The sequence below is a fragment of the Bradyrhizobium tropiciagri genome (assembly GCF_001189845.1).
Lineage (GTDB): Bacteria > Pseudomonadota > Alphaproteobacteria > Rhizobiales > Xanthobacteraceae > Bradyrhizobium > Bradyrhizobium tropiciagri.
On sequence record NZ_LFLZ01000020.1, the window covers coordinates 1 to 56,619 of the forward strand.

Below are 56,619 nucleotides of genomic sequence, written 5' to 3' on the forward strand. Positions count from 1 at the left end.
AGTCAGATTAGATCACGCTGTAACCGCGCAGGAAACTGCGCTCCCTCTCCCGCTTGCGGGGGAGGGTTGGGGTGAGGGCTCTCTCCACGAGTCGTATCGTGGAAGGAGCCCACCCGCCGCGCTACGCGCGTCGACCTCTCCCCGCAAGCGGGAGAGGTGTAGGGAGCCGGAAGGCCGATCGAACTTGGCTTCATCCCGTCTGCGCCATCCCGCTACCTGATTGTCGCACCTCAGCTTTCGGAACTGAACGCGCGCCCTGCCGTTAACAAACGGCGGCCTGGCCGCGTCAATTTCGCTTTATTTGAACAGCGAAGTGTTCACCGGGGACCGGCAGTTTCCGATAAGATTATGCATCCGCGCCGCCGATCCATGAGGACCCCACCATGAGCTTCCGCCGCGATTACCTTTCCAAGCCGATCTTCTCCTGGGCGCGTGGCGTGCTGCCGACCATGTCGGACACCGAGCGCGAGGCGCTGGAAGCCGGCGACGTCTGGTGGGACGCCGATCTCTTCACCGGCAATCCCGACTGGTCGAAACTGCTGGCGTTCGCGCCGGCCAAACTGACCGACGAGGAGAACGCGTTCCTGCACGGTCCGGTCGACGAGCTCTGCACGATGCTCGACGAGTGGAAGATCAACTGGGAATGGCGCGATTTGCCGCCCGAGGTCTGGGCCTTCATCAAGGCCAAGAAATTCTTCGGCATGATCATCCCGAAGGAGTTCGGCGGCCTCGGCTTCTCGCCCTATGCGCATTCCGAAGTGGTGCGCAAGATTTCGTCGCGCTCGCTGACCGCGGCGGTCACCGTGATGGTGCCGAACTCGCTCGGGCCGGGTGAACTCCTGATGCGCTTCGGCACCAGGGAGCAGCAGGACAAATGGCTGCCGCGTTTGGCCGCGGGCCAGGACATTCCCTGCTTCGGACTGACCAGCCCGGAGGCCGGTTCGGATGCCGCGTCGATGATCGACACCGGCATCATCTGCAAGGGCAATTTCGAAGGCCGCGAAGTGCTGGGCTTGAGGCTGAACTGGCACAAGCGCTACATCACGCTGGGGCCAGTCGCGACGCTGCTCGGCCTTGCCTTCAAGGCCTATGATCCCGATCACCTCGTCGGCAACGAGGAAGAGCTCGGCATCACGGTCGCGCTGATCCCCACCCATCTGCCCGGCGTCTCGGTCGGCCACCGCCATCTGCCGGCGATGCAGGTGTTCCAGAACGGCCCGAACTGGGGCAAGGACGTCTTCATCCCGCTCGACTACATCATCGGCGGCCAGGAGCGGCTCGGCCAAGGTTGGAAGATGCTGATGACGGCGCTCGCTGCCGGCCGCGGCATCTCGCTGCCGTCGCTGTCGGCCGCAGGCGCTGCCTATGCCGCGCGCACCACCGGCGCCTATGCCCGCATCCGCGAGCAGTTCGGCATTTCCATTTCCAAGTTCGAGGGCATCGAGGAGCCGCTGGCCCGCATCGCCGGCACCGCCTATCTGCTCGACGCCGCGCGGCGGCTGACCTGTGCTGCGCTGAACGAGGGGCACCACCCCGCCGTCATCTCCGGCATCATGAAGCTGCACGCCACCGAGCGGATGCGGATCGCGATCGATGACGCGATGGACATCCACGGCGGCAAGGCCGTGATCGACGGGCCGCAGAACTATCTCGGCGGGCTCTACCGCTCGGTGCCGGTCGGCATCACGGTCGAGGGCGCTAACATCCTGACCCGCAATCTGATCGTGTTCGGGCAGGGCGCGATCCGCGCGCATCCTTACCTGTTGCAGGAGATGAACGCGCTCAGTGAGCCCGATCGCGACAAGGGCCTGACTGCGTTCGACACCGCGTTCTGGAAGCATGTCGGCCACAGCTTTGCGACCATGTTCCGCGCCTGGGGCCGCAGCTGGAGCTTTGGCCTGTTCGCGCCGGCGCCGGACGCCGGTGATGCAACGAAGTTCTATCGCCAGCTGTCGCGCTACTCATCGGCGTTCGCGCTGTGCGCCGACATGGCGCTGCTCACCCTCGGTGGCGCGCTGAAGCGCAAGGAGATGCTCTCCGCGCGCTTCGGCGACATCCTGTCCGAGCTCTATTTGCTCTCCGCCGCGCTGAAGCGCTGGCAGGACGAGGGCCGCCAGAAGGAGGATCTGCCAGCGCTCGAATGGTGCATGGCGTCGGGCTTCAGGACCATCGAGAACCGCTTTGCGGAAATCCTCGCCAACCTGCCGAACCGTCCGGTGGGGTGGCTGCTGAAATTCCTGATCCAGCCGTTCGGCGCGCGCGTCACCGGCCCGTCTGATCGCGTTGTGCATCTGTGCGCCCAGCTCGTGCTGTCGCCATCCGCGGCGCGCGATCGCCTGACGCCGGATCTCGCCTTTGTCGAGGACGACGGCGGCATCGCGCGGCTGGAGAAGGCCTTCCGCCTCGTTACCACCGCCGAGGATGCGGCCAAGCAGCTGCGCGCGGCCCGCCTGCATGACTGGCAGGAGGCGGTCAGGAAGGGCGTCATCACCCGGGATGACGGCGAGAAGCTCGCCGCCGCCCACGAGGCCGCAGCAAAAGTCATCGAAGTCGATGATTTTGCGCCCGAGGCGCTGTCCCCGATTTACAAGAAATCCGCCGACGTGCATCAGTTCTTCCAGGAGCTCGGTGAGCAGAGGGCGGCGAGCTGATGGCGCGACCAGTCTTTATCGTCGACGGCAGCCGGACGCCGTTCCTGAAGGCGCGCTCCGGTCCCGGCCCGTTCACCCCGGTCGATCTCGCCGTGCAATGCGGCCGGCCGCTGCTGGCGCGGCAGCCGTTCGCGCCCACCGCGTTCGACCAGGTCATCCTCGGCTGCGTCAACGTGATCGCCGACGAGATGAACCCGGCGCGGGTCGCGGCGCTCCGGCTCGGCGTGGGCGAGCAGATGGTCGCCTTCACGGTGCAGATCAATTGCGGCTCCGGCATGCAATCGATCGACACCGGCTACCGCTATATCCGCGAGGGCATCTCTGACCTGATCCTCGCCGGCGGCGCCGAGGCGTTGAGCCACGCGCCGCTGGTCTGGCCCAATTCCGGCGTGCGCTGGTTTGCGGGCTTTGCCGGTGCCAAGGGACTGGGTGCCAAGATCGCCGCGGCGCTGAAGGTGAAGCCGAGCTACTTCAAGCCGATCATCGGCCTCGAGCGCGGGCTGACCGATCCGATCACCGAGCTCAACATGGGCCAGACCGCCGAGAAGGTCGGCTATCTCTTCGGCATCACCCGCGCGCAATCCGACGCTTACGCCGCCGAGAGCCATCAGCGGCTGGCCAACGCGCAGAAGGAGGGCTTCCTCAAGGGCGAGGTCGAGACCGCATTCTCGCGCGACGGCAAGTTCTACGATCATGACGATGGCGTCAGGCCGGACTCGACGGCCGAGACGCTGGCAAAGCTGAAACCGGTGTTCGAGCGCCCATGGGGTCAGGTCACCGCCGGCAATTCCTCGCAGATCACCGACGGCGCCTCCTGGGTGATCCTGGCGTCCGAGAACGCGGTGGCCAAGCACGGACTGACGCCGAAGGCCGTCATCCTCGACAGCCAGTGGTCGGCGCTCGATCCGTCGATCATGGGCCTTGGCCCGGTGCTGTCGGCGAGCGCGCTGCTCAAGCGCAACAGCATGACCTTGCAGGACGTCGAGACCTGGGAGCTGAACGAGGCTTTTGCCACCCAGGTGCTCGGCTGTCTCGCGGCCTGGAACGACGACAAGTTCTGCCGCGAGATTTTGGGACTTGACGGCGCGGCCGGCGAGATCGACCGCGCGAAGTTGAATGTCGATGGCGGCGCGATTAGCCTCGGCCATCCCGTCGGCACCAGTGGCAATCGCATCGTGCTGCATCTGGTCAATGCGATGAAGCGGCTCGGTACCAGGCGCGGCGTCGCCACCGAATGCATCGGTGGCGGGCAGGGCGGCGCGATGTTGATTGAGATGGTGTGATCATGGATTCACGGATCATGGACCTTCTCGCCGACCGCGTGCTGGAGCTCGGGCCGAAGCCGGCTGCCGACAGCCCCTACAGGAATTTCAAGCTGACCCGCGACGAGGACGGCATCGCCTGGCTGCTGTTCGACCGCGCCGGCGCCAGCGCCAACACGCTGTCCGCCGATCTGCTCGAAGAGCTCGACGCCATCGTCACGGCGCTGGAGAACCAGCGGCCGACCGGCCTCGTGATCCGCTCGGCCAAGAAGAGCGGCTTTATCGCCGGTGCCGACGTCAACGAGTTTCGCGGCGTCACCGACCCCGGCGCGGTCGAGACCCAGATCGGCCGCGCGCATGCGGTGATCGATCGCCTGGAGGCGCTGCGCGTGCCGTCGGTCGCCGTGATCCATGGCTTCTGCCTCGGCGGCGGGCTCGAGGTCGCGCTCGCTTGCCAGATGCGGATCGCGATCGACGATGCCAGGTTCGGCTTTCCCGAGGTGATGCTCGGCCTGCATCCCGGCCTTGGCGGCACCGTGCGCTTCACCGAGCTGGTCAACCCGATGCAGGCGATGACGTTGATGCTGACCGGCAAGACGATCGACGCGCGCCGCGCCAAGTCGCTCGGTCTGGTCGATGCCGTCACCCAGGAACGCCATGTCCGCAATGCGATCAAGGATGCGGTGTTCGGCCGGCTGAAGCGCGCCAGGCCCGGCGTGCTCAACTCGTTGCTCAATTCGGGTCCGGTCAGGGGCTTCCTTGCCTCGCGGATACTTAGCGAGGCCGAGAAGGCGGCGCCGCGCAAGCATTATCCGGCGCCCTATGCGCTGATCGAGCTCTGGGAGAAGCATGCCGGCAACCGCTCGGCGATGCTCAACGCGGAGAAGGCGTCCTTTGCCAATCTGATGGTGACGCCGACGGCGCAGAATTTGATCCGCGTCTTCTTCCTGCGCGAGCAGATGAAGAAGGTGGCCGGCACCGGCAACAAGGTTGCGCACGTCCACGTCATCGGCGCCGGCGCGATGGGCGGCGACATCGCGGCCTGGTGCGCCAACCAGGACATGCGGGTCACGCTGGCCGACATGAAGGCCGAGCCGATCGCGGGTGCGATGAAGCGGGCGTCCGAGCTGTTCGGCAAGATCATGCGCAGGAAGATCGACCAGCGCGACGCGCTCGACCGGCTGATCCCCGACATGGACGGCGAGGGCGTGCGCAACGCTGATGTGATCATCGAGGCGGTGCCGGAAAAGCTCGAGCTGAAGCAGAAGGTCTATGCCGGGCTCGAGCCGAGGATGAAGCCGGGCGCGATCCTCGCCACCAATACGTCGAGCATTCCGCTACAGGATCTGCGCACCACGCTGGCACGGCCGGAGCGGCTGCTCGGTCTGCATTTCTTCAATCCGGTGTCGCGGCTGCAGCTCGTCGAGGTCGTCAGCCATGACGGCACCGATGCCGCCATGCTCAAGGAGGCGCTCGCCTTCGTCGGCGCCATCGACCGTCTGCCGCTGCCGGTGAAGAGCTCGCCGGGATTCCTCGTCAACCGCGCGCTGACGCCCTACATGCTGGAAGCGATGATGATGCTGGACGAGAAGACCGACCAGCGCCTGATCGACGCGGCCGCGATCGAGTTCGGCATGCCGATGGGCCCGATCGAGCTTGCGACCAGGTCGGCCTCGATATCTGCCTCGACGTCGGCGACATGCTGCGCTCGAAGTTCGGTGACACGCTGCCGCCGACGCCGGCGTGGCTGCGCGAGAAAGTCGCCAAGGGCGAGCTCGGCCGCAAGACCGGCAAGGGCTTCTATACCTGGAAGGACGGCAAGGCGGAGAAGACGCCGCTGCCGGAGACCGGCCCGAAGGTGAGCGACGAGATGATCGATCGGCTGGTGCTGCCGATCTCGAATGTCTGCGTCGCCGCTTTGCGCGAGGGCATCGTCGACGATCCCGATATGGTCGACGGCGCGATGATCTTCGGCACCGGCTATGCCCCGTTCCGCGGCGGCCCGCTCAATTACGCGCGCAGCCGAGGCGTCGACAATATCATCTCGACGATGCAATCGCTGATGCGCAAGTTCGGCGGTCGATTTGCGCCGGATACCGGCTGGGAGGGCTTCAAGTGACCGATACCGATACCCATATGCACGCGCCGCCGATCAGCGGCAACGAGCCGCAGGGCGATCTCTGCATCCGCACGCTGGCGATGCCGGCCGATACCAATGCCAATGGCGATATTTTCGGCGGATGGCTGCTCAGCCAGATGGACGTCGGCGGCGGCGTGTTCGCCTCCAAGGTCGCGAAGTCGCGCACGGTAACGGTCGCGATCGATGCGATGAACTTCCGCAAGGCGGTCTATGTCGGCGATCTCGTCTCGGTGCACGCCAATCTCGTGCGTGTCGGCCGCACCTCGATCACGGTGCATCTCGAAGCCTGGGTGCTGCGCCGCCGCGAGCAGCAGTCGATCCTCGTCACCGACGGCAATTTCACCTACGTCTCGATCGACGAGCAGGGCCATCCGCAACCGATCCAGCGCGACGGCGCGACGATTTCGACCTGACGTTTTTCGCACGAAAACGCCGCTGATTCGGCGCGAGTAAAACGCGTCGAAACTGAGACCGGAGCGCTGCCTGATTGCAAAAATGGCGCCTCGGTTCGCAAATAAAGCTAGGAACAAACAGGCAGTGACACCGTTGTCGGCCCGGAATCAAACCGAGGCCAATAATGTCAGACTGCTACGTGATCGAGGTAAATTCACAGACCGCGGGTATCGTGGTGCGCGACGCACGCGGGTACGCGTTTTTCGCAGCCTCGCACCTTTTCCAGGCCCTTGAAGGCCAAATCTTCCGCAACGCACGCGAGGCCGAGCGTGCGGCGCGACGCCTTGTCACTGGGCAAATTTTGCAGGTCGCTTCCTGATCGGCCATTGAGCTGCGGTGTGCCGTTTGCGCGCGCCGCAAGAGGCTGTATTGATGCATCCGGGTTCACGGAAGCTTCTCCCGGATGTCGCAGAGACAAGGCCAAGCGTCGCAGACACAACAAGCGTCGCAGGCACGCCAAGCGTCGCAGATACGAGGAGCGCTGCTGTTCGATATCGACGGCACGCTCGCCGACACCGATCCGCTCCATCTGGCCGCGTTCAATCGGGTGCTCGGCCCGCATGGACACTCGTTCGATCACGCGCGTTTCGGCAGGGAGCTGCAAGGCTTCTCCAACGCATCGATCGGCGAGCGCTTCCTCGCCCACGAGCCGCCTGAGCGCCGCGCCGCCATCCTCAGCGAGAAGGAGCGGATCTTCCGCGAATTGGTCAGCGGCCAGATCGTGCCGGTGCCGGGATTGATGGCGCTGCTCGACCGCGCCGATCGCACGGGCGTGCCGATGGTGGCGGTGACCAATGCGCCGCGCCCGAATGCCGAACTGCTGCTCTCGGGACTGGGCATCGCGCACCGTTTCAAGGCGCTCGTGATCGGCGACGAGCTGGCGCACGGCAAGCCGCACCCATCGCCGTATCTCGAGGGGCTGCGCCTCGCGGATGCGGCGGCATCGGCGTCATTGGCGTTCGAGGACTCGCGCTCCGGCATTCAGTCCGCGACGGCGGCGGGCATCACGACGATCGGGATGCGAACCGGGCTCAGTCATGCCGATCTGCTCGCGGCCGGCGCAGTCGCCAGCGCCCGGGCGTTCGACGATCCGGAATTGATCCGCCTGGTTGCGTCGGCCATGACTTGGTAAGCCGTGACTTGGTAAATCGGCATTGCTGCAACGCAGTTCTTAACCCCGGCGATGCTTGCTCGTTGACCTCGGTGCCGAACGGTCGCACCATGGGCGAGAGCATGATCCGGAAAAGTGGAAGCCGGTTTTCCGAAATGATCATGCTCCACCAATAGCCGTTTCAAGGGGGCCGCCGTGGCCGGACTCTCCCATCGCCAGACTGAAATCCTCAACATCGCACGTGCATTCGGCCGGGTCATGGTCGAAGACCTTGCCAAGCGGTTCGAGGTGTCGGCGCAGACCATCCGCAAGGACCTCAACGATCTCTGCGACGAGCGGTCGCTGACCCGCATCCATGGCGGCGCGATCATCGCCTCGGGTGTCGAGAACCTCGCCTATGAGGCGCGGCGCTTCGTCGCCGCCGAGGAGAAGAAGGCGATCGGCGCCGCCGCGGCCGCGCGGATTCCGAATGGTTGCTCGCTGTTCATCAACATCGGCACCACCACGGAAGAGGTCGCCAGCGCGCTGACCTCGCACGAGGACCTGCTCGTCATCACCAACAACCTCAACGTCGCGATGCTGCTGTACCGTCATCCGCGCATCGAGGTGGTGGTGGCGGGCGGCACGGTGCGCCGCGCCGACGGTGCGGTGGTCGGCTCCACGGCGACGCAGCTGATCGGCCAGTTCAAGGTCGATTACGCTATCATCGGCGCGTCCGCGATCGACGAGGAGGGCGCGCTGCTCGACTTCGACTATCGCGAGGTGCAGGTCGCGCAGGCGATCATCGCCAACGCGCGCAATGTGATGCTGGTGTCGGATGCGACAAAACTCCGCCGCAGCGCGCCGGTGCGCATCGCGCATATGAGCCAGATCCAGACCTTCGTCACCGACTCGCCCTTGCCTGCGGGCCTCGCCAACATCTGCCATAGCAGAGGGATCGAGGTGGTCGTCGCGATGGACAAGCCGGCCGTCGACATCGACGACAATGGCGCCGACGCGACACCGGCGACACTGCGCAGCGCGTAGCTCGTGTCTTCGCTAACTCGTCGGCCACAACCACGATAGCAGCGCGCTCGCTTCACCCTCCCCCTCCAGGGGTGGATAAGTGCCGTCGGCGAGGCCGTGCGCGCGGCGACGGTCCGAGATTTGTGCCCCCGCTGCGATCATCCCGCCCAAAAAATCCCCAGCTAAAGTTCCCCATTTTCGCTTTGCTTTCGTTTTTGGTTGTGATCTACTCCAATCCGAAAGTAAAACCGTCAAAGTGAAGGCGGTTGCCGGGGGAAGCGTTCTTTGGATCAGATTTACGACCTCGCCATCATTGGAGGCGGCGTTAATGGCTGCGGCATCGCGCGCGATGCGGCGGGCCGGGGTAATTCTGTTTTCCTCTGTGAAATGAATGACTTGGCCAGCGGGACGTCGTCCTGGTCGACCAAGCTCGTGCATGGTGGCCTGCGCTATCTCGAATATTACGAGTTTCGCCTGGTGCGTGAGGCGCTGATCGAGCGCGAGATCCTCTGGCAGATCGCGCCGCATATCATTCGCCCGCTGCGTTTCGTTTTGCCGCACCACGCGGGCCTACGCCCGGCCTGGCTGCTGCGGCTCGGCCTCTTCCTCTACGACCATATCGGCGGCCGGCATCTGCTGCCGGCGACGCGCTCGGTCGATTTGACGCGCGATGTGGTCGGCAAGCCGCTGATCCCCGGCCGCTACACCAAGGGCTTTGAATACTCCGACTGCTTCGTCGACGACGCGCGGCTGGTTGCGCTGACCGCGCGCGATGCCGCCGATCGCGGCGCCGAGATCCGCACCCGCACTCGCGCGGTCGAGACCCGGCAGGTCGACGGCGTCTGGCGCGTCACGGTCGAGGACACGACGAGCGGTTCGCGTGAGACGATCAAGTCGCGCGTGCTGGTCAATGCCGGCGGTCCCTGGGTCGAGCAGGTGCTGGCGTTGGGCGGCGGCGTCAACGCGCGGGCCAAGGTGCGGCTGGTGCAGGGTTCCCACATCGTGGTGCCCAAGCTCTACGACCACGACCGCGCCTACATCTTCCAGAACGCCGACGGCCGTATCATCTTCGTGATTCCCTATCAGGACGAATTCTCGCTGATCGGCACCACCGATCGCGACTATGACGGCGATCCGGCCAAGGTGAAGGCGACGCAGGAGGAGATCGAGTATCTCTGCGCCTCCGCCAGCGAATACCTTGCCAAGCCGGTCAAGCCGCAGGACGTGGTCTGGAATTACTCCGGCGTGCGTCCGCTCTATGACGACGGCGCGAGCGAGGCCAAGGCCGCGACCCGCGATTACGTGTTCGAGCTCGATACGCCCGGCGGTGCGCCGCTACTCTCGATCTACGGCGGCAAGATCACGACCTATCGCCGGCTGTCCGAAGAGGCGCTGGAGCGGCTCGCGCCTTATCTCAAGGGCGCGAAAGCGCAGGAGGGCTGGACCGGCAAGGCGCCGTTGCCCGGCGGCGACATGGATGTGTCGGCGGTCGCGGCGCTCGCCGCCGAGCTGGTTCGCAACCATCCATTCCTCGCGCAGCCCCATGCCAACCGTCTCGCGCGCGCCTACGGCACGCGCGCCGGCAAGGTCCTCGGCAATGCAGCATCGGCTGAAGATCTCGGCCGTTCCTTCGGCGCCACCTTGACGGAGAGTGAAGTCCGGTACCTGATGGCGAACGAATGGGCTCGGACTGCGGAAGATGTCGTCTGGCGACGATCCAAGCTGGGCTTGCGGATGACGGCGGGTGAAATCGCCGCGCTCGACGAGTGGATGGCCGCCAACCACGTGTCCGGTGAACGTCCCCTCCGCGAAGCGGGAGGACGGGCATGAGCGTTACACTGCAGAATGTCACGCGAACCGTGGATGGCATTCCGACCATCCGCGATGTGTCGCTGACGCTGGAGCGTGGCACGCTCAGCGTGCTGCTCGGGCCGACGCTGTCCGGCAAGACCTCGATCATGCGGCTGCTCGCCGGCCTCGACAAGCCGGCCACCGGCCGCGTGCTGGTCGACGGCAAGGATGTCACCGGCGCCGACGTGCGGCAGCGCTCGGTCGCGATGGTCTATCAGCAGTTCATCAACTATCCCTCGTTGACGGTGTACGAGAACATCGCTTCGCCACTGCGGGTGCAGGGCAAGCCGAAGGCCGAGATCGAGAAGCGCGTCGCGGAGGCGGCCGCCCTGTTGCGGCTCGAGCCCTACCTCAAGCGCACGCCGCTGCAGCTCTCCGGCGGCCAGCAGCAGCGCACCGCGATCGCGCGCGCGCTGGTCAAGGGCGCCGACCTGGTGCTGCTCGACGAGCCGCTCGCCAACCTCGACTACAAGCTGCGCGAGGAGCTGCGCGCCGAGTTGCCGCGCATCTTCGAGGCGTCGGGCGCGATCTTCGTCTATGCCACCACCGAGCCGTCGGAAGCGCTGCTGCTCGGCGGCGACACCGTGTGCATGTGGGAAGGCCGGGCGCTGCAAACCGGCGCGACGCCGAAGGTCTACCGCCATCCCGACACGCTGCGGGTCGCGCAGGTGTTCTCCGATCCGCCGCTCAACATCATCGGCATCGAGAAGAAGGGCGACCGGGTGATCTATGCCGGCGGCGAGCAGGCGCCCGCGGCCGGGCTCTACGCCAATCTGCCCGACGGCGCCTACCGGATCGGCTTCCGCGCGCATCAGCTCGAGGTCGGGAACGCTTCGGCCGGCCGCCACAAATTCTCCGCCACCGTGACCGTGACCGAGATCACCGGCTCGGAGAGCTTCGTCCACGTCCATGTCCACGATTCGAACTGGGTCGCGGTGCTGCACGGCGTGCATGAATATGTACCCGGGCAGGTGCTCGACGCCGCGCTCGATCCCGGCAACATCTTCGTGTTCGACGCGGCCGACCGCCTCGTCGCTTCACCCGCAACAACTTTTTCGAAGTGAGGGAGATGCCTCATGGCCCGCATTGACCTCGTCGATCTCGCGCAGTCCTACAACGGCAACGACGCGCCGCTGGAATCCTTTGCGCTGAAGCCGGTCACCATGACCTGGCGGCAGGGCGGCGCCTACGCGTTGCTCGGCCCGTCCGGCTGCGGCAAGACCACGCTGCTCAATCTGATCTCCGGCATCGTGACGCCGTCGCGCGGCCAGATCCTGTTCGACGGCAAGGACATCACGCCGCTGTCGACGCAGAAGCGCAACATCGCGCAGGTGTTCCAGTTCCCGGTGATCTACGACACCATGACGGTGGGCGAGAACCTGGCCTTCCCGCTGAAGAACCGGGGTATCGCCAAGGCCGAGGTCGATGCACGGGTCAAGCAGATCGCCGGTCTGCTCGACCTCACGCCGTATCTGAACCGCAAGGCGACGCGGCTCACCGCCGACGCCAAGCAGAAGATCTCGCTCGGCCGCGGCCTGGTGCGCTCCGACGTCGCCGCCGTGCTGTTCGACGAACCGCTGACGGTGATCGATCCTGAGCTGAAATGGCAGCTTCGCTCCAAGCTGAAGGCGCTGCATCGCGAGCTCGACCTCACGATGATCTACGTCACCCACGACCAGACTGAAGCCCTGACCTTCGCCGATACCGTCGTCGTCATGCATGACGGCCGCGTGGTGCAGAGCGGCACGCCGGCCGAATTGTTCGACAAGCCGGCGCACACCTTCGTCGGCTACTTCATCGGCTCGCCCGGCATGAACATCGTGCCTGCCGAGGTCTCGGGCCACGAGGCGCGGATCGACGGCACGTCATCGGCCTGCACCGCAACTATGGTGTGCTGCCGAAGGCCGCAAAGATCGAGATTGGCGTGCGGCCGGAATTCGTCGATGTCGCGCCGCCGGCGTCCGGGCTGCTGTCGGCCACCATTGAGCGGATCGACGATCTCGGCCGCATCCAGTTCGCCCGCGTTCGCGTCGGCAATACCAAGCTCGCGGCGCGGGTGCCGCCGGGCTTCTCGGTCTCCGGCGATACTGCCGGTCTCGTTTTCAATCCCGCCTATGTCCACGTCTATGCCGACAGCCATTTGGTGGAAGGGGTCGCCTGATGGACAAGACGATCAACCAAAAAGCCTGGTTTCTGGTGCTGCCGGTGTTCCTGGTGGTCGCGTTCTCGGCGGTGCTGCCGCTGATGACGGTCGTGAACTATTCGATGCAGGACACCTTCGGCAACAACCAGTTCTTCTGGAACGGCGTCGGCTGGTTCAAGGAGCTGCTCGATCCCTCGACCGATCTCGGCGGCCGCTTCCTGGCCTCGCTCGGCCGCAATTTGTTCTTCTCCGCCGTGATCCTTGCGATCGAGGTGCCGCTCGGCATCGTCGTTGCGCTGTCGATGCCGCGCGAGGGCTGGAGCGTCGCAGCCTGCCTCGTCATCCTCGCGCTGCCGCTGCTGATTCCGTGGAACGTGGTCGGCACCATCTGGCAGATCTTCGGCCGTCCCGATATCGGCCTGCTCGGCTATGTGCTCAATCACTTGGGCTTTAATTACAACTACGTCGCCAACGACATCGACGCCTGGGTCACCGTGATCGTGATGGACGTCTGGCATTGGACCAGCCTCGTCGCGCTGCTCTGCTACGCCGGCCTGAAGTCGATTCCCGACGCCTATTATCAGGCGGCGCAGATCGACGGCGCCTCGCGCTGGGCGGTGTTCAAGGCGATCCAGTTGCCGAAGATGAACCGCGTGCTCTTGATCGCAGTGCTGCTGCGCTTCATGGACAGTTTCATGATCTACACCGAGCCGTTCGTGGTCACCGGCGGCGGGCCCGGCAACTCGACGACCTTCGTCTCGATCGAGCTCGTCAAGATCGCGCTCGGCCAGTTCGACCTCGGGAAGGCCGCGGCACTGTCGCTGGTCTACAATCTGATCATCCTGATCGTGTGCTGGGTGTTCTACACCGTGATGACCAATGCCGGCACCGAACGTAAGGCTGTGGCGCAGGGCGAGCCGGCGGCCGAGCCCAAGCCAGCGGCCGCGCCCAAGCCCGCAGGCGTGCTCAAACCGAAGGAAGGAGTGGCCTGATGCACTCGATCCCCGGTCGTCGACTCATCATGGCGTTGTTCCTGATCTTCCTGCTGTTGCCGATCTACTGGCTCGTCAACATGAGCTTCAAGACCAACGCCGAGATCGTCTCGACGATGACGCTGTGGCCGCATACGCCGACGCTGCAGCACTACCGGCGTATCTTTACCGACGAGAGCTGGTATTCCGGCTACATCAATTCGCTGGAGTACGTCGTCATCAACACCGTGATCTCGATCGCGGTGGCGTTGCCGGCGGCCTATGCGTTCTCGCGCTACCGCTTCCTCGGCGACAAGCATTTATTCTTCTGGCTGCTGTCGAACCGCATGGCGCCGGCAGCGGTCTACGCGCTGCCGTTCTTCAACCTCTACTCGGCGATCGGCCTGTTCGATACGCCGTGGGCGGTCGCGCTCGCGCACTGCATCTTCAATGTGCCGTTGGCGGTGTGGATTCTCGAAGGCTTCGTCTCCGGCGTGCCGCGCGAGATCGACGAGACCGCGTTCCTCGACGGCTATTCGTTCCCGCGCTTTTTCATCAAGATCCTGGTGCCGCTGATCGCGAGCGGCATCGGCGTCGCCGCCTTCTTCTGCTTCATGTTCTCCTGGGTCGAGCTGCTGCTGGCGCGCACGCTGACCTCGGTGCAGGCGAAGCCGATCGCGGCGATCATGACGCGGACGGTCTCGGCTGCCGGCATGGACTGGGGCCTGCTGGCCGCGGCCGGCGTGCTCACCATCATCCCCGGTGCGCTCGTGATCTGGTTCGTCCGCAACTACATCGCGCGCGGCTTCGCGCTTGGCCGGGTCTAGGAGGCAATCATGGAATCCATCGCATGGATGGCATGGACCTGGCCCACCGCGATCTTCTTCGTGCTGCTTGCCTCTACGCTCGGCATGATGACCTGGCTCGCGATCGCCTATCCCGAAGCCGAGCGGGTCGGCGTACTGCGGATTCCGACCACGCGCGGCGATCGTCTGTTCGTCTCGCTGGTGCTGGCGGCGGTGATCCATTTGCTGTGGATCGGCCTCGTCGGCACCGATCCGATTTTCACCCTGCCGATCGGGGAGGGCATTGATATTTCGAGCCTGTGGCTCGCAACACTGATTTCGCTTGCCTCAGCTGCGGTGATCTTTCGCACCGTCTGAGAGGCGAAAAAGAGCAGATCCGGGGTCTACCCGGACCTGGGGTACTTAGTTTGTCGCTGCAACCGGAGGAATCAACATGCGACACTTGAGAAAGACCAAGGATAGTCTTCTGACCATGACCAGCGTCGTCGCGCTGGCTGTGGCATCAGTGGCTATCGCCGCGCCGGCCCGCGCCGACGAGGCGGCCGCGAAGAAGTGGATCGACAGCGAATTCCAGCCGTCGACCCTCTCCAAGGACGACCAGATGAAGGAAATGCAGTGGTTCATCAAGGCCGCTGCGCCCTTCAAGGGCATGGAGATCAACGTCGTCTCCGAAACGCTGACGGTGCACGAATACGAATCCCGCACGCTCGCCAAGGCGTTCGAGGAGATCACCGGCATCAAGGTCAAGCACGACATCATCCAGGAAGGTGACGTCGTCGAGAAGATCCAGACCCAGATGCAGTCCGGCAAGAACGTCTATGACGGCTGGATCAACGACTCCGACTTCATCGGCACCCACTTCCGCTACGGCCAGGCGGTCGACTTGACGGAGTGGATGAAGGGCGAAGCCAAGGACGTCACCGACCCGATGCTCGACATCGACGACTTCATCGGCAAGTCGTTCACCACGGCACCGAACGGTCACCTCTATCAGCTGCCCGACCAGCAGTTCGCGAACCTCTATTGGTTCCGCTACGACTGGTTCACCAACCCGGAATACAAGGCCAAGTTCAAGGCCAAGTATGGCTACGATCTCGGCGTGCCCGTGAACTGGTCGGCCTATGAAGATATCGCCGAGTTCTTCACCAACGACGTCAAGGAGATCAACGGCGTCAAGGTCTACGGCCATATGGACTATGGCAAGAAGGATCCCTCGCTCGGCTGGCGTTTCACCGACGCCTGGCTGTCGATGGCCGGCAACGGCGACAAGGGTCTCCCGAACGGCCTGCCGGTCGACGAATGGGGCATCCGCATGGAAGGCTGCCGTCCGGTCGGCTCGTCGGTCGAGCGTGGCGGCGACGTCAACGGCCCGGCGTCGGTCTATTCGATCGTCAAGTACCTCGACTGGATGAAGAAGTATGCTCCGCCGCAGGCCCAGGGCATGACCTTCTCCGAGTCGGGCCCGGTGCCCTCGCAGGGCAACATCGCCCAGCAGATCTTCTGGTACACCGCCTTCACCGCCGACATGGTGAAGCCGGGCATCGCCGTGATGAACGCGGACGGTACGCCGAAGTGGCGTATGGCTCCGTCGCCGCACGGCTCGTACTGGAAGGACGGCATGAAGCTCGGCTACCAGGACGTGGGTTCGGCCACGCTCCTGAAGTCGACCCCGGTGGATCGCCGCAAGGCGGCCTGGCTCTATCTGCAGTTCATCGTCTCCAAGACGACGAGCCTGAAGAAGAGCCAAGTCGGTCTCACCTTCATCCGTGAATCCGACATCTGGGACAAGTCGTTCACCGAGCGTGCGCCGAAACTCGGCGGCCTGATCGAGTTCTACCGCTCGCCCGCGCGCGTGCAGTGGACCCCGACGGGCAACAACGTGCCTGACTATCCGAAGCTCGCTCAGCTGTGGTGGCAGAACATCGGCGATGCGTCGTCCGGTGCGAAGACGCCGCAAGCTGCGATGGACGCGCTCGCCGCGGCCCAGGATTCGGTGATGGAGCGTCTTGAGAAGTCCGGTGTGCAGGGTGCCTGCGGACCGAAGCTGAACAAGAAGGAAACCGCCGAGTACTGGTACAAGAAGGCCGAAAAGGACGGCACCATCGCTCCGCAGCGCAAGCTCGCGAACGAGAAGCCGAAGGGCGAAACGATCGACTACGACACCCTGATCAAGTCGTGGCCGGCGAGCCCGCCCAAGCGCGCCGAAGCGAAGTAAGGCGGTAAGGCTTGACCGCCCACGCCATCCGAAAACTGCGAAAGGCCGGGAGCAATCCCGGCCTTTTTTGCTCGATCGATGCTTGTATCCGGGAGAGTGGAGCCCCCTTCAGGATTGTGCTCAAATGACGCGATGAGGTCATCATGCGTCGCCTTGTCATCGCATCATGATCCCGGGAGTTCACCATGCGCATGATTTTTCGCTGCGATCCGCGGCTTGCCGAGCATCTGCCGCGGCCGTTCCCGGCCCGCACTGCGCTGCCCGATTGGCTGCGCGCGATGCCGGCGAAGGCGCATTCCAATATCCATGACCGCGACATCCGCACGGTCAAGCAATGTCCGCCGTTCGTCGATGCGATGGCCTACGGGATCATGATCCCGCTGCCTTGCGATATCAGGGTCGAGCACGGCGCGTTCGCATGGGACTGGGACATCCCGGAGCCGGCAACGCAGGGCCATCCGCGCGCGCCGCTCAGCTTCCATCCGCCTGCGCAATTCGCCGGCGCGCCGTTCGCCAACGGGCAGGCCGCGCTGAAATTCAACAGCTTCTGGACCATCGAGCTCGAGCCGGGCTGGTCGCTGTTCGCGGCGCATCCGGTCAATCGCGACGACCTGCCGTTCCGGCTGATCTCGGGCCTCGTCGATGCCGACCGGTTTCACGACGGCGGGATCAATTTCCCGGCAGTCTGGACGGAGCCTGATTTCGCCGGTGTGTTGCCGAAGGGGACGCCGGTCGCGCAATGCTTCGCCGTGCCGCGCGAGGCCCCCGAACTGGTGTTCGAAGCCTTCGACGACGCGCACAGCAAGGCCTATGAGAAGGTCGTTAGTGAGGTGCTGGCCGCGCCCAATGTCTACCGCAAGCATTTCCGCGCCAAGCGCGGACGGCTAACCACCTAACGCGATACGCAACGCGCGCTCATCGAGCCACAGCCGGCCGTGCGAGGCCGAGGTCAGCGCCATCGCGATCGATCCGAACAATTTTGGACGCAGACCATAGGCGCGCGCAAAGGCCTGCATCGCGGCGTCGGGCTCGCCGCTCTCCTGCAACGCGATCCCCAGATTGAGCGCGGCCTCAGCGAAATCCGGCTTGATCTCGAGCGCCTTGCGATAGGCGTGTGCCGCGCCATCCTGGTCGCGCAGATCCTGTTTGGCCACGCCGAGGTCGAACCACACCGAAGCCGGCGCTGGGCTCGTGGTGGCGCGCGCAAGCAGGCTCGCAGCCTTGGCGAGTTCACCATCCTCCCAGGCCAGCCGCCCGAGCCGCGCATTGGCTTCCTGATGCTCGGGGATGGCCTTGAGGATCGCTTCCCAGGCTTCGCGCGCCTGCGCCTTGCGGCCGGCCAGATCCAGCGTGCGCGCCTTCTCGACGAATGCATCGCGCTGCGGCTTCAGCGTTATGGCGCGGTCGAGATGCGTCAGGGCCGCGTCGAATTCACCTTCGCTGCGGGCGAGGCGGCCGGCGAGCAGCCGCGCTGCGGCATTGTCGGGACGCTGCGCAAGGCTCGCCTCGACATGCCTGCGCGCCGGTGCGATCTCGCCCTTGGCGAAGAGCACGGCGGCCAACAGATGGTTCAGCATCGGCTCGCCGGGTTGGCGCGACAGCCCGCTCTCGCAGAGCGCGATCGCCTCGTCATGCCGGCCGCCGTTGAATGCGGCAGTCGCGCGTCGAACGATATCCTCGGCGTTGTCCTTGCTCATTCCCGCACGTGACGTCTTCTGGCTCGATGCGCTCCATGCTATGCGGCGCCGGAGGGCATGGCCAGCGTCTATCGCGCCGCGGATTGTCCAGCCGCAGCGCGCACCTGCATGTGCGCATGGTGCTGCGCCAGCGTCAGTTGCTGGCTGATATGCGACAGTTCGGTCGCGGCGGCTTCGGCGGCCTCGCCGGCGGGCCCAGCGACGCGCGCGAACATCTCGGCCTCATAAGCGCGGACCGCCTCGCGCCAATCCGGCGATCCCACGAGGTGCCCCGCCAGTTCCGCCGCATCCAGCATCGCGGCGTTGACGCCTTCACCGCCGAACGGTGACATCAGATGCGCGGCGTCGCCGAGCAAGGTGACACCGGGCCGGTTGGTCCAGTGATGGCCGACCGGCAGCGCGTGAATCGGGCGGAGCGCGAACTGATCGCCGCTGGCGCGGAACAGGTCGAGCAGGGCGTCAGCCCAGCCGGCGAATTCGCCGAGCAGCGCCTGGCGCATGCCGGATGGCGAGGTGACGTCGAAGCGCCGTTCGGCCCATTCGAGCGGCACGCGGAAGATCGCGTAACCGCGCAGATGGGCGTTGCCGTTGCGCTGGACGATCAGGTTGCGGCCGGCGCTCTCCGCGCCCATCTTGCCGCGGCCGACCAGCTGCGACAGCACCGGGTAGCGTCGATCGACGTCGTCGATGCCGAACTCGATGAAGGTCAGTCCGCTATATTGCGGCCGATAGCGCGACACCAGCGGCCGCACCCGCGACCACGCGCCGTCGGCGCCAATCACGAGATCGAACGGCCCTTCGCGCGCGTCGTCGAAGACGAGATCGTAACGTCCGTCATGGCGTGGCGTGACCTCGCGCAGGCCGCGATCCCAGCGGACGGCATCCGGCGGCAATGATTGCAGCAGGAGATCGCGGAGTGCGGTGCGGTCGACCTCGGGACGGTCGCCGGTCATGTCGTCGTCCGCGAGCAGCAGCCGGCCGTCGCTGTCGTAAAGCCGGCTGCCCTGGTCCTCGTAACGTGCGATGCGCCGGAAGCCGTCGGTGAGCCCGGCGCGCGCCAAGGCGAGCTGGCCGCTCTCGGCATGCGGGTCCAGCGTGCCGCCTTGCGGCCGCTCAGTCGCCGAGCTCTCCCGCTCGAACACCGTGGCCGCGATACCGGCGATATGCAGCAGGCGGGCCAGCGTCAGGCCTCCGGGGCCGCCGCCGACGATAGCAATGCGAATTGGTTGCGAACTCATGGACACCACGCGCACATCAGGATACATAGGTACCTATCTAGTATAAATAGGTGCCTATGTAAATGGTGATGTCGTGATCGATTGGGATCTGTTCGACCGCCCCGCGCCGCTGGTCAACATGGCCTCGCGCAGCTTCCTGCGGCTCGGCGAGCGGCGGGTGAAGCCGCACGGCTTCAGCATCGGCCAGTTGCCGGTGCTCTATCTGTTGCGCGACGGCAAGGCGATGTCGCAGCGCGATCTCGCCCGCGCCGCGAAGGTCGAGCAGCCGTCGATGGCCCAGATCCTGGCGCGGATGGAGCGCGATGGCCTCATCCAGCGCACGCCGATGCCGGGCGATGGCCGCAGCCAGCAGGTCGCGCTGACCAAGGCGGCGAGGGCGAAATTGCCGGCCGCGCGCAAGGCGCTCCATCGCAACCAGGATCAGGCGCTGGCCGGCTTCAGCGCGGCCGAAGCCGCAACGTTGCTCGATCTGCTGCGGCGGCTGAATCAAAACCTCGATCGCATGGTCGCGGAGGAGGTCGAGAGCGGCGAAGCAGTCGACGCGTAGGATCGCAATGCCGCGCACAAGAAAAGGCCGGGAGCGATCCCGGCCTTTCTGTTCCCGTCATTGCGAGCGAAGCGAAGCAATCCACCTCGCAGCATAATACGAAGCATGGATTGCTTCGTCGCTTCGCTCCTCGCAATGACGATTGCGAGGGAGCGAGGCTGACTCTACTCCGCCGGTTCGGTCGCCTTCAGCGTCGGGTAATCCGTGTAGCCCTTGGCGCCGCCGCCGTAGAAGGTCGCCTTGTCCCATTCGTTGAGCGGGGCGCCGGCCTTCAGCCGCTCCACCAGATCGGGGTTGGAGATGAACGGCTTGCCGAACGCGATCAAATCGGCCGCACCTGCCTCCAGCACCTTCTCCGCCAGCGCGAAGTCGTAGCCGTTGTTGGCGATGTAAGTCTGCTTGAAGCGCTTGCGCAGCGAGGCGTAGTCGAAGGCCACGTTGTCGCGCGGGCCACCGGTCGCGCCCTCGATGACGTGTATATAAGTCAGCTTCAGTGCGTTGAGCTGGTCGACGATGTGGTCGAACAGCGGCTGCGGATTGGAATCGGAGACGTCGTTGGCCGGCGTCACCGGCGAGATGCGGATGCCGGTGCGGTCGGCGCCGGCCTCCTTGGCGACCGCCTTGGAGACTTCCAGCATCAGCTGCGCGCGTTTCTCGATCGAGCCGCCATAGGCGTCGGTGCGCTTGTTGGTGCTGTCCCTGGCGAACTGGTCGAGCAGATAGCCGTTGGCGCCGTGGATCTCGACGCCGTCGAAGCCGGCCGCCAGCGCGTTCGCGGTGCCGCGCTTGAAGTCCTCGATGATCCCGGGGATTTCCGACAGCTCCAGCGCGCGCGGCTCGGACACGTCGGCGAAGGTGCCGTTCACGAAGGTCTTGGTCTTGGCGCGGATCGCGCTCGGCGCCACCGGTGCGCCGCCATTCGGCTGCAGCGAGGTATGCGAGATGCGGCCGACATGCCAGATCTGGATGAAGATACGGCCGCCGCGCTCGTGCACGCGATCGGTGACCTTGCGCCAGGCTTCGACCTGTTCCTTCGAATAGATGCCGGGCGTGTCCTGATAGCCCTGGCCCTGCTGCGAGACCTGGCTCGCCTCGGTGATCAGGAGGCCGGCGGAGGCGCGCTGGCCGTAATAGTCCACCGCGAGCGGGCTCGGCACCATGCCGGGCGGCACCGCGCGGTTGCGCGTCAGCGGCGCCATCACCAGGCGGTTCGGCAAGGTCAGCGCGCCCAGCTTGTAGGGCTCGAGGAGTTTGGTCGATTGGCTCATGTGAAATGTTCCAGACAATGATCGATGAGGGAGAGTTGTGCATTGCGGCGACGAGCGCAATGGCCCGTCCGCAGATCAGCCGCGCACGATTCCGCCCATGTGGCCGGCATCGAGGAACAGGGTGTGCGCGTTCACATAGGAGGATTCATTCGAAATCAGGAACAGCGCAGAATAGGCGACCTCCCAGCCGGTGCCCTGACGGCCGAATGGCACTGTCACGGCGCGGTCCGATCGCCTGCGGCTGGCGTCGCGGCCCATCGGGGTGTCCATGAAGCCGGGCGCGATCACATTGCAGCGAATGCCCTTGTCCTCGCCGGCCCGCGCGATCGCTCGGCCGAGCGCGATCTGCGCCGCCTTGGAGGATTCATAGGCCGGGTTGCGGCCGCCGGCGCGCTGGCTCGCCATCGATGAGATCAGGATGATCGCGCCGCCCGGCGCCATCAGCTCGAGTGCCTGCTGCGCGAACAGCATGTGGCTGCGGACATTGACGGCGTAGTCGCGGTCCCAGGCCTCCGGCGTCATCTTGGGCAATGACAGGCCGGAGGAGATGCCGACATTCAGCGCCAGCCCGTCCAGCCCGCCGAGCTTTTGCGCACAGCGTTCGACCGCGGGCCCGATCGCCGCGGCGTCGGAGACATCGACCACATCGGTGAAGGCCTTGCCGCCTTCTTTGGTGATCTGCGCGACGGTGGCGTCGGCAGCCTCCTTGTTGACGTCGAGGCAGGCGACCGCGGCGCCCTCGCGCGCGAACAGCACGCTCATGGCGCGGCCGTTGCCGATAGGCGGTTCCTCGTCGACGGTTGTGCGCTGTCCTGCACCGACCACGATGATACGGCGGCCGCCGAGGCGGCCGTGGTTCTTCGCCAATCCGAGCGCCTCGGCGTGCAGCGACGAGGAGGGATCGATGGCTTTCGGTGCGTGGGTTGTGGTCGACATTGGCGTGCTCCCTGACGTCTTGTTGTTGTCAGGGAGCAGTAGCATGACGGCGCGCGCGAGGCGACGTGTCGTGCCGAAGCCTTGGCGAAGGCGGAAAATCCCGCGACGGGGAATATGACGCGCGAAGCGCGTCAGCTCGCGCCGAGGAAGTCGCGCTTGCCGACCTCGACGCCGTTGTGGCGCAGGATGCCGTGCGCGGTCACCGCGTGGAAATAGAAGTTCGGGAACGAGAACGCGCTGAGGAATTGCTGACCCTTCAAGGTCATGGTGCGGTCGGGGCCGATCGGGAAGGTGACGTCTCTTGCGTCGGCGCCGTCGAACTGCTCCGGCTTGAACGACTTCACATAGTCGATGGTCTTCGCCAGCCGCTGCTTCAGTTCGCCAAAACTCTTCTCGGTGTCGGGCGTCGATGGCACTTCGCTGTGGGTCAGGCGCGCGCAGCCGCGTGCGGCGTGGTCGCAGACCAGCTGGATCTGCTTGGTCAGCGGCAGCATGTCGGGATAGAGCCGCGATCCCAGCAGCACCTCGGGCGCGATCTTCTTCGCCTCGCAATGCGCCTCGGCCTTGGTCAACTCGCCGGTGAGGCTGCTCAGGATCTGCAAATATGCGGGGACGACGGCGTCATGGAAGGACATGTGATGCTCCCTGGTGCTGATGAAAGTCCGGATGTTACCGAACGGCGATGCTGCAAATGGGGCCGCGGTTGGAAGAATACAACTGCGGGGAGCTGTAACACTTGGTCAAATATTTCTTTGTTTTCCGTCATCCTGAGGAGCCGCAAAGCGGCGTCTCGAAGGATGCACGGCCCGGCTGGTGGCCGTCGACCCTTCGAGGCTCGCTCCGCTCGCACCTCAGGGTGACGGGAAAGACTGCGTAGCCCGGATGAAGCGCAGCGTAATCCGGGAGCCATGTCGGTTGCGTTCCCGGATTTCGCTTCGGGGCTACGGAAATAGCCAGCGAGACTACCGCATCCCCGGCATCGCGGCGTCCGCGGCCGGCTGGGCGCGGCCGCCGCCGCGCATCCGCGCGAGCAGCTCCGCGGTCGGCCAGGAATCCGCCGGCAGGCCGTATTTCATCTGCATCGCCTTCACCGCGCTGCGGCTCGCTTGGCCGAGCACGCCGTCGATCTTGCCGACGTCGTAGCCGGCGCGCGCCAAGAGCGCCTGCAGCTCCTTGATCTCGCCAAACGGCAGCTGCGCGACCGGGGCGTGCGGCCGCTGCATCGGCGGTGCGCCCGCGATGCGGCCGGCGAGATAACCGGCGGTGGTCGAGTAGATCAGCGAGTTATTCCACTCGGTGTAGGCGGCGAAATTCGGATAAGCGAGGAACGCCGGGCCCATCCGGCCCATCGGCAGCAGCAGCGAGGCCGGCAGCTCGTCATTCGGCAGAGCCTTGCCGTCGGTCAGGGTGACGCCGAGCGCCACCCATTTCGAGCGCGGCAGCTTGATGGTGAGGTCGGCCTGGTCCCACGGAAAATTCGCGGCCTGCGGCACGCGCACCTCTTGCAGCCACGGCTCGCCGCGCCGCCACTTCAATCCGTTGGCGATGTAGTTCGCGGTCGAGCCGATCACGTCGGGGCCGCTCGCGAGCAGATTGCGATGGCCGTCGCCGTCATAGTCGACGGCATAGTTGAAGTAGTGCGTCGGCAGGAATTGCGTTTGCCCGAGCTCGCCGGCCCATGAGCCGATCATCTCGTCGGGCGAGAGGTCGCCACGCTCGATGATCTTCAGCGCCGCGATGGTCTCGCCCTGGAACATCTCCGAGCGGCGGCAGTCATAGGCCAGCGACACCAGCGACTTCAGCGTTGGCAGATTGCCCATCTGGACGCCGAAATCGCTCTCCAGTCCCCAGAACGCCGCGATGACAGCCGGCGGCACGCCGTACTCCTTCTCGGCGCGGGCGAATGCGGCCGCATAGGTCCGGATGTATTGCTGGCCCTGCTGCATGCGATAATTCGCGGCCATGCGGCCGGCAAACTGAGTGAAGATCTGTCCGAACACGCGCTGGCCGCGGTCGCGGTTGACGATGCCCTGATCGTAGACCAGGTACGGCGCGGCCTCCGCGATCGTGCGCTGCGAGACGCCGGCGGCCACCGCCTTCTGCTTCAGCTCGGCGAGGAAGCGATCGAAGTTTTGCCCGTTGTGGCAGGACGCAGCTCGCGGTGAGACCACGGCCGCCGGGCGCGCCCTGGCCGGCGCCGGACCTGCGGGACTGGGCAGCAGCTGCTGTGCATGACCCAGCGAGGAGAGCGCCAGCGCCCCCACGATCGCTGCGATCATGATCGGGGCGCGGAGGGGAGATGCTGGCATCGATATCACCGGCTTGAATAGGGGGATAAAACTCATCCTGCATACACCAGGGCGACACCGGGCAACAACGGGGGCGCCTGTTAGACCAATTGGGCTTCGGCAGGTCGAAGAGCCGCCGCTATGATCGGGCCCAGGTGATTCGTGGGCAGGGGTGTCGGCGGATCGATCACGCCCGGAGGGACCCATGTGGAGTTTTCTCGAGCGTCTGTTGGATTCGTCGACATTTTCGCCACACGGCATCTGCCTGTTGTGGGAGCCGGAGCTGATCTGGCTGCACGTGATTTCAGACGCCATCATTGCCGCTTCGTATTTCTCGATCCCGTTTGCGCTCGCGATCCTCGTCTCCAAGCGGCGCGACTTCCAGTTCGGCTGGATGGCCTGGCCGTTCGCCGCCTTCATCCTCGCCTGCGGCCTCACGCATGTGTTCTCGATCTACACGCTGTGGGTGCCGATCTACGGTCTCGAAGGCCTGCTCAAGGCGCTGACCGCAATCGCCTCGATCTTCACCGCGGTGCTGCTGTGGCCGCTGATCCCGAGGATCCTCGCGATCCCGACCGAGGCGCAGCTGCGCGAGGCGCATGTCGCGCTCGCCGAGGAAGGGCGGCAGCGCCAGCACTCCGAATTCCTGCTCGAGCGCTTCCGCGAGGCGGAGGTCAACGAGAGCAAGATCCGCCAGGCGCAGAAGATGGAGGCCGTCGGCCAGCTCACCGGCGGCATCGCGCACGATTTCAACAACATCCTCACCGTCATCACCGGCACCATCGACATCCTGGCCGAGGCGGTCACCCACAACCGCCAGCTCGCCGAGATCACCGCCCTGATCCGCGACGCCGCCGAGCGCGGCGCATCGCTGACGCGGCATCTGCTGGCGTTCGCGCGCAAGCAGCCGCTGCAGCCGAGCGACGTCGACGTCAACGCGTTGATGGTCGACACCATCGAGCTGCTGCAGCCGACCATTGGCGATCATGTCGATATCGATTTTCGCCCGATGCCCGACCTGCCGCGCGCGCTGGTCGATTCCAACCAGCTGGTCACCGCGATCATCAATCTCGCGCTCAACGCGCGCGACGCGATGCCGAAGGGCGGCCGGCTGCGGATCGAGACCCGCACCGCGGAGCTCAAGCCGTCTGACGTGCACGGCCATGACGGGCTTGCCGCCGGCGATTACGTCGCGATCGCGCTGATCGACAACGGCCAGGGCATCACGGAAGCCGATCTCGCCAAGGTGTTCGAGCCGTTCTTCACCACCAAGGACGTCGGCAAGGGCACCGGGCTGGGCCTCAGCATGGTCTACGGCTTCGTCAAGCAGTCGAACGGGCACATCGTGCTCGACAGCGAGCTCGGCCGCGGCACCAGGGTCATGCTGTTTCTGCCGCGTGCGGCCGCGGTCTCACCGGCCGCGGTGCCCGAGCTGCGGCAGCCGGAGGCACGCGGCGCGCGGGAGATCGTGCTCGTCGTCGAGGACGACAGGCTGGTGCGCTCCTATGTGCTGACCCAGATCGAGAGCCTCGGCTACACCACGCTGGCGGCCAATAGCGGTGCCGAGGCGCTCGCCGTGCTCGACAGCGGCGCGCCGGTCGATCTCCTGTTCACCGACGTCATCATGCCCGGCGCGATGAACGGGCGCGACCTCGCCACCGAGGCCGAGCGGCGCCGCCCCGGCCTGCGCGTGCTGTTCACGTCAGGCTACACCGAGAACGCGATCGATCAGGACGGCAAGCTCGAGCAGGGCATCCTGTTCCTCGGAAAGCCCTACAGCCGGGCCCAGCTCGCCCGCATGCTGCGGGTTGCGCTGCGCGAGCGGCAGACACGGCTCGCGCAGGAGCCGGCGGAGTAGGCGCGCTTCCGTAGCGGGCGTGTAGCCCGGATGAAGCGAAGCATAATCCGGGATCAGGTCGTGAGGTGAGGCACCGCTCCCGGATTTCGCTGCGCTCCATCCGGGCTACGGATCGGCGCACATGACCAATCGTTAACCCGCGCCGCGTCGCTGCGACGCACGCCTTCCTCTTGCGACGCCGGCGCCAAAATCCCTACCTCAGCGGCGTCGATTGTGGCAGCATTCCACCTGCCGTCAGGGAACCACGATGAACTATTTTCGTACCGCGCTCCTGCTTGCCGGCCTCACCGCGCTGTTCATGGGCGTCGGCTATCTGATCGGCGGCGGCACCGGCGCCGTGATCGCGCTGATCGTCGCGGCTGCGACAAATCTGTTCACCTACTGGAATTCCGATCGCATGGTGCTGTCGATGTACGGCGCCCATCAGGTCGATGCGCGCTCGGCGCCCGAACTCTACAATCTCGTCGCCGAGCTCGCGCAGCGCGCGGCGCTCCCGATGCCGCGCGTATTCGTGATGGACGAGGCGCAGCCCAATGCGTTCGCGACTGGCCGCAATCCGGAGAACGCGGCGGTTGCCGTCACCACGGGGTTGATGCAGCAGCTCAGCCGCGAGGAGCTCGCCGGCGTGATCGCGCACGAGCTCGCGCATATCAAGCATCACGACACGCTGACCATGACGATCACGGCGACGATCGCCGGCGCGATCTCGATGCTGGCGCAGTTCGGCATGTTCTTCGGCGGCAACCGCAACAGCAACGGCCCCGGCATCGTCGGCTCGATCGCGATGATGATCCTGGCGCCGCTCGGCGCCATGCTGGTGCAGATGGCGATCAGCCGCACCCGCGAATACGCCGCCGACAATTATGGTGCGCGTATCGTCGGCCAGCCGATGTGGCTGGCGTCGGCGCTCGCGAAGATCGAGAATTCGGCGCATCAGGTGCCGAACATGGAAGCCGAGCGCAATCCGGCCACCGCGCACATGTTCATCATCAATCCGCTGTCGGGCCACGGCGTCGACAATCTGTTCGCCACCCATCCCTCGACCGCGAACCGCATCGCTGCGCTGCAGCAGCTCGCCGCCGAGCTCGGCACCCAGACCGCGCCGCGCCCCACTGGTGCGAGCTACCCGCCGCGCAGCCCGTGGGGCGGAGCATCGGGCCAGCGCGGGCCGTGGGGTTAGAGTAACATAAGAGCAGGTTGGACAGAGGCCGCGAAGGCGGTGCGCCGCCTCGCCCCGTTCTTACGGGGAGAGGGTTGGGGTGAGGGCTGTCTCCGCGCGTATGATGATAGTTGCATTCGCGGAGAATCCCCCTCACCCGGAACGCATCTAACGATGCGTTCCGACCTCTCCCCGCACGCGGGGCGAGGTGAAGCAGAGGCCGTAGCTACGCGCTCGCGGCGTCCAGCCGTGCGACCTGGTCCTTGCTCAGCGCGAGGTTCGCCGCCGCAACCAGCGTCGTGACCTGCTCGGGCCTGGTGGCGCTGGCAATCGGAGCGGTGATGCCGGGCTTGGCCATCAGCCAGGCAAGCGCAACCGCGGCCGGCTCGGCGCGGGTCTCGGCGGCGACCTCGTCGAGAGAGGCCAGAATGCGCATGCCGCGCGGGTTCATGTATTTTGGAATGCTGCGCGTCCCGCGCGGGCTCTTGGCGAAGTCGCTCTCCGAGCGATATTTGCCGGTCAGGAATCCTGCGGCCAGCGAGAAGAACGTGATCACGCCGACGTCGTTCTCCACACAGACGCGTTGCAGCGCGCCTTCGTAGCTCGACCGCTCCGCCAGGCTGTATTCGGGCTGCATGCTCTCGTAGCGGGGAAGGTTGTTCGCTTTGGAAATATCGAGTGCAGCCTGCAGCCGCTCCGGCGAGAAGTTCGAGGCGCCGATCGCCCTGACCTTGCCGGCCTTGATCAGTTTGTCGTAGGCCGCGAGGGTCTCTTCCTGCGCCGTCGTCTCGTCGTCCTTGTGGGACTGGTAGAGGTCGATGTGATCGGTCTGCAGCCGTCGCAGCGAGTCCTCGACGGCGCGTGCGATGTAGTCCGGCTTCAGCCCGACATTGCCGCCTCCCATGTCCATGCCGACCTTGGTGGCGAGGATGACACGGTTGCGGTTGCCGCGCGCCTTCATCCATTTGCCGATGATCGTCTCGGACTCGCCGCCGTGATGGCCCGGCACCCAGCGCGAATAGACGTCGGCCGTATCCAGGAATGTCAGCCCCTGATCGAGCACGGTATCGAGCAGGCGAAACGACGAGGCTTCGTCGACCGTCCAGCCGAACACATTGCAGCCGAAGCAGAGGGGAGGGACGGTGAGGCCGGAGCGGCCGAGCGGACGATGCTTCATGAGTGTTCTTTCTCTTGTTCTTGCGGGAGACGCGGACACTGAGGCAGATCGCCAGTGTTTGCAAGGCGCTGTGCCGTCACGACAAGCCGAGGCGGAGATGCCGTGAGGTGACGCGCGCGCGTCAGGTCAGGCGCGCTGCCCCTCCGTGCGGCATCGATCGTCGATCGATTCATTCGTCGCGCAGGAACGCGATTTCATTTGCCGTGCACTTGATGTAGATTGCGCGGCGAGCTGCCACCGGTTACGCCGAATTCCGGAGAATGAGCGGCAGCGCTCGTGGCCATCGGCAGGCCCTTTCTTCTTCATTTCAGTACGAAATCTTCTTCTGGCCTGGGCGACGCCCGGGTGAATGCCTTTTCATTCCCAGACAACGATGGAGGGATTGCCATGCATTTCTGCCTCTCAGGGGAATACACGCCGCGTGCGATCAACAACATCATGGAGAACCCGACCACCAATCGATTGGAGGCGGCCGAGAAGTTGATCGAGGCGGCCGGCGGCAAGTTGATTTCGATGTACAGCATGGCGGTCGACGGCCCCAGCGTGATGGTGATCTTCGACGTTCCGGATCCGACCGTCGCGCCTGCCATTACTGGCGTCGTCGTCGCGGCTGGCGCCATCCAGAACGTGAAGCTGGTCCGGCTGTTTACCCAGGACGAGATCAAGGTCGTGCGTCAGCACGCGGCCAAGCTCAAGGCTGCCTACTCGCCGCCGGGCAGCTGACGGCCACGGACGACCAAACGCGGCGCAGATCGATCTGATGTCACTCTCGCGCGGCGGCGCTTCGCAGCGTCCCGCGCGGAGGCGGGGCCGTTGCGTGTCGCTGATCCGGGGCGCGTCAACGGATGGGCATTAGCTCGGGCGGATGTCGCGCGCGCATGCTGGCTCGCATTAGCCCCGGCCGGTTGTGCCGTCGCGCGACGTCCGCTCCCTCGCTCGCAGCGCGTAGCCGAGCTGCTGCGGCATCTGACTTCACGCCGGCGTCGCGGCCGCTGGCGTGTCAGCTGGAGTCCGATTCCTCTTCCGCCTCCGCCTTGGGTGGCCAGGCGCCGCGCCGGACCAGCGCCTCGTGCAGCAGCTTCTCGATCTGGCCCTGGCGCGAGCGGAATTCTGCGGCGGCCAGCCGGTCGAGGATGTCGAGCAGCGGGCTGCCGAGCCGCAGCAGGATCGGCTCCTTGTCCGGCCCCTTCGGGCGCCCGCGCTTAGGCATACAGTGTCCCGGTGTTGACGACCGGCGTTGCATCCTTGTCGGAGACCAGCACGACCAGCAGGTTCGACACCATGGCCGCCTTGCGTTCGGGGTCGAGATCGATGTCGGTCTGTTCCTTCAGCTTGTCGAGCGCTTCCTTGACGATGTCGACCGCGCCTGACACCACAAGCTTGCGCGCGGCGATCACCGCGCTCGCCTGCTGGCGGCGCAGCATCACCGGAGCGATCTCCGGCGCGTAGGCGAGATGGTTGATCCACGCTTCGTTGATGGTCACGCCGGCAACGGCAAGACGCTCCTTGAGTTCGACGATCAGCTCGTTGGTGACCTGGTCGCCGCTCTCGCGCAGCGACAGCGTGCGTGCGGCCACCTGGTCGTGGCTGACGGCCTCCTCGGGACCGGCATGCGTAACCGCCTCGTCGAAATCATAGGGATGGCGGCCGGCGATGTGGCGCAGCGCCGATTCCGTTTGCGCGCCGACGAAGTCGGCATAGTCGTCGATCTGGAAGATCGCCTTGGCGCTGTTGTCGACACGCCAGACCACCACGGCGCCGATCTCGATCGGGTTGCCGATCAGATCGTTGACCTTCAGCTTGCCGCATTCATGGTAGCGGACGCGTTGCGATACTTTCGCGATCTTGAACAACGGCACGGTGGCCCGCAGCCCCGGCGCGGAATCCGTGCCGGCATAGGCGCCGAACAGCGTCAGCACCGCGCTCTCGTTCGGCTGCAGCGAGTAGATCGACGAGCCGAACAGGATGGTGACGACCAGGCTCAGCAGCGCGCCGAGCAGCGACCAGGTCGAGGCGTGCATGAACGCGCCGTAGCCGCACCAGACTGTGAGTACGAGAAAGAACAGCGCGAGCAGAAGCGCGACATAGCCGCTGCCGACGAGGATGGCCGGGCGGTCGTCGACCCTGACCTTGATTGTGGAAAGGCCTGAAGCGGAATGGTCTTGCATGGTCATGGGAGCAAACCCCTGATGCATCCAGCATAATTGCTGATATTTTTTGATATCATAAAATGAGCGCGGACGGAAGGAGGTTGCCATTTGACGATGCCGCGATCGGCCTATTCTCCAGTCAGAGCAATCACATAGGCGGGCCGCCGACGGAGCCCGGGTAGTTCAGGCTGGATCGGCGCACGGCCATCACCCGGGTCTGCGATCCCCGCTCAAGCCGAGCAGTGTGCATTGCGCCGCGCGTGCCTGGATCGCCTTGGATCGCCTTGGATCGCCGACAAAATGCCGCCTCGGAAAATCCGCTACGCCGCGCGAAATGAAGTAGAGAGTGCGGTGTATGTACAGACATTGCTGGCGCGCGGTCTGCGCGGCGACATCGGGCGGGGTTGGGGTCTTAAGGTGCATCACTCGGCTTCGATTGTTGGCCGCGCGGCATCGGCGACGCGCGCGAAATTGCCTGTCTGCATGATCCGGCTGGCCTGCGGTATCGTGATCGGTTGCGCGCTCACCGGCTTGGCGCTGCGCGAGGCCGCGGCGCAGGTGCCGTTCTCGTCGTTTCAACCGGTGCGGCAGATGGAGGCAGCGAAGCCGCTGGCGCGCGACGTCGACAGCCCGCCTGCCGTCAGCCAGCGGCTCGACGGCACCGCGTTCTTTGTCGACGATCTCGGCCACATGCTGACCGCGCGTCACGCGGTCGCGGACTGCGCCCGTATTGTCATCAGCAAGGAGGGCCGCGCCGTTGCAGCGCGCGTCGTGGCGCTGGCCGCGAGCGACATTGCCCTGATCAAGGTCCCGCGCACGCTGGGCCTCGCAGCGGTATTTCCGCGCGCCAGCGCGTCCGTCGCCAATGACATGGTGTTTGCAGAGGCTTATGACCGGCTGAAGCCGATGCTGGCGCATGGCGGATCGCTCGGCAATGCGTTCGTCGACACCACGCTGCGCGATCCCGAGCATCTCGTGCTGCGCTCGAATGTCACCTTCGGCACCAGCGGTGCACCGGTGCTGGATTCCCGCGGCCTCGTCGAAGGCGTGGTGAGCCGCAGGACCACGATCGATCGCGTGCTGGCGGTCGATGCCGCGCACGCCAAGTCCTTTCTCGCCGCCCACGGCGTGCGCTTCCAGGAGGACGACCGGCCGCAGATGAGCGGCACCGCGTCACGCGCGCATCGCGCCGCCAGCATCTCGGCGCGCGTCACATGCTTGCAACAATGAGCGACTAGTTGCTCCCGCGGACGCTCTCGCGTCGTCCTGTCAGCCTGCTGTCTGCGGTCAACCCTTGTCCAGAACCATGCTCATTCTGCGGGGCACGCTCGTGCTCTCGTTCGGCCTGCTGGTCTTCTCACCGGCGCCAGGCCATGCCCAAGACTTTCGCAATCCCGAACAGGCGCCGCCGTCATGGGCGCAGTTCGCCAAGCTGGTCAAATACCGGTTCGAGGAATGGATCGCGGCCGACGAGACGGTCGCCAATCGCTTCCGCAACTGGGTGATCGAGCATTCCGGCAAGGAGAACGGGCCGCCGCCGACGCTCGTGGTCCGCGCCTGGCTCAACCCGGACGGCACCGTCGAGCGCGTCAATTTTCCCGCCTTCAATGATGCCGGTGCGACCGAGGATCTTCGCACCATCCTGAAGCGCGGCAATGTCGGCGAGGCACCGCCGCCGGAAATGTTACAGCCGCTCAACCTGCGCTTCTCGCTCAATTTGCGTAAACCTTGAGCTGCTTCAATCGCGCGGTGTCGCCGCAGGCAATTCTAGACCTCGATCGAGATGGCGATCCAACGGTTCGCTGTCATTACGGCCTGCCGCCATGGCGGCGGCCAACCTGCCGGCTCTGCGGAATGTCGTTACCGCTGCCGCCATGGCTCGCCGACAAGATGGCGTAAGCAGCCAAGACGTTGGACGCAGCCAACTCGCTGGACCGGACGGCGTGGCCGTCGTCGGCCGCAGCCAGTGTTCCTCATACCAGTCAGGCTGGACTCGAAATGCGGAGACTGTCTGCTCGATCGTCTCGTCAGGGCTCTTTGGTGCCGGCATGAGGCGGCCTCTTTGCAATGCTGATCGCTGACGTCGCCCGAAGCCGGGCACCTCTGCTCATGGCCGATAGACGGCGCCTCGCGGGTCGGTCGCGCGATGCGAGGCGACGTAGTCGATCTCTCCGCGCGCAATCCCGATATCCCTGAGCTCACGGTCGCTCAGATTGGTCAGGCGGTCCCGTATCTGGACGCGGAGCTCCCAATCCAGGAGGGCGGTCCAGTACCTGCCGATGACCGCAAAGCGCGAACGTGCCGGCGCAATCGCTTGCGGCGATCCGGCGACATTGTAGGGCGTATCCATTGGACATCTCCCGACGGCTTGTCTCCGCATCACGGTGGCAGGACGCCGGCAGGTCTGCTTGACATGTCGCTTACATTTTCCTCACCGGCGGCTTACTCTTTCCGCGCCAGCCCGCACGAGAGCGCCCTCGGGCGAGCGGACGGCCATTTGGGGAATGGTGCCTTGCGCTATTTCTTCGAAGATTATTCGCTGGATACCGAGCGGCGCGAGCTGCGACGCGGGTTCGAGGTTGTCCCGACGACGCGGCAGGTTTTCGCGCTGCTTGATTATTTTATCCGCAACGCCGATCGCGTCGTCAGCAAGGACGATCTTGTCGACGCGATCTGGGATGGACGCGCCGTTTCCGATGCGGCGGTGACGACGCGTCTGAACGCTGCCCGGCACGCAATCGGCGATTCCGGGCAAGCGCAACGGCTGATCAGGACGCTCCCGCGACAAGGCTTCCGCTTTGTCGGCGTCGTGCAACGGGCGCAGGGTGCTCCGGCCGGTTCGCCAGCCACGGCTCTGGACGGCAAGAACGCAAGTCCACTCGTTGGCCCGGAATGGCTGCCCCACCGCGAGATCCGGAGCGAGTTGGACGCGCCGTCCGGCGCTCCAGGCTGCTTGCCGTCCGTCGCGGTGCTGCCGTTCGCCAATCTGTCAGGGGACAAGGAGCAGGACTATTTCAGCGACGGCATCACCGAAGATATCATCACCGAGCTGTCACGCTTCTCCGAGCTGTTCGTCATCGCCCGCAATTCGTCCTTCACATACAAGGGCAAGGCCGTCGACATCCGTCAGATCGGCCGGGAGCTTGGTGTGCGCTACCTGCTTGAAGGCAGTATTCGGCGTGACGGAGCGCAGGTGCGGATCACGGCGCAGCTGATCGATGCGCTGACCGGGGCGCATCGTTGGGCAGAGCGCTACGATCGCGAGTTGAAGGACATCTTTGCGGTCCAGGACGAAGTGGCGCGCACCATCGTCGCCGTGCTCGCCGACCACGTGTATGTGGCGGAGCTCGAGCATGCCAAGCGCAAGCCGACGGAGAATCTGGGCGCCTACGATCTCTATCTTCGTGGAATGGCGGAAACCTACAGATGGACGAAGCAGGGGAATGAAGCGGCGCTCCGCCTGTTCTACAGGGCGATTGAACTTGATCCCGAATTCCCGACGCCTTACGGCGCTGCGGCGATGCGCTTCGCCGTGCGCAAGGGGTTCGGCTGGATCGTCGATCGTGATCAGGAGATCGCTGAAGTCAGGAGGCTGGCCCGCTGCGTGATGCAACTGGGCAAGAACGACGCGATCGCATTCGTGCACGTCGGGCATGCATTGGGCTATGTCGCCAAGGACCTCGATGACGGCGTCGCCATGATTGATCGCGCGCTGGCGCTGAATCCGAACCTCGGCGCCGCGTGGGCACATAGCGGCTGGCCGCGGCTGTGGCTCGGCGATGCAGACCTGGCCATTGAGCACTTTGCACGCGCCATGCGGCTGAGCCCCGTCGATCCGGGTAAGTTCTGGCCGCAGGAAGGCACCGCCCATGCTCATTTCTTTGCCGGCCGCTATGACGAAGCATTCGCCTGGGCGGCGATGGCGTTGCGCAGCCGGCCGGATAGCCACGCCGCGTTGCGTATCGCTGCCGCAAGCGGCGTGCTTGCCGGACGTTGCGACGAGGCAAGGAGACTGGCGGCGCGATTGCACGAGATCGACCCGGCGCTACGCCCGTCGACCCTGACCACCGTGCTGGGTCCGTACCGTAACCCCGACGATGTGGCGAAGTATGCGGATGCGCTACGGCAGGCGGGTTTGCCCGATTGATGGCTGCAGCGCCGTCGTGCCGCTCGGCCATCTCACACCTGTCATCGCCCGGCTTGCCGCCTCCGCAGGAACCATCCCCGGTGTCGTCCTGGCGAAAGCCAGGACCCATTAGCTCAAATGCGCATTGTTGCGCGACGCGGGGGCCACAATCCCGTTCATCACGGAATGCGGTGGTCATGGGTCCTGGCTTTCGCCAGGACGACAACGAAGAGTCTCGCCTACAATGTCCGTCATGGAGTATGGGTCCCGGCCCCCCGTGCGCAATTGCGCACTAGGCCGGGACGACGCATGGGGTGAACACCATGGCCAAGCACCAACCCGGACGTTCGCGGCGCACTTTCGTCGGCACTGCCATCGCAGGACTTCCCGCCTCGCTCCTGCTGCGAGCCGCCGCGGCCTCCGACAAAATGACAAAACCGCAGGCCGAGTATCAGGACACGCCGAACGGCATCTACTCCTGCGGCCTGTGCACGCTGTTCGTCGCGCCCGATGGCTGCAAGGTGGTCGAGGGCTCGATCAGCAAGGACGGCTGGTGCAAGGCCTTTGCCCCGGTGGATTGACTCTTCACCCTCCCCTGGAGGGGGAGGGTCGTTGCGCATGCAGCGAAGCGGAATGCGCAGCGGGGTGGGCGATCTCTCAACACGGGCAGCGCGCGAGACGAGAGACTTTCACCCCACCTCGGTACGCATTTCGCTACGCTCCATGCGAACCGATCCTCCCCCTCCGGGGGACGATAAGAAAGCAAGACTACAGCTCCCGCGCGTTTGAAAACGCGAACGACGACACCCGCCGCGTCGTCTCGTCCAGGATCAGCGTGCGGGTGATCGGCGGCTCGGCGCGCTGGCTGCAATTCTCGCGCTCGCAGAGCCGGCAGTTGACGCCGATCGGGGTGCCCTCGGCCTTTTCCAGATCCATGCCGGTTGCATAGACCAGCTTTGCTGCATGCCGGATCTCGCAGCCGAGCCCGATCGCAAAGCGCGGCTGCGGCTGCGGATAGGGCGCGACCGGCCGCCGCACCGTCTGCGCGATCGAGAAGTAGCGCGTGCCGTCCGGCAGCTCGATCACCTGGCTGAGCAGGCGGTCGGGCATGTCGAAGGTGGAGTGCACGTTCCACAGCGGGCAGGTGCCGCCGAACTTGGAGAACGGGAAGGTGCCGGAGGAAAACCGCTTCGACACGTTGCCGGCATTGTCGACGCGCAGCAGGAAGAACGGCACGCCGCGCGCGTTCGGCCGTTGCAGCGTGGTGAGGCGGTGGCAGACCTGCTCGAAGCCGGCATTGAAGCGCTGCGCTAGCACGTGGACGTCGTAGCTCAGCGCTTCGGCGGCGGAATGAAACGCCTGGTAGGGCATCATCGCGGCCGCCGCGAAATAATTGGCGAGCGTGATGCGGTACAGCCGGCGCGCGGTGTCGTCGAGCGGGCCGGCGCGGCTGACGATGGCATCGATCGCGGCACCGCATTCGACAAAGCCGATCTGCAGCGCGAGCTGGAAGCTGCGGCCGGAACTGTCGACGAGCTCGGAGATCAGGAGCTGCCGGCGATGCCGGTCGAAACGGCGCAGCGTCTCGCGCATCACGTCGACCGGCATGACACGGGTGACGATCGAATGTTTTTCGCGCAGCCGTGTCGCGAGCGCCGTGAACAGGCCTTCGGTCGGCACGTTGAGCTCGTCGCGCAGATTTTCCGCTGCGGTCTCGAGCTCCGGAAAATAATTGCGGTTGGCCTCGATCAGGTCGCGCACCCGCTCGATCGGGTTGGCGTCGAACTGCGAGCCTTCGCGGTCGGCCATCTGCGCCGCCACCAGCGTCTCGCCGCGGCGCGCCTCGGTGTAGGCAGCGTAGAGCCGCTGCAACGCATGGGTCACGCCGGGGCAGAGCTCGGCGAGGTCGCGCAGCTCCTGCTTCGGCAGGTCGATCTGGCGGAACAGCGGATCGGAGAAGATCTCGTTGAGTTCCGCGAAGAAGCGGTCCTCGTCAGCGGTGGCGAGGTCGCGCAGATCGAGGTCGTAGGTCTCGGCCAGCCGCAGCAGGATCTGCGCCGTCACCGGGCGCTGGTTGCGCTCGATCAGGTTGATGTAGGAGGGCGAGATGCCGAGCCCCTCGGCGATCTGGGTCTGCGACAGCCCCAATTGCTGGCGGATCCGCCGGAACCGCGGCCCGACGAACAGCTTCTTTCCGGACTCGCCCGGCATGGCAGCCTTCCTGACCTATTTTGTGACTAAATTTACAAATCGACATTTATTACAAGTTCAGATGTTACATGACATCACCAATAAAAAACAAGGCATCTGTACGAACTTCAGCTTTTCGCGTTTATCTCCTGACACGCACTTCGCGATGCTCTGTCAAGAATGTCGAACCGGCGAGCAGGCTGCGGGGATCAGGTTTCAGGCGGCTGAGCAAAGGCAGCACGGTTTTTCAAAGGAGACTGACGATGAGCAAGGGCAGCAATTTCTGGGTGATCGGCGGCGAGTTCGGGTCGATGAACTTCCACAAGCTCGTCGAAGGCTCCGCCCAGGTCCGCGGTCCGTTCAAGACCCGCAAGGAAGCCGAAGAGTGCTGGAAGGAAGTCTCGGAAGAGAGCCGCCACAAGGCCGGCGTGCGCTTCTCGATCGTCGAGGAGCCGTCGCGGGTTTCGGCCTGAGCACCAGAATTATCAGAGCAAGAAAACGTCCAAGGACGGCGGCCCCATCCGGTTCATCCGGGTGGGGTCGACCGCTTTTGGGACACCCGCGAGCGGTTTTTGATCTGGGGATAAGTGGCAGCCTAAGTGCTTGGGAACCAACGTCCTTTGCGGACGTCGTGGTTGCTGATAGGTTAATGGGAGAGCAAACCCGTCACCACGAGACCGCAAGGCATGTCCGATCCGCAGAACACCGGCAGCGAGGCGCGCGAGATGCGCCCGACGCTGCGAGAGGCGCTGCGGCGGGCGCGGATCGAGGCGGCCGATCGCACCGGCGTCGTCGTCGAGTTGCGCGATGCCGAGGTGGCGCGGCTCGAGATCCTCAACGACGCGCTCGATCCGCTGTTCGCACAGGTGCCGGAGAAGGTCGACCTGTTCGACCGCGGCATCAGCCAGGGCGAGACGCCGCGGCTGTGGATCGACGTCGTCGCGCATGTGCTGATGGGCCGCGACAAGCGCATCTACCGCTTCGTGCAGGACACGAGGTTCGGCCGCATCGTGCTCGCCGAATCGCACGACGTGGCCGTGATCGTTGATGCCGTCACCGACTATGTCGCGCGGCGCCTGATCGAGCGCGAGCATGCGATGGTGGCAACGCCGCTTCCGGTTGCCGAGCCGCCGGCGCCGCCGCCCGTGCCGGTGGTGGCGCCGAAGCGCCGCGGCAGGCTCGGCATGTTCGTGCTCGGCTTCATCCTGGGCGCGCTGGCGCTGTTCGGCTTCGCACTGCTGGCGAGCTTGCAGAATTTCTAGAGCATGATCCGGAAAAGTGTGAAGCGGTTTTCCGATCGGATCATGCTCAAATAGAGATGGGGCGGGGGGCAATTTGGTCATAACACCCGCCTCGGCATTTTTCGGCGTGCTGGCGGCAGGCGCCGTGATCGGCAGCGCCGTGCTGTTCGGCAAATGGCAGAGGCTGCGGCGCGCCGAATATATCCGCACCTTCAAATGGCCGGCGGGCCTGCTGGCGCGGCTCGAGAAGCATCACCCCGGCTTCAACCGCAAGGACAGCGCGCTGGTGTCGCGCGGCCTGCGCCAGTTCTTCCTCGCCTATCTGATGAGCGGCAAGCGCTTCGTCTCGATGCCGTCGCAGGCCGCCGACGACCTCTGGCACGAATTCATCCTCTACACCCGCGAATACGACGCGTTCTGCCGCCGCGCCTTCGGCACGTTCCTGCATCACAGACCAGCCGTCGTACTGGTGAAGGAGCAGCGCCGGAGCAATGAGGGGCTGCGGCGGGTCTGGTGGTACTGCTGCAAATACGAGAACATCGATCCGGTCAGGCCGACGCGGCTGCCGCTGCTGTTCGCGCTCGACGCCAAGCTGAACATCGCGAACGGCTTCGTCTACCACACCGACTGCGAGGCGCTGCGCCGCAGCGGCATTGCCGGCAGCAGTCCCTATTGCGGCGGCGATTTCTCGGACTCATCGATCGACGGATCGTCGGCGGGTTTTGGCGATGCCGGCAGCGACGGAAGCCATGGCGGCGATGGTGGTGGCCACGGTGGCGGTGATGGAGGCGGCGACGGTGGAGGTGGCGGCGACAGCGGAGGCGGCTGCGGCGGCGGGTGTGGCGGCGGCGGTGGCGACTAGAGCATTTTCGAGCGAAGTGGACACCGGTTCGCGTGAAGAAAATGCGTCAGAACGAGAATCTAGAGCTCCGTTCCGATGCAATCGGAAAAAAGCTCTAGGACAGCCGTATCTGTTTGAGCTCGCGAATGCCGTCGTGATGGCCGAGGCCGCGCACGGTCTGCTCGCAGCGCCAGGCGTTGCCGTCGCGCTCGATCGAGAACAGATTGTAGGCCGCCGCCGGATAGTGCTTGCGCGCCAGCGCCGATGCCGACGGCACGCCGATCGCCGGGATCTTCCGCTCGGGGCCGTCGAACCACATCGTCGAATGGATGTGGTCGTGGCCATGCAGCACCAGCTCGACGCCGTGCCGCTTGAGCAGCGCGAGCAATTGATGCGAATCGGTCAACCGCTTGGCGCGGCCGTCGGAGTGCAGCGGGTGATGCACGAGCAACACGCGGAACGCATCTTCCCGCGACAGCTGCCCGAGGATCGTATCCAGCGCGCCGAGCTGGGCATGGCCGAGCCAGCCGGTCGCCATCAGCGGCGGCGTCGGCACCGCGGAGGAGACGCCGATCAGCGCCACCGGGCCGCGGCGGCGCACGAACGGAAAATGCGTCGCCGCGCCGTCGGCGTCGCCGCGCAGGTAGTCGCCGAAGTGGCTGACGAAGCGATGCCGGGTCGCGCGCACATAGGCGTCGTGATTGCCGGGGACCACGGTGACGTCGGCAGCGCCGCCGACGCCTTCCAGCCATTGCCGGGCCGGATTGAACTCGGCATCCAGCGCCAGGTTGACGAGGTCGCCGGTGACGGCGACATGGTCCGGCTGCTGCGCCTGCATGTCCGACACCAGTGCGTCGAGCACGTCGCGGCGGTGATATTTGTGACGGTTGCGCGTCCAGTTCAAATAGCCGAAGGCGCGTTTGCCGGCGAGATCGCGCAGCCGCGCCGCCGGTAGCGGCGGCAGATGCGGATCCGACAGATGTGCGAGGCGGAACGCCGCCATCACGCGATTCCCTTCGGATTGTCGGTGAAAAGTGGCCGGCAGCCGGTCATGTCGTGCTATCCCGAACGTCCTGCCCTGTATTGGCAAGAGCTGCGCAGGCGCGCAAGGATCAAAGCAAGGATCAAACTCAGAGATGTCGAGGGTTCAGTGACGGTCCTGCTCGATTTACGCAAGCGCTACGAGCCGCAGATCAGATGGGTGTTTCATTTCTACTGGCGGCTGGTCCGCAGCATGACGCTCGGGGTCCGCGCCGTGGTGCTGGACGCCGACAACAAGGTGTTCCTGGTCAAGCACAGCTACGTCGATGGCTGGTATCTGCCGGGCGGCGGGGTCGAGGTTGGCGAAAGTTTTATCGAGTCGCTGCGGCGCGAACTGGAGGAGGAAGGGCGGATCGAGCTCACCAGCGAGCCGGTGCTGCACGGCATCTTCCACAACAGCCACGTCTCGCCGCGCGATCATGTCGCGGTCTATGTCGTCCGGAACTACCGGCAGGACCGGCTGCCGGAGCCGAATCGCGAGATCGTGGCCTGCGGCTTCTTCGATCCGGCCGCGCTGCCGGAGGAGACCACCCCCGGTACGCGGCTGCGGATATCGGAGGTGCTCGAGGGCAGGCCGCCGCCGGCCACATGGCGGTGATGGACCGCGCCCGCGCCAGATGCTATCCCGCGCCCCACAATGACCGAACTGTCCCTGACCATCCTGCCCGAGACCCCGAAAGACGCCCAGGCGATCGAGCGCCTGCACGAGCGCACCTTCGGGCCCGGCCGCTTCGTGCTCAGCGCCTACCGGCTGCGCGAGCATGTCGATCATCTGCTCGATGTCTCCTTCACTGCGCGGATCGGCACCTTGCTGGTCGGCTCGGTGCGCCAGCTGCCGGTCACGATCGGCGACACGCCGGCGCTGATGCTCGGGCCGTTGACGGTCGAGCCGCCGTTCCGCAGCCGCGGCGTCGGCCGCGCGCTGCTCGAGCGTGCGATCAACGACGCGCGCGCCAAGGGCCATCGGCTGATCGTGCTGGTCGGCGACGAGCCGTATTACGCGCGGGTCGGCTTCAAGCCGGTGGCGAAGGGGCGGATGACGATGCCCGGCCCGGTCGACTACAGTCGCCTGCTCGTCATGGAACTGGTCGACGGCGCGTTCGAGGGCGTGTCCGGGCCGATCCAGCCGGACTGGAGCAAGGCGATCTGACATCCGCGCGAGCCATCGCCGGAACGGTTGCACCCTCCGACAATCTGAAGCACAGTTGAGACAAGCGCAGGGACAAGACCGGCGCATGTCATATCAACAGGGAGAGTGCGCGCCATGATCAAGGTCAGTGTGATGTATCCGAACAATCCAGGCGCGCGCTTTGATCACGACTATTATCGCGACAAGCACATGCCCCTGGTGAAGGCGCGGCTCGGCGACGCCTGCAAATACTACACGATCGACAAGGGCCTTGCCGGCGGTGCGCCGGGGCAACCGGCAACCTATGTCGGGATGTGCCACATCTTCTGCGACTCGGTCGAAGCCTTCGGGGCCGCCATGGGCAAGCACGCCCAGGAGATCATGGGCGACATTCCCAATTACACCGATCAGCAGCCGGTGATTCAGATCAGCGAAGTCGTCGTGGGGCATTGAACGGCGCGGATTGAAGCTTTTGTCGGGTAATTGTCACGATCGTCCTGGCCAGGGACGATCGTTGAGCTATGCCCTCAATTCAAAATTGATTTTTGTAGACCGCTGATGCAACCAGACCAATATTTTTCCGGAGAGATTACAGTCATTCTTGCCGATGGGACGCGGTTGCCGGCAAAAGTCGTTGCGGATGAGATCATTGAGGCCGGCAAAGAGATTCACAAAATCTCGTTTGAGCTGGATGGCGACGTAAAGACGGTTGAGTCCGAACGGGACTTTTTTGAAGCCTTGCGGCTGCTTCGGCTGGATCTGGAAAAGACTGGCGCATTGCTCTGCTGCTTTGGTGCAAGCGAGAACGTCTATCCATCTGGGATGCAACGAGACATGAGCCCGGCAGTCCTCGCCTACAAGATGACACTGGGCGCTCCGGCTCTGAATCGGGACATTGTCAATATCTTCGAATCCGACGGAAGCGTCGTTCCATCAACCGTGGAACAACAGGAGCGTTTCCGCGAGAAATGGTTCGAGAGCTTGTCGACCAGACGCAGCGACGGGAAGTCCGGAGACTGAGTCTATTGGCTCTCTGGTCCCGAATCGCGCTGCGCTTCATTCGGGCTACGCGACAAAAATCCCTCTGCCGTTGACGGCAGAGGGATACGCCCGTCTCGTCTCTAGAACTTCAAGTTCGCAAAAGCCCGCACGCCGAGGCCCGGCATCAGCACCTCGTCCTTGGTGTAGGAGACGGAGTTGCGGATGTTCTGGTTGAGCAGGTTGTTGCCGGCCAGCCCAAGCGTCATCTCGCGAGCGCCGATCCAAGACGAATTGAGCTTGGTGTTGTAGGTCACCTCCGCGTTCAAGAGATTGTAGCCCGCGGTCGGGGTTTCGCGGATCACCGCGATGTCGTTCTGCGCGAAGGCGTGCACCAGGTTGATGCGGGTGAACCAGTTGCTGTCGCGCCAGTACATGCCGCCGCCGAGCCGCACCGGTGGAATCCGTGGCACGTTGCTGCCGTCGGTGAAGGTGGCGCGCACCACGTCGAACTGGTTCTCGATGCCCCAGATGCCGCCGTTGAGCGGGCCGATATCGAGCTGGCTCTGGAATTCGGCACCGCGGAAGATCGCGTCACGCTGTGCGTATCTCGCCTGGTTCAGCTCAAGCTGGTCCGGATTGGCTATGTCCACGCAAGCCGCACTGTCGCACGTGTTGCCGGTCAATTGGCGGTAGATAAAGCCGTTGAACTTCGTGTAGTAGCCGGTGAGTTCGAATCGCAACGGCCCCGTCGCCCGCCGCAATCCCACTTCGATCGATTTTGCCGTCTCAATGCCGAGATTGGGATTGCCGATGTCGAAGGTGGCGGTCGCATCATGAGCGCCGCGCGAAAACAGCTCTGCCGGTTTCGGGGCACGTTCGACGTATTGACCGGTAATGCTCGCAACTAGATCCCACGGCAGGTTCTGGATCAGGCCAATGCTCGCGCTTTTCGGCGTGAAGCGCGGATTGCGCGGAGTAGCGGGACCAACACTGGCAGGATCGATGTTGACGTCGAACACGTCAGGTATGAATGCCGGCGTTGTCCCGGACAGGTTGACGTGTTCGATGCGCCCGGCGATCTGCGCCTTGGTGGTCTCGCTGAATTTCAGCTCATTGAAGACGTAACCGGCGACCCTGTTGTTGTTGTTGGGGTCCCACAACCCGTTGAGCGGGCTGCCTGGATCGTCCGGACTTGGGGCCGTCAATTCCTGATGTCCGGCCTGCAGGCCGAAAGCGGTGGTCACCGTGGCGAAGCGCGCATTGAACGGCATCATCTGCACCTCGACGCGCGCTTCCTGCTCCTTGTTGGTGAAGGTCTGTCGCACGCCGTCGCTGAACAGATCGGCCGGATCGGCGAGGCCGAGCTCGTTGTGGCGATAGTCGGTCGCGCCGACCCAGAACCGCACGGCGTCGATCGCAGCGGCATCCGGCCGGTACTCGCCCTTGACGGCGATCTTGGTCTGGTGCGCGTCGATCCTTGTCTGGTGATCGGCGCCGTCGATGCCGGGGATGTGGTACAGCGAGTCGTTCTGGGTGATCGCCGCGCCGATATAGCCGCCCTGGAAGAAATACGATGCGCCGACCGAGGCGCCGTCGGATTGCGTCGCGGAATTCGGCTGGCGGCCGTTAAACGGCTGGCCGGGGACAAACAGATAGGGATAGCTCGGGATGCTGTAGTCGCTGGTGGTGCGGCCATAGACGTCGGCATGCACGGCGACATTGTTGCCGCCGGCATCCAGCAGCATGCCGCCTTCGACGCCGCGATTGACCGAACTGACCGAGGTGCGGGTCTCGACATTGAGGCAACCCGGACCGCCGGCGTCGGCCAGCGGCGCTTTCACCGGCAGCCCATAGCTCTGGAACGGCGCCGCCGCGCAGGTCGGCATCGCGTCGGGAATCCGGTTGTTGGTCGCGCTCACCACGCCGCCGATCGAGGTCGAGCCGTAGCGCAGCGCCGCAGGTCCCCGGACCACCTCGATCTGGTTGGTCGAGAACGGATCGATCGGCACGAAATGATCTTCGCCGAGATCGGAGGCGCCGCCGCCGCCGAGACCGTTCTCGACAATGCCGACGCGGTTGACGTCGAGGCCGCGGATGATCGGCCGGCTCGATGCGCCGGGCGCGAAGCTCGAACCGGTGATGCCGGGCTTGGAGAACAGGAGATCGCCGAGCGTGGCGCCGCCGGAGCGCCGTAGCTCCTCGTTGGGCACCACGGTAACGGTCGCGAACTGGTCGGTGACGACCGGCAGCACGCCCTGCTGCGGTGCCGGCGCTGGCGTCGCTTGCGCCGGTTGTGCTGCCGCGGCGCGTTCGCGGTTGCGGCTCGGCGCAGCTCGGACGACGTGAACCGGCGCGCGCGTTGGCACAGTGCGGTGCCGCTGGATCGGGCTCGGCGCCGTCACGGTGATGTCAGGGAGTTGCGTCGGCGTGTCATCGGCCAGCGCGCTGCCATGCATGGCGCCGAGCAGCAGCCAGCTCGCGCCTCCGATGTGGAGTGCTCGTGTCTTCTGAAGTGTCATTGTCCTGGTCCAGTCCCGTCGAAATGACGGATCGATCCCGATTTGCCCTGCGGGAAGCCGCAACTGTGATGCGGCCGTCCGCTCAGGGCGTGCAGCAATCAGTCGATGTCAGGACACAGGAGGTGCGCGGGAACGGAAGGCCGCACGCGCCGACTTCAGATGGACGAATTCGGCATTGGTGGTGCGGAACAGAAGCTCGACAGCCTCCGGCAGCAACAGCACCGGCGGCGCGGTGAAAAGCATGCTGCTCGCGAGCGAGATGACGGTGCAGATCGCGCAATTGTCGGCGGGATGATGCCGCCGGTCCTTGTCGTGCCTGACGGGCGGCTCGGTCCCGGTCACCTGGACCGCGAGGTCCGGCGTCGCCGAGGTCCCGATATAGGCCAGATCGAGCAGCGACAGGCCGGTCTGGACGGCGGGTGCTGCTTGCGCGGCCGCGATGGGGTGGAAATGCCCGAACGACAGCACGAACTGGACAGCGAGCGCGAACAGCGCCAGCCGCGAGCCAGTCTTGATGTGTCTCCGGAACCAATTCATGCCGATTGAGCCCACCCATCATCGGCACGGCGCTCATTCCCCGGCCGTCCGATGTTACATTATAACATCGGAGGCCGGGCGCGATGTCAACGGTGGTTCAGACACACCCTATCGATCCGTTGCTGGTGTGGGATTGCAGCAACGGGGCCGATCGGACATTGCGCGCTATTGGTCTCAGCGTCCCTCACGCAGCCAGGTTGCCGCGAATGCGCCGAGCAGCAGCAAGAGGCCGACCAGGCCGGCGAACATCGGCAGCACGCCGACGCCCTTGACCACGCTGGCATCGCGCATCTTCACGCCAAGCCAGCCGTCGCCGCGGAAGATCGTGGAGGCGCGCACCGGCACGATGCGCGGCATGTCGAGGCTCGACCTGTCGACGATGCGCCGCGCGTCGCCGCCGGTCGCCTGCGCCAGCGGCTTCAGCATGTCGGGGGTCGAGGTGACTTCCGAGAATTCCTTCGGGTTGGTCGGGCCGACATTGATCAGCGCCTTCAGCGTGCCGTCGGTGGCCTGCCACAGGCCGAGCTCGTTCGCGGGCAGCGTGGCGTGCCACTCTCCGGGATCGCCGGCGGTGAGCGTCAGTTCATGCGTGGCGCCGCTCGGCGATGTCACGGTGACGGGCGACACGGTGTCGGCCATGGTCTGGCGCACCACCATCAGGTCCTTGCCCTGCACCTGCATGCGCAGCGCCTCTTCGTCGAGGTCGGGCTGCTTCATCAGCCAGTGCGACACCCGCCGCAGCAGATCGAGATGCGGGCCGCCGCCCTCATAGCCGCGCGCCCACAGCCAGATCTGGTCGGACAGCAGCAGCGCGACGCGGCCTTCGCCGAACCGCGACAGCAGCAGCAGCGGCTTGCCGTCGGCGCCGGTCATGACCGGCGGGTTGATCGCGTTGCGGGTGTCGACGGTGCGGAAGAACCGGCTCCAATGCGGCGGCTCGGCATTCGAGCCTTCCAGCCCGCGCGTCACCGGGTGGCGTTTCCCGGCGTCGCTCAGATGCGCATAGAACGGCTTCTCGGTGACGCCGACCGGCTCGGCCGGCAGCACCGAATCCAGCGGCGTCCGCCAGATGCTGGTGGTCGAGGCGTAGTCGGGGCCGGCCGAGACCAGCACCGCGCCGCCGGAGCGGACATAGCGCGCGATGTTGTCGAAATAGGCGATCGGCAGCACGCCCTGCCGCGCGTAGCGGTCGAAGATGATCAGCTGGAATTCGTTGATCTTCTGCTGGAACAGCTCACGGGTCGGAAACGCGATCAGCGACAGCTCGTTGATCGGCGTGCCGTCCTGCTTCTCCGGCGGACGCAGAATCGTGAAGTGCACGAGATCGACGCTGGGATCGGACTTCAGCAGGTTGCGCCAGGTGCGCTCGCCGGCATGCGGCTCGCCGGACACCAGCAGCACGCGCAACTTGTCGCGCACGCCGTCGATCGCGACCACGGCGCGGTTGTTGACCAACGTCAGCTCGTTCTCGAGCGGCGAAGCCTCGATCTCGACGATGTTCGGACCGGCATGCTTGATGTCGATGTCGACACTGGAGGTCTGGCCCGAGGTCAGCGTGCGCTCGTTGATCACCTCGCCGTCGCGGCGGATCGTGACCTTGGCGCGCTCGCCGGTGACGCCCTGGTCGTCGAGCCGGTAGGTGATGGTCTGGGTCTGGCCGACGATGCCGAAGCGCGGAGCCGCGGTGATGGCGATGCGGCGGTCGCGCTCGTCCTTGCGGCCGGTGATCAACGCGTGCACCGGGGCCTGGAAGCCGAGCGCCTGGCGTTGCCGGGAATATCGTGGACGCGGCCGTCGGTGATCATGAACGCGCCGGCGACGCGCTCGACCGGAACGTCCGACAGCGCCGACGTCAGCGCGCCGAACAGCTTGGTGCCGTCGGTTTCGCCATCGGCCTGCCCGGCCTCGACGACGCGGACCTCGAGGCCCTTGATCTGCTTCAGGCTGTCGACCAGCGCCTGCCGCGCCTTGTCGGTCTCCTGATTGCGCGTGCCGAAATTCTGGCTCGGGCTCTTGTCGACCACCACGGCCGCGACCGAGGTCAATGGCTCGCGGTCCTCGCGGGTGAAGGACGGATTGGCCAGCGCAAGCAGGATCAGCGCCAGCGCCGCGACACGCACCGCGGCGCCGCGCGCGCGCGACAACAGCAGCAGTGCCGCGATGACGACGATCGCGCCGAGCGCGATCCACAGCACGATCGAGGGAACCAGCGGTGTGAACGCGATACCGTAGTTCATATCATTGTCCCAGCCGCTCGATCAACGCAGGCGCGTGCACCTGGTCGGCCTTGTAGTTGCCGGTCAGCGTGTACATCACGATGTTGACGCCGGCGCGGAAGGCGAATTCGCGCTGGCGCGGCTCGCCCGGCGTCAGCGGCAGCGTCGGCTGGCCGTCGGGCCGGATCGCCCAGGCGCCGGCGAGATCGTTGGAGGTGATGATGATCGGCGAGACGCCGTCGCCGCCGCGCGCCGGGCGCTGCGCTGCTTCTTCATCGTCCTCGCGCGGCAGCGCCTCGACCCAGGTCTGGCCCGTGTTGAAGCGGCCGGGGAAGTCGCGAAGCAGATAGAACGTCTTGGTCAGCACGTGCTCGCGCGGCACCGGCTCGAGCTCGGGCACGTCGAGGGTCGACAGCAATTCGCGCAGCGTCTGCATGCCCGGCGTCTGCGAGGCGCCGTTGTCGCCCGGCGGTGCCTCGACGGCGTCGCGGGTGTCGAACAGCACGGTGCCGCCCTGCTTCATGTAGGCGTCGATCTTGTTGATGGCGTCCTGCGGCGGCTTCGGCGCGCCCGGTACGATCGGCCAGTAGATCAGCGGGAAGAACGCCAGCTCATCGCGCGCGGGATCGATGCCGACGGGGTCGCCGGCTTCCAGCGCGGTTCGCTGGCCGAGGAACAGCGTCAGTCCGGACATCCCGGCCTTGACGATGGAATCGACGTCGGCATTGCCGGTCACGACATAGGCGAGCCGCGTCTGCGACACCGACTTGATGGCGAAGTCGTCGCTGCTGGCGTTCTGCGCGCGCGTCGGCGAGGGAACCATCGTCGTCGCAAGGATGAAGGCCAACACAAGCACCGCGGGTGCCGCGCGCCGCCGGATCAGCGCGGCGAGGCCGCCGCCGAGCATCGCCACCACGATGGCGTCGACCAGGAACAGCGCCAGCGCCGTCGACAGCATGATGCCGCGCAGGTCCCGCGGTTCGGCATTGGTGTAGGTCGCACGCTTGGCGCGCAGGCCGGAGGTGTCGAGCGGCGCGATGCGATCGGCGGAGGCCAGCGTATTGACCGCGATCGGGCTCTCGGCGGTGCCGTAGAAGCCGGGCGGATGGTCCGCGGTGCCGCGGTCGCGATAGTCCGCCGACATCGGCTTGGCGGTCGAGGGCGGCGGACCGAAGGCGCCGAAGCCATCGAGCGTGCGCAGCGGCGCAACCGTCTCGGCATTGGGATCGCTGGCTACGCCGGGGCCGGGTTTCGAGGTGTAGCCCGACATGTCGATCAGCCGGCGCAGCATCTCGACGAAGGTGCCGGACATCGGCAGGTCCGACCAGCGCATGTCGGCGCCGACATGGAACAGGCCGACCACGCCCTTGCCGCGATGCTCGCCGGTGACGAGCGGCGTGCCGTCCTCCAGCGAGGCCCAGCTCTTGGTCGCGAGCACGGCATCGGGCTCGGCGAGCACCTGGCGGCTCACGGTGATGTCCTTCGGCACGGTGAGGCCCGCGAACGGGCCATCGGCAGCGAACGAGGCCATGTGTTGCGGCTTCTCCCAGGTCAGACTGCCGCCGAGCGTGCGCCCGCCGCGGCGCAGCTTGACGGGAACGAGGTCATCGTCGGCTTGCGCGAGGCGGGGACCGGCGAAGCGCACCAGCACGCCGCCTTGCTCGATCCAGGCGTTGAGCCGGTCGCGGATCTCCGGCGACAGCGTGCCGACGTCAGCCATCACGATCATCGGCAGCCGCTGATCGAGGAATTGCCCGATCACCTGCTGCGGCGCGCCGCGATCGCCGAGCCTGACATCGGCAAACGGCGACAGAGCGCGGGAGAGATAGAAGGTCGAGGCCAGCAGCGGCTGTGCGGTGTCGTTGCTTGCACCCGAGACCACGCCGATGGCGCGGCGGCGCCAGCGCCGGTCGAGCAGCTGCACGGCGCCGGCGGAATGCTCGCCGGCGATCTCGAGCCGCGCGATATCGTTGCGCAGTTCGACCGGAAGGTCGAAGGCGGCTTCGGTCTCGCGGTCCTGCGGGCCGAATGTGTAGCGGGCCTCGCCGATCGGCGAGCCCTTGGCGTCGACCGCGCGCACGGTCCCAGCCGCGATGCCGCTCTCGGCGCGCAGCACCTTCACCGTCATCTTGGCGGCGGCGTTCTCGGCCGCGACCAGCGCCTGCGCGGATTGCGCCCCGCCGGCATAGATCGTCAGATTGCGGCTCTCGATCACCTTGCCGAGACCTTCGGTGAACTCGCTGCCGCGGCCGGTGTCAATGCCGTCGGACAGCCAGGCGATGTCGCAGTCGCCGGTCGATTTGAGGAAGCGTTCCAGCGTCGCAAGGGTTTCAACGCGATCGATCGAGTAGGGCTTTGGCGCGAGCTGGCGCAGCGCGACGCGCGCGGCGCCGGCCGGCATCAGCGTGATGTCGCGCGTCGGCTCGGACAGCGGTACCAGTGCGACGCCGCGGCGGTCGCTGTCGGCATTGGTGACTAGCTCGTCGGCAGCCTTGATCCGCGCATCCCAGCTCGAAGCCGCGCTCCAGCCGTCGTCGAGCAGGATCACCAGCGGCTGCTTGCCCGCGGCAACGCCGGTCTGCGGATTCCAGATCGGACCTGCGGCGGCAAGGATGACCAGCGCGGCGGCGGCGAGCCGCAGCAGCGTCAGCCACCACGGCGTGCGCGACGGCGTCTCCTCCTTGGGCGCGATGTCGAACAGTAGCCGCGTCGGCGGGAATTCGATCCGGCGCGGCCGCGGCGGCATCACGCGCAGCAGCCACCACAGCACCGGCAGGCTGACCAGCCCCAGCAGCAGCAGCGGTTCGGCGAAGGAGAGCGGGAGGCCGGCGATCATGCGCTGCGTCCCGCCTTGACGGTCGAGCGGCCGCCGCCCTTGCTCACCATCATGCCGGCGTGCAGGAACAGCAGCAGCTCGGCCGCGGAGCGGCTGGTGGTGTGGGTCGAGAACAGCCAGTCGAGCCGGTTGGTCTCGGCCCGGATCTGCTCGCGATGCAGCGCGACGCGCGCGACATAGTCGCTTGCCCAGCTCTCGGCGCGGCCCGCGGTGATGACGCTGCCGGCCTCGGGCTCGACGAATTCGACGCGGCCGGAATAGGGGAAAGTCTCTTCCGCGGGATCGACGACCTGGATCATGGTGCCGTGCGCGCCTGACGAGGACAGCCCGCCCAGCATCGCCGTGATCTCGGCCAGCGACGACCAGAAGTCCGACAGCACGACGACTTCGGCCAGCGACGACGGCACGAAGGACGGCGGCAGGCTCGCGCGCGTCGTCTCGTCGTGCAAGATCGCTTCCGCCATCTTGTCGATCACGTTGAGGCTTGCGGTCGGGTTCATCAGGCCGGGAATGCCGACGCGTTCGCCGCCCGCAACGAGCAACTCGGCAAGTGCGAATGCAACAATCAGTCCGCGCTCCAGCTTGCTGTCGCGTGCATCGCGTGAGGCGAAGGCCATCGACGGCGACCGGTCGGCCCAGATCCACACGGTGTGCGCGGCCTCCCACTCCTGCTCACGCACATAGAGATGGTCGTCGCGTGCCGAGCGGCGCCAGTCGACGCGCTGCGACGGCTCGCCGGAGACGAAGCGACGGTACTGCCAGAAATTCTCGCCCGAGCCGGCGCGGCGGCGGCCGTGCAGGCCATGGATGACGTTGGCGGCAACACGGCGGGCCTCAAGCACCAGGCGCGGCAGCGACGCGGCGAGCGTTCGGCTTTCGCCATCTGCACGTCGGACCGCCAGGATCTCCTCGTTCTGATGCCTGTTGTCTGCTGCCATCAACCGATCCGCGTCTTCAACTGCTTGATCACGTCCGGAATGGTGCGGCCCTCGGCGCGCGCCGAGAAGGTCAGCGCCATGCGGTGCTTGAGCACGGGCTCGGCGAGATCGAGCACGTCGTCGATCGACGGCGCGAGCCTGCCGTCGAGCAGCGCGCGGGCGCGCACCGCGAGCATCAAGGCCTGGCTGGCGCGGGGACCGGGTCCCCACGCGATCAGCTTGCCGGCCTCGCCGCCCTCGGTGCCGGGGCGCGCGGCGCGCACCAGCGTCAGGATCGCTTCGACCACGGAATCGCCGACCGGCAGGCGCCGTACCAGGCGTTGTGCCGTGAGCAGCGTCTCCGCGTCCATCGATGGCTTGGCATGCGCCTCTTCGGCGCCGGTGGTTTCGAACAGGATGCGACGCTCGGCATCGCGATCGGGATAGTCGACGTCGATTTCCATCAGGAAGCGGTCGAGCTGCGCCTCGGGCAGCGGATAGGTGCCTTCCTGCTCGAGCGGGTTCTGCGTCGCGAGCACGTGGAACGGCTTCGGCAGATCGTGCCGCGCACCGGCAATGGTGATGTGCTGCTCCTGCATGGCTTGCAGCAGCGCCGACTGGGTGCGCGGGCTGGCGCGGTTGATCTCGTCGGCCATCAAGAGCTGCGCGAACACCGGGCCCGAGATGAAGCGGAACGAACGCTTGCCGGCCGAGCTCTCGTCGAGCACTTCGGCGCCGAGGATATCCGACGGCATCAGGTCAGGCGTGAACTGGATGCGCTTGGCGTCGAGCCCGAGCGTGACGCCGAGCGTCTCGACCAGCTTGGTCTTGGCGAGGCCGGGGACGCCGATTAAGAGCGCATGGCCGCCGGACAGGATCGTCACCAGCGTGTTTTCGATCACCTGGTCCTGGCCGAAGATGACCGTGGACACCGCTTCCTTGGCGGCCTTGATCTGGCCCGCGACCTGCTCGGCCGAACGGACGATCACATCCTCCAGTTTCTCGACGCTGTCTGCACCAGCCATTCGATCCGCTCCTTCTCGGCGATGCGCGCATTGGCGCGCCGGCATTGTCGTCATCTCTTGGTCGTCATCGCATGGCCCGCATGCTAAACCTATGCGAAGGCCATGTATTCGTTGAATTAAACTATCCCCACCTTATCGGTATTTCAGGGTATGAACGGCATCACGATGTGGCGAGAACGACATCCCGACCACATCTCACGATATGTGCACCAAACGTGCCAGATTGAAGGTCGGAAACTTCAGGGCAAACAATGGCGAAGCAAGGGCAGAGCGATTCCGGCAGTGAAACTACGGGCATCGGAGGCAAGGGCCTCGAAGGCCTGACCCATGCTGCCAACCGAGCTGCGACGTCGGGCCCGGCCGGACGCAATGGCCTGCCGCCGGTTCACCTGTGGAATCCGCCGTTCTGCGGCGATCTCGACATGCGAATCGCGCCTGACGGCACCTGGTTCTACATGGGAACGCCGATCGGACGCCCGGCGCTGGTGCGGCTGTTCTCCACGATTCTGAAGCGCGAGGACGGCAAGCACTTTCTCGTGACACCGGTCGAGAAGGTCGGCATCCGCGTCGACGACGCACCGTTCCTCGCCGTGGAAATGCAGACCGAGGAAGACGCGCGCGGCCGGTTGCTCAGGTTCCGCACCAACGTCGATGACTGGGTCGATTGCGAGAAGGGCCACGGCCTCAGATTCGAAGCCGCCGAGGATGGCGGATTGACGCCCTATCTGCATGTTCGCGCCGACCTGTGGGCGAAGGTCACCCGCGCGCTCTACTACGATCTGGTTGACATGGGTGAGGAGCGGATGGTCGATGGTCAGGAGATGTTCGGCATCGAGTCCGGCGGCGAGTTTTTCGCGATGGCCGATGCCAGTCAGGTGAGGGGCGCACTTTGAACGAGCCGTTGCTGAAGGTGAAGCCGGCGACGATCAGCTCGACGGAATTCTTCGCGCGGGCCCGCACGCGGCTCACTTTCGAAGTGCCGCCGGGCCTGGTCGATCCGCATATCATTCCGCGCACCGGAGATTCCGGCAACGACCGCATGCTCGAGATCGTCGCCCAGGAGCAGCCGGTGCGGCCGGCCGCGGTGCTGATCCCGGTGGTCGATCATCCCGAGCCGTCCGTGCTGTTGACGCAGCGTTCGCCCAACCTGTCGAGCCACGCCGGCCAGATTTCGTTTCCCGGCGGCAAGATCGACGCCACCGATGCCTCGCCGCTCGATGCCGCGCTGCGCGAAGCCTGTGAAGAAGTCGGCTTGAAGCGGGAATTCATCGACCCTGTCGGCTATCTCGACCTCTATGGCACCGCGTTCGGCTTCCGCATACTGCCGACAGTCGCCAAGGTGAAGCCGGGATTTACCCTTGAGATCAACGAGGCCGAAGTCGTCGATGCGTTCGAAGTGCCGCTCGCTTTCCTGATGAACCCCGAGAATCATCAGATCCACACCAAGGAATTCCGCGGCATGGACCGCTCCTACTATGCGATGCCGTTCGCCGAGCGTTACATCTGGGGCGCGACCGCAGGCATCCTGCGCGTGCTGTATGAGCGGATCTATCTGTCATGATCCGCACGGTGTTGACCGAGATCGGAATCTTCCTGATCCCTTTCGCGGTCTATGCCATCTTCCTCATCGCGACGCGGTCCGGCGTGACGCTGCCGGCGTCCTGGCCGCTCGACATGATCATGAAGCTGACGCTGGCGGCGCTGGTGATGGTCATCGTGAGCTTCGTGCTGCTCGCCGAATTGACCGGCGCGCCGCCGAACTCGACCTACGTTCCCGCTCACATCGAGAATGGCAGGCTGGTGCCGGGGGCTGAGAGATGAGCGAGCTGCGCTTGCTGTCCGACGCGCCATGGCTCGCTTCGGGGCCCGCGGCGCGCGTGCTCGGCCTGCTCAATGCCGACGGTGAGGAAGCTCGGGTGATCGGCGGCGCCGTGCGCAACGCGCTGATGCGGATTCCGCTCGCCGACATCGATATCGCCACCACGGCGCTGCCGGAGGAGGTGATCCGCCGCGCCAAGCGGGCGAGCATCAAGAGCGTGCCGACCGGTATCGAGCACGGCACGGTGACCCTGGTGGTCGACGGCCAGCCGTTCGAGGTGACGACGCTGCGCGAGGACACCGAGACCTATGGCCGCAAGGCCAAGGTGGCGTTCGGGCGCGACTGGGTGCGCGACGCCGAGCGGCGCGACTTCACCATCAACGGTCTGTCGGTCGACGCCTCGGGCGTCGTGCACGATCACGTCGGCGGTCTCGCCGATATCGAGGCAAGGCGGGTGCGCTTCATCGGCGATCCTGCGCAGCGGATCGCCGAGGATTATCTGCGTATCCTGCGCTTCTTCCGCTTCCACGCCGCCTATGGCGCGGGCGAGGTCGATCGCGCCGGCTATCTCGCCTGCGTCAGTGGGCGCGCCGGACTTGCCGGACTGTCGGCCGAGCGCATCCGCATGGAGATGCTCAAGCTCGTGGTCGCGAACGGCGCAGCCGGCGCGGTGGTCGCGATGGGCGATGGCGGGTTGCTGCTGCCGCTGTTCGGCGGCGTCGCCTATGCCGGGCCGTTCGCGGCGATGATCGAGATCGAGAGGCTGATGGGGCTCGCACCGAGTGCGACGCGCAGGCTCGCCGCGCTGACGGTTGCGGTGACCGAGGACGCGCGGCGCATCGCGAGCCGGCTGCGGCTCTCCAACGCCGAGGCCAAGGCGCTGGACTCGATGGGCCATCGCTGGTGGCGCCTGCCCGGCATGGACGAGGCGCATGCCAAGCGCAGGCTCTACCGGCTCGACGAGGAGCCGTATCGTGACCGGCTGCTGCTGGCCTGGGCGCGAACCGGTGTGGGCCGCGACGTCGATCAATGGCGCGCGCTCGCCACGCTGCCGCAGCGCTGGCGCGCGCCGCACTTTCCGTTGCGGGCGTCGGATTTCATCGCGCGCGGGATCGCCGAGGGGCCGGCGCTGGGGCATGTCCTGACCTTGGCCGAGGATGCCTGGCTTGCCGCGGATTTTCCGCTCGATCCGCAGGTGCTGTCTGGCATCGCCGACCAGACCGTTTCCCGCTTCACCCGCGATCACCGGCTCTGAATTTTCGTACCGCCGAGTTCATCGGCGGCACGGTGACGAACGTCGTACGGAGACGATGCCGCACGCGCGAGGCAGCATCGGATCAACGGATCTTACGCAGCCTTGCGCTTCTTCTTGCGGTCGCCGTCGTCGTCCTCGTCGTCCTCTTCTTCCTCGTCGTCATCTTCGTCTTCGTCATCTTCCTCTTCGTCGTCCTCGGGATCGAGCTCGGTCGATTCGAGTGCGACGAGCGGCAGGGTTTCGCGAAACAGATCGCCGTCCGTGCCCATCCACAGACACTCGACCTTGTCCTCGTCGACTTCCACCACCGTGATCGGATGGCCGCCGGATTTCAGCATGACGACATCGCCTGGTTTCAGTTCCATCAGTAATCCCTCCGCGCTTGATGACGCGGGCGGCAGGTTAGCGATGGCTGATGACAGCCCGATCACGGCTGTTCGCCGTGTGATGGATTCGGCATGGAAACAGGCCGGTGAGGCGCTATTTGCGCGCGGCAGGGATACGCACAGGTTTCTTTGCGAGCCGATGGCGCAATTTCCGCGGTCGCCTGCTAGATTGATGCGAACAATTCGCGCACCTCATTCGTCGGACGCCGGATCGTGGTTTTGCGCTCAATCGAAGGAAGTCGTGATGACAACGACGAATGCGTTCAAAATCATCCCGATTGCGACCGGCAATGACGCGCCAAAACTATCGAGAAGCCAGAAAACGTTCAACGCATTGATTCTGCAGATAGAGCAACAGCGTGCTTTACTGCGCGCCTGGGAGGAGTTGGACGGTTCCTACCAGCAGAAATATCACGAGGCATTGCTGCCTTTGCAAACGCGCCGGGCAGAGCTGCAACTGAAGATGGCTCGCTGCCTCGATAGTGCATGGTGCGACAAGGGCCTTGGCAAGTCTGAAAAGCGAACAATTTCGGATATCGTGACCGACCTGGTCGGCGGCCTGCTCGCCGATACAGAGGAGCAGGAGAGGATCGAGTTAACCGAGATCTACAACAGGCACAGCGGGACGGATTTT

52 protein-coding genes and 3 pseudogenes (1 of these 55 only partly in view) are annotated in these 56,619 nt (G+C 65.4%); 36 read left to right on the forward strand and 19 right to left on the reverse strand.

What is annotated here, in order from left to right; translation table 11 throughout:
* Positions 1-383 precede the first annotated feature (383 nt).
* The 16 genes and pseudogenes from AKN84_RS17520 (at position 384) to AKN84_RS17590 (ending at position 17,504) form a co-directional block, all read left to right on the forward strand.
* Positions 384-2,651 carry an acyl-CoA dehydrogenase gene (locus AKN84_RS17520; RefSeq protein ID WP_050421930.1) on the forward strand — a complete coding sequence of 756 codons (2,268 nt, stop codon included), beginning with the start codon at positions 384-386 and terminating at the stop codon, positions 2,649-2,651.
* A complete protein-coding gene (locus AKN84_RS17525; RefSeq protein WP_050421931.1) occupies positions 2,651-3,934 on the forward strand; it encodes an acetyl-CoA C-acetyltransferase in 1,284 nt (427 codons plus the stop codon). Before AKN84_RS17520 ends, AKN84_RS17525 begins: the two co-directional genes overlap by 1 nt.
* A gap of 17 nt (positions 3,935-3,951) precedes the next feature.
* Positions 3,952-5,663: pseudogene (locus AKN84_RS17530) on the forward strand (3-hydroxyacyl-CoA dehydrogenase NAD-binding domain-containing protein); the annotation flags it as partial.
* Between the two features lie 108 nt (positions 5,664-5,771).
* Entirely contained in the window at positions 5,772-6,032 is a 261-nt protein-coding gene (locus AKN84_RS50715) for a hypothetical protein (RefSeq protein ID WP_430649916.1), read from the forward strand.
* A gap of 17 nt (positions 6,033-6,049) precedes the next feature.
* The gene (locus AKN84_RS17535) at positions 6,050-6,466 is read left to right on the forward strand and encodes an acyl-CoA thioesterase (protein WP_050422021.1); all 417 of its coding nucleotides are present in this window, start codon (positions 6,050-6,052) and stop codon (positions 6,464-6,466) included.
* Between the two features lie 164 nt (positions 6,467-6,630).
* Entirely contained in the window at positions 6,631-6,825 is a 195-nt protein-coding gene (locus AKN84_RS49120) for a hypothetical protein (RefSeq protein ID WP_050421932.1), read from the forward strand.
* A gap of 84 nt (positions 6,826-6,909) precedes the next feature.
* Entirely contained in the window at positions 6,910-7,638 is a 729-nt protein-coding gene (locus tag AKN84_RS17545) for an HAD family hydrolase (protein WP_128970938.1), read from the forward strand.
* 174 nt (positions 7,639-7,812) lie between these two features.
* Positions 7,813-8,643: a DeoR/GlpR family DNA-binding transcription regulator gene (locus tag AKN84_RS17550; RefSeq protein ID WP_050421933.1), complete on the forward strand. Its 831-nt coding sequence runs from the start codon at positions 7,813-7,815 to the stop codon at positions 8,641-8,643.
* A 264-nt stretch (positions 8,644-8,907) separates the two neighbouring features.
* A complete protein-coding gene (gene glpD / locus AKN84_RS17555; RefSeq protein ID WP_050421934.1) occupies positions 8,908-10,452 on the forward strand; it encodes a glycerol-3-phosphate dehydrogenase in 1,545 nt (514 codons plus the stop codon).
* The gene (locus tag AKN84_RS17560; protein WP_050421935.1) at positions 10,449-11,537 is read left to right on the forward strand and encodes an ABC transporter ATP-binding protein; all 1,089 of its coding nucleotides are present in this window, start codon (positions 10,449-10,451) and stop codon (positions 11,535-11,537) included. The genes glpD and AKN84_RS17560 overlap by 4 nt, the downstream gene beginning before the upstream one ends.
* A gap of 12 nt (positions 11,538-11,549) precedes the next feature.
* Positions 11,550-12,634: pseudogene (locus AKN84_RS17565) on the forward strand (ABC transporter ATP-binding protein).
* A complete protein-coding gene (locus AKN84_RS17570; protein ID WP_050421936.1) occupies positions 12,634-13,608 on the forward strand; it encodes a carbohydrate ABC transporter permease in 975 nt (324 codons plus the stop codon). The pseudogene AKN84_RS17565 and the gene AKN84_RS17570 overlap by 1 nt, the downstream one beginning before the upstream one ends.
* A complete protein-coding gene (locus tag AKN84_RS17575; protein WP_021075985.1) occupies positions 13,608-14,414 on the forward strand; it encodes a carbohydrate ABC transporter permease in 807 nt (268 codons plus the stop codon). Before AKN84_RS17570 ends, AKN84_RS17575 begins: the two co-directional genes overlap by 1 nt.
* A 9-nt stretch (positions 14,415-14,423) precedes the next feature.
* Complete coding sequence (locus AKN84_RS17580) at positions 14,424-14,750, forward strand: DUF2160 domain-containing protein (RefSeq protein WP_050421937.1); 327 nt, start codon at positions 14,424-14,426, stop codon at positions 14,748-14,750.
* Between the two features lie 115 nt (positions 14,751-14,865).
* The gene (locus AKN84_RS17585) at positions 14,866-16,608 is read left to right on the forward strand and encodes an ABC transporter substrate-binding protein (protein WP_162240889.1); all 1,743 of its coding nucleotides are present in this window, start codon (positions 14,866-14,868) and stop codon (positions 16,606-16,608) included.
* 185 nt (positions 16,609-16,793) lie between these two features.
* A complete protein-coding gene (locus tag AKN84_RS17590) occupies positions 16,794-17,504 on the forward strand; it encodes a hypothetical protein (protein ID WP_050421939.1) in 711 nt (236 codons plus the stop codon).
* On the opposite strand, the gene AKN84_RS17595 is transcribed toward AKN84_RS17590, so the two are convergent.
* The gene (locus AKN84_RS17595; protein ID WP_050421940.1) at positions 17,493-18,305 is read right to left on the reverse strand and encodes a tetratricopeptide repeat protein; all 813 of its coding nucleotides are present in this window, start codon (positions 18,303-18,305) and stop codon (positions 17,493-17,495) included. The genes AKN84_RS17590 and AKN84_RS17595 overlap by 12 nt on opposite strands.
* 68 nt (positions 18,306-18,373) lie before the next feature.
* A complete protein-coding gene (locus AKN84_RS17600) occupies positions 18,374-19,543 on the reverse strand; it encodes an FAD-dependent oxidoreductase (protein ID WP_050422023.1) in 1,170 nt (389 codons plus the stop codon).
* Between the two features lie 76 nt (positions 19,544-19,619).
* Here AKN84_RS17600 and AKN84_RS17605 point away from each other — a divergent pair, with 76 nt between their 5' ends.
* Positions 19,620-20,090, forward strand: coding sequence for a MarR family winged helix-turn-helix transcriptional regulator (locus AKN84_RS17605; protein WP_430649913.1), 471 nt, complete (start codon positions 19,620-19,622; stop codon positions 20,088-20,090).
* A gap of 164 nt (positions 20,091-20,254) precedes the next feature.
* Here the strand turns inward: AKN84_RS17605 and AKN84_RS17610 are convergent, their stop codons facing one another.
* From AKN84_RS17610 to AKN84_RS17625, 4 genes are all read right to left on the reverse strand, one after another.
* Positions 20,255-21,358, reverse strand: a complete 1,104-nt coding sequence (locus tag AKN84_RS17610; RefSeq protein ID WP_050421942.1) for an alkene reductase — start codon at positions 21,356-21,358, stop codon at positions 20,255-20,257.
* A 75-nt stretch (positions 21,359-21,433) separates the two neighbouring features.
* Positions 21,434-22,294, reverse strand: coding sequence for an SDR family NAD(P)-dependent oxidoreductase (locus tag AKN84_RS17615; protein ID WP_050421943.1), 861 nt, complete (start codon positions 22,292-22,294; stop codon positions 21,434-21,436).
* Positions 22,295-22,425: 131 nt separating this feature from the next.
* On the reverse strand, positions 22,426-22,929 hold the full coding sequence (locus AKN84_RS17620) for a DUF1993 domain-containing protein (protein WP_050421944.1): 504 nt from the start codon (positions 22,927-22,929) through the stop codon (positions 22,426-22,428).
* A 327-nt stretch (positions 22,930-23,256) separates the two neighbouring features.
* The gene (locus tag AKN84_RS17625; RefSeq protein ID WP_050421945.1) at positions 23,257-24,573 is read right to left on the reverse strand and encodes a lytic murein transglycosylase; all 1,317 of its coding nucleotides are present in this window, start codon (positions 24,571-24,573) and stop codon (positions 23,257-23,259) included.
* A gap of 214 nt (positions 24,574-24,787) precedes the next feature.
* Here AKN84_RS17625 and AKN84_RS17630 point away from each other — a divergent pair, with 214 nt between their 5' ends.
* Both AKN84_RS17630 and htpX read left to right on the forward strand, forming a co-directional pair.
* Entirely contained in the window at positions 24,788-26,440 is a 1,653-nt protein-coding gene (locus AKN84_RS17630; RefSeq protein WP_050421946.1) for an ATP-binding protein, read from the forward strand.
* A 247-nt stretch (positions 26,441-26,687) separates the two neighbouring features.
* The gene (gene htpX / locus AKN84_RS17635) at positions 26,688-27,620 is read left to right on the forward strand and encodes a zinc metalloprotease HtpX (RefSeq protein ID WP_050421947.1); all 933 of its coding nucleotides are present in this window, start codon (positions 26,688-26,690) and stop codon (positions 27,618-27,620) included.
* Positions 27,621-27,825: 205 nt separating this feature from the next.
* Here htpX and AKN84_RS17640 read toward each other — a convergent pair whose 3' ends face one another.
* Entirely contained in the window at positions 27,826-28,776 is a 951-nt protein-coding gene (locus AKN84_RS17640; protein WP_050421948.1) for an aldo/keto reductase, read from the reverse strand.
* Between the two features lie 276 nt (positions 28,777-29,052).
* Between AKN84_RS17640 and AKN84_RS17645 the strand changes: the two genes are divergently transcribed.
* Positions 29,053-29,499 carry a GYD domain-containing protein gene (locus AKN84_RS17645; protein ID WP_244485234.1) on the forward strand — a complete coding sequence of 149 codons (447 nt, stop codon included), beginning with the start codon at positions 29,053-29,055 and terminating at the stop codon, positions 29,497-29,499.
* A gap of 277 nt (positions 29,500-29,776) precedes the next feature.
* Here AKN84_RS17645 and AKN84_RS17650 read toward each other — a convergent pair whose 3' ends face one another.
* Positions 29,777-29,986, reverse strand: coding sequence for a type II toxin-antitoxin system antitoxin (locus AKN84_RS17650; RefSeq protein WP_050421950.1), 210 nt, complete (start codon positions 29,984-29,986; stop codon positions 29,777-29,779).
* Positions 29,979-30,950: an SPFH domain-containing protein gene (locus AKN84_RS17655; protein WP_128970939.1), complete on the reverse strand. Its 972-nt coding sequence runs from the start codon at positions 30,948-30,950 to the stop codon at positions 29,979-29,981. Before AKN84_RS17655 ends, AKN84_RS17650 begins: the two co-directional genes overlap by 8 nt.
* A 327-nt stretch (positions 30,951-31,277) precedes the next feature.
* Here AKN84_RS17655 and AKN84_RS17660 point away from each other — a divergent pair, with 327 nt between their 5' ends.
* Entirely contained in the window at positions 31,278-32,156 is an 879-nt protein-coding gene (locus tag AKN84_RS17660; RefSeq protein ID WP_244485236.1) for a S1 family peptidase, read from the forward strand.
* Positions 32,157-32,232: 76 nt separating this feature from the next.
* Positions 32,233-32,658: a hypothetical protein gene (locus AKN84_RS17665; RefSeq protein WP_050421952.1), complete on the forward strand. Its 426-nt coding sequence runs from the start codon at positions 32,233-32,235 to the stop codon at positions 32,656-32,658.
* Positions 32,659-33,033: 375 nt separating this feature from the next.
* Here AKN84_RS17665 and AKN84_RS17670 read toward each other — a convergent pair whose 3' ends face one another.
* Positions 33,034-33,276, reverse strand: coding sequence for a DUF1127 domain-containing protein (locus AKN84_RS17670; protein WP_050421953.1), 243 nt, complete (start codon positions 33,274-33,276; stop codon positions 33,034-33,036).
* Positions 33,277-33,438: 162 nt separating this feature from the next.
* On the opposite strand from AKN84_RS17670, the gene AKN84_RS17675 reads away from it, so the two are divergent.
* The gene (locus AKN84_RS17675) at positions 33,439-35,073 is read left to right on the forward strand and encodes a winged helix-turn-helix domain-containing tetratricopeptide repeat protein (RefSeq protein WP_050421954.1); all 1,635 of its coding nucleotides are present in this window, start codon (positions 33,439-33,441) and stop codon (positions 35,071-35,073) included.
* Positions 35,074-35,375: 302 nt separating this feature from the next.
* Positions 35,376-35,633, forward strand: coding sequence for a hypothetical protein (locus AKN84_RS17680; RefSeq protein ID WP_050421955.1), 258 nt, complete (start codon positions 35,376-35,378; stop codon positions 35,631-35,633).
* Between the two features lie 187 nt (positions 35,634-35,820).
* On the opposite strand, the gene AKN84_RS17685 is transcribed toward AKN84_RS17680, so the two are convergent.
* Positions 35,821-37,263, reverse strand: coding sequence for a helix-turn-helix domain-containing protein (locus AKN84_RS17685; RefSeq protein ID WP_050421956.1), 1,443 nt, complete (start codon positions 37,261-37,263; stop codon positions 35,821-35,823).
* Positions 37,264-37,505: 242 nt separating this feature from the next.
* On the opposite strand from AKN84_RS17685, the gene AKN84_RS17690 reads away from it, so the two are divergent.
* From AKN84_RS17690 to AKN84_RS47390, 3 genes are all read left to right on the forward strand, one after another.
* A complete protein-coding gene (locus AKN84_RS17690) occupies positions 37,506-37,715 on the forward strand; it encodes a DUF4170 domain-containing protein (protein ID WP_016839740.1) in 210 nt (69 codons plus the stop codon).
* Positions 37,716-37,928: 213 nt separating this feature from the next.
* Positions 37,929-38,504, forward strand: coding sequence for a hypothetical protein (locus tag AKN84_RS17695; protein ID WP_050421957.1), 576 nt, complete (start codon positions 37,929-37,931; stop codon positions 38,502-38,504).
* A gap of 73 nt (positions 38,505-38,577) precedes the next feature.
* Complete coding sequence (locus AKN84_RS47390; RefSeq protein ID WP_157863316.1) at positions 38,578-39,345, forward strand: glycine-rich domain-containing protein; 768 nt, start codon at positions 38,578-38,580, stop codon at positions 39,343-39,345.
* Positions 39,346-39,439: 94 nt separating this feature from the next.
* On the opposite strand, the gene AKN84_RS17705 is transcribed toward AKN84_RS47390, so the two are convergent.
* The gene (locus tag AKN84_RS17705) at positions 39,440-40,327 is read right to left on the reverse strand and encodes a metallophosphoesterase family protein (RefSeq protein ID WP_050421959.1); all 888 of its coding nucleotides are present in this window, start codon (positions 40,325-40,327) and stop codon (positions 39,440-39,442) included.
* Between the two features lie 231 nt (positions 40,328-40,558).
* On the opposite strand from AKN84_RS17705, the gene AKN84_RS17710 reads away from it, so the two are divergent.
* The 4 genes from AKN84_RS17710 to AKN84_RS49125 all read left to right on the forward strand — a co-directional run bounded on the left by AKN84_RS17710 (position 40,559) and on the right by AKN84_RS49125 (position 42,514).
* Positions 40,559-40,963: an NUDIX domain-containing protein gene (locus AKN84_RS17710; RefSeq protein ID WP_430649914.1), complete on the forward strand. Its 405-nt coding sequence runs from the start codon at positions 40,559-40,561 to the stop codon at positions 40,961-40,963.
* Positions 40,964-41,002: 39 nt separating this feature from the next.
* The gene (locus tag AKN84_RS17715; RefSeq protein WP_050421960.1) at positions 41,003-41,515 is read left to right on the forward strand and encodes a GNAT family N-acetyltransferase; all 513 of its coding nucleotides are present in this window, start codon (positions 41,003-41,005) and stop codon (positions 41,513-41,515) included.
* A gap of 114 nt (positions 41,516-41,629) precedes the next feature.
* A complete protein-coding gene (locus AKN84_RS17720; RefSeq protein WP_050421961.1) occupies positions 41,630-41,947 on the forward strand; it encodes an EthD family reductase in 318 nt (105 codons plus the stop codon).
* Positions 41,948-42,052: 105 nt separating this feature from the next.
* Positions 42,053-42,514, forward strand: a complete 462-nt coding sequence (locus tag AKN84_RS49125; RefSeq protein WP_128970940.1) for a hypothetical protein — start codon at positions 42,053-42,055, stop codon at positions 42,512-42,514.
* A gap of 101 nt (positions 42,515-42,615) precedes the next feature.
* On the opposite strand, the gene AKN84_RS17730 is transcribed toward AKN84_RS49125, so the two are convergent.
* The 6 genes and pseudogenes from AKN84_RS17730 to AKN84_RS17755 form a co-directional block, all read right to left on the reverse strand.
* The gene (locus AKN84_RS17730; protein ID WP_050421962.1) at positions 42,616-44,994 is read right to left on the reverse strand and encodes a TonB-dependent receptor; all 2,379 of its coding nucleotides are present in this window, start codon (positions 44,992-44,994) and stop codon (positions 42,616-42,618) included.
* Between the two features lie 108 nt (positions 44,995-45,102).
* Positions 45,103-45,531: a DUF2946 family protein gene (locus AKN84_RS17735; protein ID WP_050422027.1), complete on the reverse strand. Its 429-nt coding sequence runs from the start codon at positions 45,529-45,531 to the stop codon at positions 45,103-45,105.
* Positions 45,532-45,705: 174 nt separating this feature from the next.
* Positions 45,706-47,768: pseudogene (locus AKN84_RS17740) on the reverse strand (hypothetical protein).
* Between the two features lies 1 nt (position 47,769).
* The gene (locus AKN84_RS17745; RefSeq protein ID WP_050422028.1) at positions 47,770-50,580 is read right to left on the reverse strand and encodes a DUF4159 domain-containing protein; all 2,811 of its coding nucleotides are present in this window, start codon (positions 50,578-50,580) and stop codon (positions 47,770-47,772) included.
* Positions 50,580-51,521, reverse strand: a complete 942-nt coding sequence (locus AKN84_RS17750; RefSeq protein WP_050421963.1) for a DUF58 domain-containing protein — start codon at positions 51,519-51,521, stop codon at positions 50,580-50,582. Before AKN84_RS17750 ends, AKN84_RS17745 begins: the two co-directional genes overlap by 1 nt.
* Complete coding sequence (locus tag AKN84_RS17755) at positions 51,521-52,525, reverse strand: AAA family ATPase (RefSeq protein WP_050421964.1); 1,005 nt, start codon at positions 52,523-52,525, stop codon at positions 51,521-51,523. The genes AKN84_RS17750 and AKN84_RS17755 overlap by 1 nt, the downstream gene beginning before the upstream one ends.
* Before the next feature lie 251 nt (positions 52,526-52,776).
* Between AKN84_RS17755 and AKN84_RS17760 the strand changes: the two genes are divergently transcribed.
* The 4 genes from AKN84_RS17760 to AKN84_RS17775 are packed head-to-tail and all read left to right on the forward strand — an operon-like array spanning position 52,777 to position 55,599.
* The gene (locus AKN84_RS17760) at positions 52,777-53,418 is read left to right on the forward strand and encodes a DUF1285 domain-containing protein (protein ID WP_050421965.1); all 642 of its coding nucleotides are present in this window, start codon (positions 52,777-52,779) and stop codon (positions 53,416-53,418) included.
* 32 nt (positions 53,419-53,450) lie between these two features.
* Complete coding sequence (locus AKN84_RS17765) at positions 53,451-54,086, forward strand: CoA pyrophosphatase (protein WP_430649915.1); 636 nt, start codon at positions 53,451-53,453, stop codon at positions 54,084-54,086.
* Positions 54,083-54,346, forward strand: a complete 264-nt coding sequence (locus AKN84_RS17770; protein WP_050421967.1) for a DUF6111 family protein — start codon at positions 54,083-54,085, stop codon at positions 54,344-54,346. Before AKN84_RS17765 ends, AKN84_RS17770 begins: the two co-directional genes overlap by 4 nt.
* Positions 54,343-55,599, forward strand: coding sequence for a CCA tRNA nucleotidyltransferase (locus AKN84_RS17775; RefSeq protein ID WP_050421968.1), 1,257 nt, complete (start codon positions 54,343-54,345; stop codon positions 55,597-55,599). The genes AKN84_RS17770 and AKN84_RS17775 overlap by 4 nt, the downstream gene beginning before the upstream one ends.
* Before the next feature lie 92 nt (positions 55,600-55,691).
* Here the strand turns inward: AKN84_RS17775 and AKN84_RS17780 are convergent, their stop codons facing one another.
* Positions 55,692-56,030 carry a YodC family protein gene (locus AKN84_RS17780; RefSeq protein WP_244485238.1) on the reverse strand — a complete coding sequence of 113 codons (339 nt, stop codon included), beginning with the start codon at positions 56,028-56,030 and terminating at the stop codon, positions 55,692-55,694.
* Between AKN84_RS17780 and AKN84_RS48380 the strand changes: the two genes are divergently transcribed.
* Positions 56,008-56,619 carry the beginning of a molecular chaperone DnaJ gene (locus AKN84_RS48380; RefSeq protein ID WP_193399663.1) on the forward strand. The gene runs 747 nt beyond the window's last position, so 612 of the gene's 1,359 nt are visible here — the first part of the coding sequence; its start codon is at positions 56,008-56,010; the stop codon falls past the right edge of the window. The genes AKN84_RS17780 and AKN84_RS48380 overlap by 23 nt on opposite strands.

Bases quoted from the DNA above. Each gene is read 5' to 3' on its own strand.
- AKN84_RS17750 (WP_050421963.1), bottom strand. From the start codon at position 51,521: ATGGCAGCAGACAACAGGCATCAGAACGAGGAGATCCTGGCGGTCCGA.
- AKN84_RS17595 (WP_050421940.1), bottom strand. From the start codon at position 18,305: ATGAGCAAGGACAACGCCGAGGATATCGTTCGACGCGCGACTGCCGCA.
- AKN84_RS17685 (WP_050421956.1), bottom strand. From the start codon at position 37,263: ATGCCGGGCGAGTCCGGAAAGAAGCTGTTCGTCGGGCCGCGGTTCCGG.
- AKN84_RS17545 (WP_128970938.1), top strand. From the start codon at position 6,910: ATGTCGCAGAGACAAGGCCAAGCGTCGCAGACACAACAAGCGTCGCAG.
- AKN84_RS17615 (WP_050421943.1), bottom strand. From the start codon at position 22,294: ATGTCGACCACAACCCACGCACCGAAAGCCATCGATCCCTCCTCGTCG.
- AKN84_RS17575 (WP_021075985.1), top strand. From the start codon at position 13,608: ATGCACTCGATCCCCGGTCGTCGACTCATCATGGCGTTGTTCCTGATC.
- AKN84_RS17680 (WP_050421955.1), top strand. From the start codon at position 35,376: ATGGCCAAGCACCAACCCGGACGTTCGCGGCGCACTTTCGTCGGCACT.
- AKN84_RS17755 (WP_050421964.1), bottom strand. From the start codon at position 52,525: ATGGCTGGTGCAGACAGCGTCGAGAAACTGGAGGATGTGATCGTCCGT.
- AKN84_RS17670 (WP_050421953.1), bottom strand. From the start codon at position 33,276: ATGGATACGCCCTACAATGTCGCCGGATCGCCGCAAGCGATTGCGCCG.
- AKN84_RS17715 (WP_050421960.1), top strand. From the start codon at position 41,003: ATGACCGAACTGTCCCTGACCATCCTGCCCGAGACCCCGAAAGACGCC.
- AKN84_RS49125 (WP_128970940.1), top strand. From the start codon at position 42,053: ATGCAACCAGACCAATATTTTTCCGGAGAGATTACAGTCATTCTTGCC.
- AKN84_RS17580 (WP_050421937.1), top strand. From the start codon at position 14,424: ATGGAATCCATCGCATGGATGGCATGGACCTGGCCCACCGCGATCTTC.
- AKN84_RS17705 (WP_050421959.1), bottom strand. From the start codon at position 40,327: ATGGCGGCGTTCCGCCTCGCACATCTGTCGGATCCGCATCTGCCGCCG.
- AKN84_RS17695 (WP_050421957.1), top strand. From the start codon at position 37,929: ATGTCCGATCCGCAGAACACCGGCAGCGAGGCGCGCGAGATGCGCCCG.
- AKN84_RS17655 (WP_128970939.1), bottom strand. From the start codon at position 30,950: ATGACCATGCAAGACCATTCCGCTTCAGGCCTTTCCACAATCAAGGTC.
- AKN84_RS17535 (WP_050422021.1), top strand. From the start codon at position 6,050: ATGCACGCGCCGCCGATCAGCGGCAACGAGCCGCAGGGCGATCTCTGC.
- AKN84_RS17590 (WP_050421939.1), top strand. From the start codon at position 16,794: ATGCGCATGATTTTTCGCTGCGATCCGCGGCTTGCCGAGCATCTGCCG.
- htpX (WP_050421947.1), top strand. From the start codon at position 26,688: ATGAACTATTTTCGTACCGCGCTCCTGCTTGCCGGCCTCACCGCGCTG.
- AKN84_RS17690 (WP_016839740.1), top strand. From the start codon at position 37,506: ATGAGCAAGGGCAGCAATTTCTGGGTGATCGGCGGCGAGTTCGGGTCG.
- AKN84_RS17720 (WP_050421961.1), top strand. From the start codon at position 41,630: ATGATCAAGGTCAGTGTGATGTATCCGAACAATCCAGGCGCGCGCTTT.
- AKN84_RS17585 (WP_162240889.1), top strand. From the start codon at position 14,866: ATGACCAGCGTCGTCGCGCTGGCTGTGGCATCAGTGGCTATCGCCGCG.
- AKN84_RS17625 (WP_050421945.1), bottom strand. From the start codon at position 24,573: ATGATCGCAGCGATCGTGGGGGCGCTGGCGCTCTCCTCGCTGGGTCAT.
- AKN84_RS17640 (WP_050421948.1), bottom strand. From the start codon at position 28,776: ATGAAGCATCGTCCGCTCGGCCGCTCCGGCCTCACCGTCCCTCCCCTC.
- AKN84_RS17770 (WP_050421967.1), top strand. From the start codon at position 54,083: ATGATCCGCACGGTGTTGACCGAGATCGGAATCTTCCTGATCCCTTTC.
- AKN84_RS17600 (WP_050422023.1), bottom strand. From the start codon at position 19,543: ATGAGTTCGCAACCAATTCGCATTGCTATCGTCGGCGGCGGCCCCGGA.
- AKN84_RS17710 (WP_430649914.1), top strand. From the start codon at position 40,559: ATGACGCTCGGGGTCCGCGCCGTGGTGCTGGACGCCGACAACAAGGTG.
- AKN84_RS17650 (WP_050421950.1), bottom strand. From the start codon at position 29,986: ATGCCTAAGCGCGGGCGCCCGAAGGGGCCGGACAAGGAGCCGATCCTG.
- AKN84_RS17775 (WP_050421968.1), top strand. From the start codon at position 54,343: ATGAGCGAGCTGCGCTTGCTGTCCGACGCGCCATGGCTCGCTTCGGGG.
- AKN84_RS49120 (WP_050421932.1), top strand. From the start codon at position 6,631: ATGTCAGACTGCTACGTGATCGAGGTAAATTCACAGACCGCGGGTATC.
- AKN84_RS17525 (WP_050421931.1), top strand. From the start codon at position 2,651: ATGGCGCGACCAGTCTTTATCGTCGACGGCAGCCGGACGCCGTTCCTG.
- AKN84_RS17560 (WP_050421935.1), top strand. From the start codon at position 10,449: ATGAGCGTTACACTGCAGAATGTCACGCGAACCGTGGATGGCATTCCG.
- AKN84_RS17760 (WP_050421965.1), top strand. From the start codon at position 52,777: ATGGCGAAGCAAGGGCAGAGCGATTCCGGCAGTGAAACTACGGGCATC.
- AKN84_RS17665 (WP_050421952.1), top strand. From the start codon at position 32,233: ATGCTCATTCTGCGGGGCACGCTCGTGCTCTCGTTCGGCCTGCTGGTC.
- AKN84_RS17620 (WP_050421944.1), bottom strand. From the start codon at position 22,929: ATGTCCTTCCATGACGCCGTCGTCCCCGCATATTTGCAGATCCTGAGC.
- AKN84_RS17570 (WP_050421936.1), top strand. From the start codon at position 12,634: ATGGACAAGACGATCAACCAAAAAGCCTGGTTTCTGGTGCTGCCGGTG.
- AKN84_RS17730 (WP_050421962.1), bottom strand. From the start codon at position 44,994: ATGACACTTCAGAAGACACGAGCACTCCACATCGGAGGCGCGAGCTGG.
- AKN84_RS17610 (WP_050421942.1), bottom strand. From the start codon at position 21,358: ATGAGCCAATCGACCAAACTCCTCGAGCCCTACAAGCTGGGCGCGCTG.
- AKN84_RS17520 (WP_050421930.1), top strand. From the start codon at position 384: ATGAGCTTCCGCCGCGATTACCTTTCCAAGCCGATCTTCTCCTGGGCG.
- AKN84_RS17735 (WP_050422027.1), bottom strand. From the start codon at position 45,531: ATGAATTGGTTCCGGAGACACATCAAGACTGGCTCGCGGCTGGCGCTG.
- AKN84_RS17630 (WP_050421946.1), top strand. From the start codon at position 24,788: ATGTGGAGTTTTCTCGAGCGTCTGTTGGATTCGTCGACATTTTCGCCA.